Here is a 56,856-nt window from a genome sequence, read left to right on the forward strand (position 1 = left end):
CAAGCCCTCACCCGCCCGGATGGGCTGTTCTGGAACGGCCTGATCAACAGCATCACCGTCACCCTGCTGTCGATCACGGTGCTCACCGTCGTCTCAGCCATGCTCGGCCACTACATCGCCCGCACCCGCAGCCGCTTCGGCCGCATCGCCCTGCTCGTCCTGCTGGCCGGCCTGATGATCCCACCCCAGGTCATCCTCGTCCCCGTCACCCACGTCCTGAACGCCACCCACCTCATGGGCACCATCAGCGGCCTGGTGTTGTTCAACGTCGGCTACTACGTGCCCTTCGGCGTCTTCGTCTTCTCCGGCTTCATCCGCAACATCCCCATCGACGTCGAAGAAGCCGCCGCCATCGACGGCTCCAGCCGCCTATCCACCTTCTGGCGCGTCGTCTTCCCCCTCCTACGCCCGGCCACCGCCAGCGTCCTCATCTTCCTCGGCGTCTGGATCTGGAACGACTTCCTCAACCCCCTCATCATCCTCGGCCCCCAAGGCGGCACCACCGTCACCGTCGGCCTCTACCGCTCCCTCGGCCAATTCCAGCGCGACTACGGCGCCACCTTCGGCCTCATGTTCATGGCCACCCTGCCCATCCTCCTCTTCTACCTCCTCCTGCAAAAACACTTCGTCAAAGGCCTCACCGGGGGAGCCGTCAAAGGATGACCACCACCCACACCCACGCCAACCTGCGCGGACACCTCGGCACACCCCTCAACCGGCCCCTCACCCTCGCCATCGCCGGAGCCGGCGCCCGCGGCGCCGCCTACGCCCACCTCGCCACCCACCTGCCCGACCGAGCCCGCATCGTCGCCGTCGCCGAACCCCGCGACCAGATCCGCCACCACTTCGCCACCCGGCACGCACTCCCCCCAGAACGCGTCTACGCCTCCTGGCAGGACATGGCCGCCGCCGGCCGCATCGCCGACGCCGTCATCATCGCCACCCTCGACGCCGACCACCTCCACCCCACCACCGCCTTCGCCGAACAGGGCTACGACATCCTGCTCGAAAAACCCATCGCCCCCACCCTGCACGACACCGAAGCGATCGGCGAGGTCGCCGCCCGCACCGGGACCACCATCGCCGTCTGCCACGTCATGCGCTACACCCCCTACACCCGCCACATCAAACAGGTGCTACCCACCATCGGCGACATCGTCAGCATCGAACACCTCGAACCCATCGGCGCCAACCACTACGCCCACTCCTTCGTCCGCGGCAACTGGCGCCGCACCGACGAAGCCACCTTCGCCCTACTCGCCAAGTCCTGCCACGACATCGACTGGCTCGCCTACCTCATCAACCGGCCCGCCCGCCGCGTCTCCTCCTTCGGCAGCCTGTTCCACTTCCAGCCCGCCAACCGCCCCCCACAAGCCACCGACCGCTGCCTGGACTGCCCCCTCCAGCACACCTGCCCCTACTCCGCCACCACCCTCTACCGCGACGGACTACACAACGGCGGCACCAAGCAATACTTCACCCGCGTCATCACCGCCGGCCAACTCACCGAAGACGCCGTCACCACCGCGCTGCGCGACGGCCCCTACGGACGCTGCGTCTACGCCTGCGACAACGACGTCGTCGACCACCAAGTCGTCAACCTCGAATTCGACGGCGGCACCACCGTCGCCTTCACCATGACCGCCTTCACCCCCCTGGAAAACCGGCACACCAAAATCTTCGGCACCACCGGCCAACTCACCGGCGACGGCCGCCACATCCACATCTACGACTTCACCACCGAACGCACCACCACCATCGACACCTCCCTCGACGGCTCCAGCACCACCGAAGGCCACGCCGGCGGCGACGAAAACCTCACCCGATCCTTCATCACCGCCCTCCACCAAGGCCAGCCCGACCTCATCCTGTCCGACATCACCAACAGCCTCACCAGCCACCGCATCGTCTTCGCCGCCGAACAAGCCCGCCTCACCGGAACCGTCATCACCCTCTGAGCGACCGAACACAGCCCCGAAAGGCACCCCCCATGCCCCCTTTCCCGCCGAGAGTTACTCGCGCTGAGCGCCGGCGCGCCGGCCGCCACGCTCACCGGCGCGCGCCCAGCCGCCGCGCACGCCCACCAGGCCGCGCGAACGCACCTCGCCGCACGGACCCATCCCGCCACGGGGGCCCCGGTCCAACCGCCGAGCGCATCGGCCCGCGCCGAGTCCGCCCCCGAGGGCGCGTTCAACCACCAGGTACAGAACCGCCTCGACGCACAGATCGAGTCCGAGATGGACATGGGTCCCGGCCGGGTACACCTGCGCTCCTGGACCGCCGACACCGCGCACGCGATGGTCGTCGACCTCCGCGCCGAGGGAACCACTGAGATCCCGATCAAGGTCACCCCCGATAGGAGCGACCCATGCGCCCGTCCGACCGGTTCCACATCGGTTACGCCATCTTCGACAGCGAGGGCCGCGCCGGCCGTACCCGGAACCGATGAGCCGCGCCCCAGCCCGACCGGAACGAGAGGCCGAGCGTGCCCACCGACTGGAACGAGATCAAGCGCATCCTGCCCCACTTCAACGGCGTCCTCACCGCGCCGCCTGAGCAGGTGCCGACCGACGGCTACCCCGACGGGCCGCTGCTGGGCAACGGCGACCTGGGCGCGGTCATCGGCGGCGACCGGCACACCCAGACGTTCCACCTGACCAAGAGCGACCTCTGGACCAGCACGACGGCGAAGGACTGCACCCCAATCGCCTTCGGCGGCGTCACCGTGCGCAAACCACCCGGCGCCACAGAACTGGAGACGACCTACAGGCAGACCACGGACCTGCTGAACGCCGAGGTCCGCTCGGAGCTGTGGATCAACCAGGCCCAGGTCCGCATGCGCTCGTTCGTCACCGGCTCGACCAGCGCGCTGGTGACCGAACTGGAGGCCGACCGGCCGGTCACGCTTGAGCTGGACGTCTGGACCAAGGCCGACGACCCGAGGTACCCCGCCGAGGCGGGCGTCCAGGACGGCCTGCTGTGGGCGACCCGCGCGACCGAGCACTCCCCCGGCAGCCAGTGGGTGGTCAGGGCGGGCGTCGCCACCAAGCTGCTGGGCGCCCAGGACGTCACGACCAGGGCGGGCGGGCCGGGCAGGGTGACCGCGCGGTTCACCGTGCCACGCGGCGGCAAGGTCACCGTCATCTCGGCGGTCGCGGGCGGCAGGAACGTGTCCGACGCGGGCGCCGCCGCCCGCGCGGCCGGGGCGCGGCTCGACTACGTCGTGCTGCGGCGGCTGGAGCGCGAGCACCAGGACTGGTGGTCGGACTACTGGCGCAGGTCGATGGTGCGCGTCTACGACCCGGTCGTGGAGCAGTTCTACTACGGCTCGCTGTACGTGCTGGGCAGCGTCAGCCGGCCGGGCAAGTGCGCCCCCGGCCTGTTCGGCTGGGTGACCACCGACACGCCCCGGTGGAAGGGCGACTACCACCTGAACTACCACGCCCAGGCCCCCTACTACGGCATCTACGCGGCCAACCGCGGCGAGCTGGTCCAGCCGTACTTCGACGTCCTGGACGCCTTCGTGCCGACCGGCGAGCACCTGGTCAAGGAGATCAAGGACTACCCGGCCGGAGAGCAGGTCAGCCCGCAGTTCAAGGACGCGATCCCGGCCAGCGCGCGGGGCATGCTCTTCCCGGTCGGCGTGGGCCCGTGGGGGTCGATCGCCATCGACAAGTACCACAACCAGCCGCTGAACGCCTCCTTCGCCGCGATCCCGTACATCTGGCAGGTCCGCTACCAGGGCGACCGGGCCTTCATGGAGCAGCGGGCCTACCCCTACCTGCTGAAGCTGACCGAGTTCTGGGAGGACTACCTCGGGCCCAGGGGCGCCGACGGGCTCCACCACTTCATGGGCTCGGCGCACGAGGGCGAGTGGGCGCGCGACGACACCCTCTCGCTCGGCCTGATCCGCATGGTCTTCGCCACGATGCTGGAGTGGGGCCGTTCCCTGAACAGGGACGCGCACCGGTGGGCCACGTGGCGGGACATCCTCGCCCACCTGCCCGAGCATCCGACCGCCACCTTCGAGGGCAGACGGGTGTACGTCCGCGACCACACGCACACCGACCTGACCCCGGTGGTCGGCAGGACGATCGTCAACCTCGAGTGGATCCACCCGATGGACGGCCACCGGACCGTGGACCGGCAGGTGGCCATGGACAGCCTCGACGCGATGAACTCGTGGAGCCAGGGCAACAACTTCCCCAAGAGCTTTCCCGTCGCCGCGTACTCCGGCTACCCGGCGGAGCGGCTCTACTCCCTGTTGTCGGGACGCGTCGGCGCGCTGCTGCGGCAGAACCTCACCGTCGCCCAGGAGGGCGGCGGCATCGAGACCATCGGGGCCATCGAGACGATCCACGCGATGATGCTCCGGACGGCCGGCGGCGTGACCACGATCTTCCCGAACTGGATCGCCGGCCGCCCGGCGAAGTTCGACTCGCTGCGCACCGACACCGGCCTGCTGGTGTCGGCCACGACCGACGGCGTCACCGTCTCCGGCGTGCGGATCCACGCCACGCGCGCGGTCACCGTCGAACTGGCCAGTCCATGGCCGGACCGGTCGCTGACCGTCAACGGGGTTCCCCTCACCGGCACGTCCTTCCCCGCGCGGGCGGGCGAGACGTACACGGTCGAGCCGGTTCCCGCGATCACGGTCACCGACGCCCCGGCGAGCGCCGACCTCGGCGAGCAGGGCGCCGCCGACTGGGTGACCTGGACCCTGACCGGCGGCGAGCGCAAGGCGGGCGCCGTCCCGCTGATCGGCGAGCTCACCCGGATCGGCTCCGGCCGGACCCAAGGGCTCGACGACGCCGCCGTCACGCTGTCGTGGACCGGCGAGGCGACGGGCACCTCGCGCTCCGGCCTGCTCACGCGCTCGGTGGGCAACGGCTTCCGCCTCACCGTCCCCGCCGGGAGGACACCCCGCAGGCTGCGCCTCTACCTCGGCGCCTCCAGCGCGGCGGTACGGCTGACCGCCACCCTGTCCGGCGCGGACCAGCCCGCCCACAGCGTCCTGATCGACTCGGGCGCCGAGGCGACGACCACCAAGCTGGTCGACCTCGACGTCACGGCGCCGCAGGACGGAGCCATCCTCACCATCGACTACGTCACGCAGACATCCCACACCGGAACCACAGGCAACGCCTTCATCCTCGCGGGAGCTCTCTCATGAAAAGATTCCTGCCGGCCTTATGCCTGCTCCTGCCCCTGATCGTGGCCGGACCGCCGCCCGCGCAGGCCGCCGCGCACGGGCGGGAGTGGGCCGAGATCACCCGGCTGATCTCGGGCATCGACGACGCGTACACCACGCCGCCCTCGCCGGGCAGCGTGCTGACCTCCGGCTACACCTCCGCCCTGCTCCTGGGCAACGGCGACCTGGCCGTCGCCTCCGACGCCCGCAACTCGACGCAGACCCTCTACCTCGGCAAGTCGGACTTCTGGAACTCCGCCAACACCCAGCTCAACCTGGGCCGGGTCAGCATCGGCTCCCCCGGCCACGGCGGCGCGCTGACGGCGACCGCCAAGGACACGCTCGAGTGCACCGCCGCCTGCGTCGTGGACGGCGACCCGGAGACGCGCTGGGTGTCGGCCACCAACGACCCGCAGTGGGTGACGGTCGACCTCAGCGCGGTGCGGCAGGTCACCCGCTGGGTGGTGCGGCACAACGGCTACACCGGCCGCGCCGACAACTTCCAGCGCCTCAACACCCGTGACTTCGCCCTGGAGCGCAGCGACGACGGCACGACCTGGACCACGGTCGACACGGTGACCGGCAACACCGCCGAACAGACCGACCGCACCGTGCCCGCCTTCTCCGCCCGCTACCTCCGGCTGAACATCACGCAGGCCGTACGCGACCCCGCCGACCCCAACCAGAAGGCCTACCTGCGCGACCTGCTGCTCTACGACGGCAACGTCAGCCTCGCCAACCCCGTCACCTCGTACGGCACGGCCAACCCGGTGGCCACCGCCACGAGCACCCGCGAGTGCACCGCCACCTGCGCCATCGACGGCAACGCCGAAACCCGCTGGGTCTCGGCCACCCACGGCCCGCGGTGGGTGACGGTCGACCTTGGCGCGGCGCAGACGATCAACCGCTGGGTGGTGCGGCACAACGGCTACACCGGCCGCGCCGACAACTTCCAGCGCCGCAACACCAGCGCCTTCGACCTGCAGCGCAGCGACGACGGCACGACCTGGACCACGGTCGACACGGTGACCGGCAACACCGCCGAGCAGACCGACCGCACCGTGCCCGCCTTCTCCGCCCGCTACCTCCGGCTGAACATCACCGACCCCGGCTCCGACTCCAGGGCGTTCATCCGCGACTTCCTGCTCTTCAACGGCGGAACCAGCGTCACCCGCGACCTGAACTACCACCAGAAGCAGAACATCCTGCCCGCCGAGGTGGCCGGCAGCCAGATCATCGGCGGCCAGGTCGTCACCACCCGCACCTGGCCCGCCGAGACCGAGAACCTGCTGGTCACCGAGATCGCCACGACCGGCCAGGCGATCCCGCTGGAGGTCAACGTGGTCCTGCCCGGCGGCTCCTCGGGCGTCGACGGCCAGGCGTGGGCGGCCCGCGCCACCGGCGCCGACGGCGCGTCCGGCTGGGTCGCGAAGGCCGCCGCCGCCAAGGTGCTGGGCGCCACGGCGACCATGAGCGCGCCCGCCCCCGGCACCGCGCGGCTCTCCGTCACCCTGCAACCCGGCACGCCCGTCCGGCTGCTGACCTCCGTCAGGGGAACCGGCTCCTGCGCGCACCCAACCCCGCTGGACAACTTCCGCGCGCAGGCGGTCAGCCGTACCGCGCAACTCGACGCGGCGGCGGTCACGTCGCTGCGGGCGGCGCACCGCGCCTGGTGGAAGAGCTACTGGCTGAAGTCCTACGTCGACACCGGCGACGAGGTGCTCAACAAGTTCTACTACGGCGGGCTGTACGCGGTGGCCGCGGTCAACCGGGAGGGCTTCGCCTTCGGCTCGACCTACTCGCCGTGGCGGACCGTCGACCGCAACAACGGCTACTGGATGAACTACAACTCCGAGGCCCAGTTCTACGGCGTGTACGCGGCGAACCGGGCCGAGCTGGCCAAGCCGTACTATGCCAGCCTGCGGGCGGAGATCCCCTACTCGCGCAACCGCACCCACCAGGCCGGCTACAAGGGCATGACGTTCTCGCGCACGTTCCGTCCCTACAACGCCACCAGGCCCGCGCCCGCGACGGTGCCGGTCGCGCCGGTCAAGGACTGGACGGCGCTGCCCAGCGACCAGCAGTCCAACGGCGTCTTCACGGCGCTGCCGCTGCTGTGGGACTACGAGTACACCGGTGACGAGAAGATGTTCCGCGAATTCACCTATCCCTACCTCAGGGAACAGGCCGAGTTCTGGATGGACTACCTGGTCAGGGGCCCCGACGGCAAGTACGACGTCCTGCACTCGGGCGTCAACGAGGAAGGCGACGACCTCAACTCCGTCTACGACCTCGGCTTCGTCCGCCGCCTGCTGACCTCGCTGATCACCTACAGCGCCCGGCTCGGCCTGGACGCCGACCTGCGGCCGGTCTGGCAGGGCTACCTCGACGACCTGACGCCCTACCCGACCGCCGTCATGGACGGGCTGAACGTCATCCTGCTGGCCGAGGAGATCAACAACCCGATCAAGGGCAACGCGCTGCTCAACAAGAACGACCAGCCCATCAACCTGGAGGGCGTCGTCCACCCGAGCGACAACCTGGCCATCGGCGGCGACCCCGCCATGCTCCAGCTCGTCCGCAACACCCTGGAGTGGGTGGACCCGTTCAAACCGGGCACGCGCGGCTCGTCCATCAACGGCTTCCCGAAGACCTTCACCATCGCCGCCCGCGCGGGCTGGCCGGCGGAGGACCTGATCGGCAAGTTCAAGACGGTCGTCGAGCAGCTCTGGCGGCCCAACCTCACCGTCCGCCAGAGCGGCGGCGCCCAGGAGACCTCCGGCTCGGTCGAGACGGTCAACTCGATGTTCCTGCAGACCTTCGAGGACGTGCACCGGCTCTTCCCGGCCTGGCCGGACGCCCGTGACGCGAAGTTCGTCCGGCTGCGGGCCAAGGGCGCGTTCCTGCTCTCGGCCGCGCAGCGCCGCGGCACAGTCTCCCCGGTCGAGCTGACCAGCGAGAAGGGCAACCCGTTCACGCTGGTCAACCCCTGGGGCGCCGCACGGGTCCGCGTTCACACCTCTTCCGGTACGGCCGTCGCCCCCACGATCTCCGGCGACCGGATCTCCTTCCCGACCACCGCCGGCCAGAGCTACCACATCTTCCCGGCACGCTGACGTTTCCGCTCCCACCATCCCAGTCAGGAGGAAACAAGACGGCATGAACACACGCGTACGGATCACAGCAGGCGTCCTCGCACTCTCGGCAGCCGGACTGCTCGCCGTGGCGGTTCCCGGCGGCGCCGCCCCGATGGCGGCGGTCGCGGGCCCCATGGCGGTCGACGACCTGGAGCTCGCCCCCACCCAGAACGAGATCAACTCCTTCAAGTCCCACATCGCGCCGCTGACCCCGGCGCCCGACAACGTCGGCAACGACTGGGCCCAGCACGCGGGCGGCCAGCGGGTCAAGGCCATGGGCATCCTCTACGAGATCAGCGGGGACACCGCGATCCTCGACAAGATGATCGGGTTCTGCGACGCGGTGCACTCCCAGCGCAACGACCTCGCGGCCGCCCCCGTCGGGCAGCACCGGTTATGGACCGGCGGCATCGACCCGGCCTGGCCCAACAACCGGGACGCGCCGGTCGAGACCGGCGGCGAACAGGGCGATCCCGTCGGCCACCTCGGCTACTGCGCCCGGCTCATCCTGGAGACCCCCGCGATCTGGAACCGCAACGTCTCCTTCGGCGATCCGAGAGGCTACGGCGCCACCTACCTCGCCAGGGCCAAGACCTTCCTGGCGAGCGGTGACCGGGCGGTCGACGGGCACATCCTGAGCAGGCTCCTCGACCTGACCCGCGGCGGCAACCGCCAGTACTTCGCCCGCGACGCCGCCTACCAGCCCGGCGGCGAGGTGCCGTGGAACCAGCAGGCGATGTTCAACTACGGCTTCCACAACCTGGCCGCCGCACACCGCATCCTCAACGACGCCCCCGCCCGGGTGACCAGGTACGAGGGCATCGTCAAGGCGAGCGTCGACTGGTTCTTCGCGAAGGCCCAGACGGTCACCTCCCCGCAGGGCAGGCCGGCGTACCGGTGGGGCTACAAGCCGTCCTTCGGCACCCTGGAGGACAACAGCCACGGCCAGCTCGACGTGCACGGCCTGCACATGCTCTACGCCTCCGGCCGGTACGGCATCACCGCCGCGATGATGACGCCGCTGGCGAACACGTTCCTCGACATCATGACGAAGAGCTCGACCAAGTTCTCCGGCAAGGTGGACGGTACGGACGGCACCGGCAACTCGGCCCCCACCAGCTACATCCGCGCCGGATGGCTCCTGCTGGCCGAGTTCCGCACCGACCGGCACCACTTCATGATGGACGTGAACTTCAACGAGGGCGGCACCACCGGCTCCATCGACCAGTGGTCCCGCCTGATGCTGGTGAAGGACCGCCGCTGGTGACACCCTGACCGCATCGCGGACCTCAGCCAGGATCCTTTACAAAGTAGATCACTATCGGACCGGCCCGCCGTCGTCCACGGCGGCGGGCCGGTCCGCGGTGAACACCGGGGTACCGACCGACCCGCGGAAGGCGGCGTTCATCCCCTACAGCATCGCTCGGTACGTCCCACGCCCCGATGGACCTGATCCAGGCGTTGACCGCTGCGGGCCAGATCGTGGCGGTGTTCCACTGCACGTGATCAAGGACCGCATGATCCAGCTCGGCTCGGGAAAGGTTCGCCCCGTTGAGGCACGCCTGTCGCAGGTCCACTTCGCGTAGGTCCGCCGCGCGCAGGTCCGCGTCGTCGAGCGCCGCGCCATGAAACATCGCGCCGCGGAGGGTCGCGCCGTGCAGGTCCGCACCGCTGAGCGACACCCCACTCAGATCTGCCCCGGTCAGGTCCGCGTAGCGCAGAAAGGCGCGTTTCAGGCTGACGCCGCTCAGGATCCTACGAGCCAGTTGGGCGCCGCCAAGATCAGCGTAGTCCAGGTCAATGAGCGCGGCGCCCTCCCAGACCCCGGCCAGAAGGCTCCCTACATCTTCTGGGATGAGATGGGCCACATCACTCCCGGCCTGAGGGGAATCGGCGGGGTTTCCCGCTGGGGAGGGAAGTCCGCCTTCTCCGGCAAGAAGCAGGGCCCCCTTGACGGCTTCACCCACGAGCCTCCAGTTGACCATGCCGAGGGGCTCCGCGCGTGAACGCAACCACGGCGCGAGCGGGTCGTCCCGCATCCACGCCATGACCGCCGCGACGTCGTCTTGAACGATGTACTCACCGAGAGCTCTCTGCGTCTCCTCGGGGTGGGTGCCGATAAAGGCGATCATGGCCCTGACGAGATGCCGTATGGCGTCGTCCTCGGCCACCTGACTGATCGCAGGCGGTTCCTGACGTGGCCGGCGCCGCGCACCCTTCACTTCGCGCCCCCCGCCTCACGCCGCTCCTGCACCGGCGGCAGCGCGGCCTGGCCGCGGGTGCGAAGCATGGTACTGGCCAGCCGGTCGAGCGTGGCGAGCACGTTCGCCACCTGCTCGGGCGCGCAGCGGCTCAGCGCCCGCCACGCGATCAGCACGACGCCGGCGATCAGGGCCAGCGTCACCACCGTCCCTGCCACGATGGCCACCTCCGTTGTTGTCATCATCGCTCCTGTCTTCGCCGTCCGGGTCGGTTCCTGGGGCATGAAAAAGCCCCGGCCGGTCCGAGATGTCGCGGACCGGCCGGGGCCAGAAATGACAAAGACCTCGTACGGCAGAGCCGTCGAGGTCTTCTGTTTCCGGACAGGCTTCCGCCCGGCAAGCCGATGGTCACACGAGCGGTGAAGGCACGTCAACCCCGTGCGAAGCAATCAGCCTTGGCATCGGGGATCACGTGCCCAAGCACACCGCGTCCGGGACTACCGCACGTCAAAAGCGCCCGAGAAGCTCATGAGCCCCTCACCGTCACCCCGGCGCAGTCCGGCAGCCGGCCTCGCCTGACAGGTCACACATCCGGCTGACGAGCCGTCGCGTTACGACTTCACCGCGCCTGGCAGTTGTTCTTCGACAGGCGTGGCAGGCCCTACGGGGTTGTGACACACAAACCGGCAATGCGAAAGGGTGTCACCCGGTGGAGTGACACCCTGATCGACCAGCGAGAATCTGGTCGGGACGACAGGATTTGAACCTGCGACCCCTTGACCCCCAGGCACTTCGCGCGAGGGCGGGATCACCGGCGATTCCGCCCTCACCTGCCGGAACAGTCCAGGGCGGTCCCCCGGGATCCAGGCACATCCTGGGCGATTGTCACGCAGTTAGTCACGCGGTATCTGGGCCGTGACCTGGGGTTGCTGCCACACCTCGCGACCGTGGCTCCACAGCTCAGAGGCATGGTACGCGAACCGGTCGAACAGGCCGTCGTCCTGGTAACGGCGCAGGTGCAGCATCGGCGAGTCGTGACCCACGAGCTTGGCCAGGTGTGGTGTCACGAGCATCTCGGCGTCGAAACGGAAGACGCTCATGGCGATGTGCTCGTCGCCGAACCTGGCCTCGATGCCTGGGACCTCTCGAAGCTGCTCGACCTCCGAGAGTGTGATGCGGATGCGGGTGGAGACGGTCAGGGGCACGTTCTCCACCTCCTCCCGGCGGCGGGTCACCTCGCTCTCGGGATCGCCCAGGAGGAACCGGATCTTGCAGCCCTGTTGCGCCTTCCGCTTGAGGACCTTGGCCAGGTTGGGATGCTCCAGCCAGAGGAAGTAGTTCGTGTATCCGGCGAACACGATCTCGTTGCGGGCCGCGTTGATGAGGGTGCGCCAGATGGATTTCGGGCATGCGGACCGATACGGATAAACGGTCAGCACTTCCCTATCTGGCCCCATTTTTACCGTATTGCGAATTGCGTCTGGCCAAAGCACGGCTGTCTCAACTCCCAGTGCCTCCGCAGCGGCCCACTGGTGCCGCTGGTGCGGAATACGAGCCTCGTCCTGCAACCAGCGTTCCACCGTTTTGACGTCCACTCCACACCGGGAGGCCAGGACGCCGTTCGTGACCTGCGCGTTGAGCATGGCGCGGCGTAGGGCAACGTTGGCCACAGTGCACCTCGCGAGGGCAAAAGGACGCCAAGGACGTTTTGAGCGTAACGCTGAAACGTCCTGGACGTCTCGATAATGCGGTGGGTTCGTCACCCGCGAGTAAGCAGGCTGAGGGCATGTCGAAGCCGATCATTCTCGAAGATCTGCAAGAGGCTTTCCCCGGCTGGTGCATTTGGCGAAGCTCGGCGGGCCGACTATGGGCGACACGCAATGGACGGCGTCTGACGCAACGCGAGACCGACATAGGTCTCTACCAGACCCTCGACGCCGACGACGTGACCCAACTCGCTCCGATGCTCAAAGCTCAAGAAAGGGTGGAGTCGGCCCACGCCTCGCGCGGTGGCACGGGGATCAGTCCCTCAGCGCGCGATGCGACATGATCTCTCTCGATGAGTGCCTGAGCCCGCACGTTGCGGCGAAGCAGCGGGGCAGCGGGCGGTTGCGATGGTACGCACTCGATCCGTACGGGAGGCGGGTGCGGGTGGCCGATTGGACGTGTGCGTGCCAGGCGACGGTGTACGAGTTGTGCCTGGCGGGTGGCCGGGCGTTCATCCGGCGTACGGTGCAGGGTGAGCCGGTGGCGAGGATGCATGAGACCGACTGGGGATCGCTCGGCGAGACGCGGGAGACCTGGGCGGCACTGCTGGCCGGGTACGTCCGGTAGGCGGTGTCCTTCAGGGCTTCGCACGGCCCACTCTTCCCCCCGCCCCCGATAGCTGCCGGACTGTGTGGCCCGACCGAGGTGTCAACTCCGTCTTCCCATGACCTCAGCCCTGTGAGGTTCCACGCGGCCCACCCTCTTGCCGCACGGACGGAGTTGACGCCGACCGAGGGACACGAACACTGCGGTATCGGGGGCGGGGGTACGGACCTCGGCCCGTGGGTGATCTGCCAGAGAGTGGAGTGGCCGGCGTCCATGCGAAGCACCCCGCAGGGGCCGCGTAGCGGTGGAGGCCGGTGACGGAACGGCCTTGATGATTCAGGCTTCTGCCGTGCATGGCTTGAAGGGTTGTCGCGCCGCCTTGGAGCGGTGGGCGGCGCGCGCCGGGACCGGCCCCCAGGCCGCATGCCCGGCGCGCTGGCCGCCCGGAGCGGGCGGCGGCGCGGCGAGCGAAGCGAGCCCTTGAACCCGTAAAGAAACTCTGAACCACCTACAGCGCGAGCACGATCGGCCCATCCGGGCTCAGCTCCGGCCATCGCTGCTCGTCACCCTGCGGAAGGTCGGCCAGGGACTCGCCGACCGTGGTCGTCTCGAACTCCTCGGCGGCGGCCTTGATCTCGGTGGCCTCCAGTGGCTGGCCGTCGCGGCTGAGCATGATGCGGCGGATGAGCAGGATGGGCGCACCCACCTCCATGCGCAGGCGCAGGCGTTCCGTCTCGTACGGCATGCGGGCGGTCACGGTGGTGAGCCAGTCGATCGGTCCCCGGTCGGCCTGGATGAGGTCGTAGAACGCCTCGTGACGTGGCTGAACCTGGCCTGCTTTGTTCTTCTTGGGCGGTGGGATGACGTCGGCGTTGGTGTAAGAGTTGATCTCGATGAAGCGCTTCTTGACGTGCATCCACACGTTGAAGCGGTGGTAGACCTTGTGGCCGGTGCGGGTGCCGAGCAGGGCGGCGACCTCCCGGTTGGCGGCCACGATGGTGGAGCGGCCGTAGACCTCGCCGCCCTCGCCGTCGTCCTCGCCGGGGATCGGCACGCGTAGCCAGCCCCAGGACTGGTTGACCTCGTTGAAACGCAGCTCCACCAGGTCGGGCCGTGGCTGGAGACCGAGCAGGATCAGGAAGCGGTCGGGGACGGTGCGCACGAAGGTGCCGCGTCCGCGCACGATGCTGACCAGCCCTTCGAGCACGAGAGTCTTGAGGGCCTGGCGGACGGTGGGGCGGGAGACGGTGTAGCGGCTGGCGAGCTGGGTCTCGCTGGGTAGCGGGCTGCCGGGCGTGTAGTGGCCTTCCAGGATGTCGGCCCGCAGGGCTGAGGCGATGGCACGCCACGCGTAGTCCTCGGCGGGCCCAGCCACCTCTTCGGGGATCTCCTCGAATTCCATGCAACTTCCTCTCACTAGTCCCTCCACTTGTACTACAAGTCGGCGTACTATCAAAGTATGACGCAACTTGTACTACATGCTGAAGCACTGGAGCCGCCTAGACGAGAGGAGACCCCGTTATGAACACCAACGGCTGGATGCACGACCTCGCGAATCTCATCAACAGCCCCGGTTACGCCCGCTGGAAACAGATGGTCGCCGCCACCGGCGGCTGCGCCCACCCCATCCACCTCACCGGCAGCTCAACGATCATCGACGCCGCCACCGGCGAAGTCCTGCACGACTACCAGGCCGCCGACGAGCCCGGCGGACACCTGCTCATCGCCTGCGGCAACCGCCGCGCCTCCGTCTGTCCCGCCTGCTCCCAGCTCTACCAGGCCGACACCTACCACCTCATCCGCGCGGGCCTGTCCGGCGGCAAGGGCATCCCCGACAGCATCACCACCCATCCACGCGCCTTCGTCACCCTCACCGCCCCTTCCTTCGGGCCGGTGCACTCCCACCGGAACGGCCAGCCATGCCGCCCTCGCCGCCACGCCGAACCCTGCCCGCACGGCCGCCCCATCGGCTGCCACGCCCGCCACCAACCCCACGACGGCCTCCTCGGCCAACCGCTGTGCCCCGACTGCTACGACTACCCCGGCGCGGTGCTGTGGCAAGCCCACGCGGGCGCACTGTGGCACCGCTTCACCCAAGCCCTCCGCCGCCATCTCGCCGCCCACATCGGACTCAGCCGCCGCGCCTTCGCCGGTCAGGTCCGCGTCGCCTTCGCCAAGGTCGCGGAGTACCAGCGACGCGGCCTGGTCCACTTCCACGCGGTGATCCGCCTCGACGGACACGGCCAGCCGCCACCGGCCTGGGCGGACCACAGTCTCCTGTCAGAAGCCATCCCGGCCGCCGCTCACAGCATCACTCTCACCTCCCCGGCGAGCGACCTCGGTCAATGGCACCTCACCTGGGGAGATCAGCTCGACATCCGCCCCATCACCGTCAACGGCGACCTCAGCGAACGGGCCGTCGCCTCCTACATCGCCAAGTACGCCACCAAGGGCGCGGAAGCGTCCGGCACCATCGACCACCGCCTGTCCTGCCGCGCCTGCGCAGGTCACGGCCGCCAACGTCCCCTGACCACATGCCCGCAGTGCCACGGCACCGGCCTCAAGCCCGGGCTCCACCTCGACGCGTTACCCGTCACCGACCACGCCCGCCGCATGATCCGGACCTGCTGGGACCTCGGCGCCCGCCCCGAATACGCCGCTCTCCGGCTACGCCCGTGGGCTCACATGCTCGGCTTCCGAGGCCACTTCTCCAGCAAGAGCCGCACCTACTCCACCACCCTCACCGCCCTGCGCGACGCCCGCCGCCAGCACCGCGCCGCAGAAGCCCGCGATCGCCACCAGCTTCCCGCCGTCACCGACGCCACCACCCTCATCCTGGCCCACTGGCGCTTCGCCGGAATCGGCCACACCCCCGCCGAAGCCCTCATGGCCGAGCACATCCGCCACAACATCGCCACCGCCCGCAAGATCGCCGCCGAGCGGGAGGACGGATGAGAACACGCCGCCCCGCCCAGGAACGGCGGCTCTACCGCGTCTGCGAAGCCATGCACCTGCTCAGCCTCAGCCGCAGCGTGATCTACGAACTCATCCGCTCAGGACGGCTCCGCTCCGTCACCCAGGGCCGAACCCGGCTCATCCCCGCCACCGCCATCGACGACTACATCGCCCTTCTGGAGAAGGAGGCATCATGACCACCCGACGCAGCCGAGGAGACGGCGGCATCCACTGGAACGAAGCCCGGCAACGCTGGATCGCCGAACTCACCATCGGCTACACCCCCGCAGGCAAGCGCATCGTCAAGAAGGCCAGCGGCAAGACCAAGACCGAAGCCAAGGCCAAGCTCAAAGAGATCATCCGAGACCACGATGACGGGCTGGCTAGCGGCCCGGCGAACTACACGGTGGCCGACGCCGTCGCCGCCTGGCTCGCCTACGGCCTGCACGGCCGGAGCCCGAACACGGTCAAGAACTATCGGACCCTGTGCGCCAAGCACATCGTCCCCGACCTGGGCGCGCGCAAGCTGCGTGAGCTGAGCGCCGAAGACGTGGACCGGTGGCTCGTCGGCAAGTCCAAGGCCCTCGCTGGGCGCACGGTCAGGCTGCTCCACTCGTGCCTGCACCGCGTGGTGAAGTTCGCCCAGGCACGCGACAAGGTGAAGCGCAACGTCGTGGGCCTGTGCGAGATCCCCGAGAGCAAGGCGGGCCGACCGTCGAAGTCCTTCACGCTCGACCAGGCCACGGCCATCCTCGACGCCGCCGAAGACAGCCGTCTGTACGCCTACGTGGTCCTGTCGCTGCTGATCGGTGCCCGCACCGAGGAGCTGCGCGCGCTGACCTGGAAGGAGGTCGATCTCGTGGGTGATCCCGGCAAGGAGATCCCGCCGTGGATCGCCGTGTGGCGCTCGGTCCGAGAAGGAGGCGACACGAAGACCAAGCGCTCACGACGCTCCCTGGCGCTCCCCCGGCGGTGCGTGGAAGCGCTCAAGACGCATCGGGAGCGCCAGCGCAGGGACAAGAAGGAGGCAGGCGAGAGGTGGAAGGATCACGGGCTGGTCTTCGCGTCTCTCGTGGGCACGCCGCTCGACGCCCACAACGTACGGCGGGCCTTCCGGAAGATCGTGAAGGATGCCGGGATGCCCGCGTACTACTGGACGCCTCGCGAGATGCGGCACAGCTTCGTCTCGCTGCTGTCCGACTCCGGTGTTCCCCTGGAGGACATCGCCCGTCTCGTCGGCCACAGCGGCACAGCCGTCACCGAAGCCGTCTACCGCAAGCAGATCCGCCCGGTACTCCTGCAAGGAGCTGCGGCGATGGACGAGATCTTCACTCGATAGTCACGCAGTTGGTCACTCAGCAATGCGAAAGGGTGTCACCCGGTGGAGTGACACCCTGATCGACCAGCGAGAATCTGGTCGGGACGACAGGATTTGAACCTGCGACCCCTTGACCCCCAGTCAAGTGCGCTACCAAGCTGCGCTACGTCCCGCCAAGGACCTGTCGGAAGCTCGTTCCGCCCGGCCTTGCGTGGAAAACACTATCACGGGTGCAGGACCTGTCCGCGCCATTAACGGGGAGGCCGGGAGGGGCCCGCGGGCGGTCGCGGCGGCCGGTGAAATGCCCGATTAGACGTGATCTTTGACTGATGGCAAGGTCGTCTCTGACATCCGTCATCTACGGAAAGGCCTGGACATGCGCCTCGCTCCGTTAGCAGCCGCGATCGTCCTCCTGATCCCCGCGCTCTTACCCTCCACGGCCCAGGCACGCTCCCCCGCCTGCCCCGGCCCCGGCACCGACGCCGCCGTCGACAGCCCGGTCGAGATCGACGCCGCCACCGCCTGCCCGGCCCGCTCCCCCCGCCTCACCATCGCCTACGCCCCGTTCGCCACCGGCACCGTCACCCTCCAGGACCGGGAGCCGCTGGGCGGGACCCCGAGCGAGCACGACGATCTGCGCTTCATCCCGGACGGCTCCGCCTCCCGCGTGCTCTTCGACGGCCGGACCTACCTCCTGCGCAACGTGCACTACCACGGCCCGGCCGAGCACAAGTTCGCCGGCCAGGGCTTCGCGCCGCTGGAGGCGCATCTGGTGCACGAGCTGGCCGGCTCCGCCGAGGGGTACCTGGTCCTGTCGGTGCTGGTGAACGCCAGGCCCGGCTGGTCCGAGCACGACGACCTGCTGCGCGAGCCGCCGGCCAAGCTCGGCGCCACCAAGCGGGTCAGCGGCGTGCGCCTCGCGGCCCTGCTGCCGCCGCCCGGCAGGCGTACCTTCTATCGCTACACCGGCTCGCTCACCACGCCGGAGTACGACAAGCCGGTCACCTGGATCGTCTTCGAGCGGCCCGGCACCGCCGGCCCGCGCCACGTCGCCGACGTCCGCGCGCTGTGGGACGAGCACGGCAACAAGCGCTCCCTCCAGGACAACCCGATCCCGCCGAACGTCTACCGGCACTGACCCCACGCGCCCGCGCCCGGCGACGGGCGCGGGCACAGTCCGCTGGCATGGTCCGCGGTCACAGGCGGTCGGCCAGCCACTCCAGCAGGGGGCGCAGGTCGCGCCAGGCGTCGCGGACCTCGGTGCGCGCCTGGCCGCCGGTCGTCCTCGACTTGGGCAGGCGCTTCTCGGCCCCCAGCGACTTGTAGCGCAGCAGCTCGATCCGCGGGTGGTCGGCGGAGTATCCGCGCGGCTGCGTCTTGACCCGCTCCCCCACCAGCGAGAAGCCCTTCTTCTCCAGCCGGTCCACGATCCGGCGCAGTTCCTCGCCCGCCTCGCCGTCCACGGCCTCGCGGTAGCGGCGGGTGTCGTCGGCCCCGAAGGCGTGGAAGCCGCCGCCGACGTGGATGCCGTCGGCGCCGAGCATGAGGTAGTAGCCGGCGTGCCCCTTGGCGGGCACGCTGACGCCCTGGCTGGTCTTGTAGGGGGACTTGTCGGTGCTGAAGCGGGTGTCGCGCTGGGGCCTGAACAGCTTGGCGGGCCCGAACTCCGCCTCCAGCCCGTCCAGCATCTCCTCCAGCGGCTCCCGTACGGCCCGCTCGTAGACGTCCTTGTTGGCGTGCCAGAACTCCTTGGTGTTGTCGGCTTCCAGCCGCTTGTAGAAGTCGAAGGCCTTGGCGGTCAGGGGCACGGTGGGGTTCCCTCCCTCTCAGAGCAGGCCCGCGAACCGCTCGACGACCTCGGCCGCCTGGGCGGCGTTGAGGCGGGGGTCGCAGGCCGTGCGGTAGCGCGGCAGTCGGGGCGCCCGCGCGCACGGCACGGGCGTGGCGATGCACTCGGTGACGTCGTCGGGCGTCATCTCCAGGTGCAGGCCCGCCGGGTGGCGGTGGCGGGCGCGCAGGACGCTGACGAATGCCGTGACCTCCTCCAGGATCGCCTCCATGGGCCGGGTCTTGGGCCCGGCGCCCATGCGGACCGTGTTGCCGTGCATCGGATCGCACAGCCACACCACCGGCATACCCCGCCTGCCGACCTCTCCCACGATCTCCGGGAGAAGGCTGCGCACCCGGGTGCTGCCCAGGCGGACGATGAACAGCAGCCGCCCCGGCTGCCCGTCCGGGTTGAGCAGGCGGCTCAGCCGTACGGCCTGGGCCGGGGTGGTGGAGGGGCCGAGCTTGACGCCGACGGTGTTGCGGATCGAGCGGGCGAAGGCGACGTGCGGGCCGTCGGGCTGGCGGGTGCGCTCGCCGATCCACACCGAGTGGGCGGAGGCGGCGTAGCCGTCGCGCACGAGCGGGCGCTCGTAGTCCAGCAGGAGCGCCTCGTGCGAGACGTAGGCGCGCTCGAGCGGCGGGCGGCCGGTCCAGGACTGGCGCACCACGCGCAGGACCGCGCGGGCGCAGCGGTGGGCGCGCAGCAGGCGTTCCGGATCTGGGCGGCGGGCGCCGGGGTCTCCGGCGGGGCTGTTGACGGCGTCGCCCCGGTAGGAGGGGACGAGGATGCCGTCGGCGGTGCGTTCGTGGGGCGTGGAACGGGGCTTGCCGTACTGGCCGGCCAGGCGGCCCAGCGGGAGCGTGGGGACGCCGGTGCTCGCGCTGATGACGGCGGCCAGGCCGTACAGCTGGGCGAGTTTGGCGCGCACCTCGGACGGGCCGGACTCGCGGAAGCGCTCGGCGCAGTCGCCGCCCTGGAGCACGAAGCCGCCGCCGTCGCCCGCGCGGGCGACGGCGGCGGCGAGCAGGTCGCACTCGTGCGCGGGGACCAGCGGCGGCAGCGCGTGCAGGGTCCGCACGACCCGGCCGAGCAGCGCGGGGTCGTCCCAGTCGGGTTGCTGGGGAGCGCCGATCATGACGCCTCACTCCGCAGCCGCGCCTTGTCCACCTTGCCGACCGGGGTGAGCGGCAGGCCGGACACCACCACCACCCGGTCGGGGATCTTGTACGCGGCCGCGCCCCGCTCGCGCATGAACGCGTCGATGGCCTTGAGCGTGGGCGGGTCGTCACCGGCCACGATGTACGCGCAGGTGCGCTCGCCCAGGTACCGGTCGGGCACGGCGACGACGGCGGCGGCGCGCACGTGCGGATGGGCCAGCAGGTGCTCCTCGACCTCGTCGGCGGGCACCTTGTCGCCGCCGCGGTTGATCACGTCCTTGACCCGGCCGCAGATGACCAGGTGACCGGTCGGCGTCGTGCGGGCCAGGTCGCCGGTGCGGAAGAACCCGTCGGGGGTGAAGGACCGCGCGTTGTGCTCGTCCGCGCGGTAGTAGCCCCTGATCGTGTACGGCCCGCGCACCAGCAGCTCACCGGCCTGTCCGGCGGGCACCTCGGCGCCCGACTCGTCCACGACGCGGATCTCGTCGTGCTCCGACAGCGGCCTGCCCTGGGCGCCGGCCCGCAGCTCGGGGCCGTCGTCCGGCGGGCTCTGGCTCAGCAGCCCCTCGGCCATGCCGAACGACTGCTGCACCCGGCCGAGCCGCGCCTCGACGTCGCGGACCAGTTCGGGGCCGGCCGCGGCGCCGCCGAGCTGCACCAGGCGCAGGCTGTCCAGACGGTGCGGGGTCCAGGCGGCGGCCTCGGCCCACAGCAGGCCGAGCGAGGGCACGAGCCCGGTGACGGTGACGCGTTCGCGCTCGATGACCGCGAAGGCGTCGTCGGGGCTGGGCGTCGGGGTGAGGACGACGGCGCCGCCCGCGTGCAGGGTGCCGAGCACGCCGGGGCAGCCGAGCGCGTAGTTGTGCGCGATGGGCAGCGCGGCCAGGTAGACGTCGCCGGGGGTGAGCCGGGCGTTGGCGGCGCTGAGCCGCAGGTTGCACAGGTAGTCGTCGTGGGTGCGCGGGATGAGCTTGGCGCGGCCGGTGGTACCGCCGGACAGCAGGAACAGCGCGACGTCGCCGGGCTCGGGCGGGCGCAGGTCGGCGGGCTCGGCGTAGAGGGCGTTTAGGGGGGTGAACTCCTCCGCCTGCCCCGCCACGATCACCTGGCCGCGGCCGCGGATCCTGCGGGCCAGCTCGCGGTGGTCGAAGCCCTGGTGGCGGTCGGGGATGACGTAGGCGGCCGGCTCGGTCCGCTCGGCCAGGTGGCCGATCTCGTCGTGGCGGTGCGGGGGCAGCGCGAGCACGGGGGCGGCGCCCAGCGTGAACAGGGCGAACAGGGTGTCGATGAGCTCCGGGGAGTTGGGCAGGTGCACGATGACGCGCTCGCCGGGCCGTACGCCCAGATGGTGCAGGCCCGCGGCCAGGCGGGCGGCGCGCTCGGCGAGGTCGCGGTAGGTGCGGCGCTCGCCGGTCGCGGTGACCAGCGCGGTGCGGTCGTCGTGCGCGTGGAGCAGGGTGTCGAGGGTCTGGCCCGTCCAGAGGCCGAGCTCGCGGTAGCGGCGGGCGGTCTCCTCCGGCCAGGGTACGCATCCTGGGATCATGCGGTCCTCCTCAGGGGGCCAGCCGCGTCGTGTGCCAGCCGTCCGGGCCGCGGCGGTAGCGGACGCGGTCCTGGATCTCGTCGGCCCTGCGCTGCCAGAACTCCATCTCCTGCGGCGTGAGCCGGTAGCCGCCCCAGTGCAGGGGGCGTGGAATCTCCTGGCCGGTGAAGCGGGCGCGGTGGCCGTCGAAGCGCTCGCGCACGACCTGCCGGTCGCCGATCTCGGCGCGCTGGTCGCTGCTCCAGGCCAGCAGTTGCAGGGTGCGGGGCAGGGTGGCGAAGTGAGCGTCGGACTCGACCTCGCCCAGCCGCGCGACCGTGCCCTCGGCGCGGACCTGACGGCCTCTGTCCAGTACGGCGAAGCACAGGGCGGCCACGGGGTTGACCGCGACGTCGGCGGCCTTGCGGCTGGCGTGGTTGGTGAAGTAGACGAAGCCGTGGTCGACGTAGGCCACGTCCACCCAGCGGGCCGAGGGGCGGCCGTGGTGGTCGGCCGTGGCGAGGACGGCGAAGCCGGGCATCTCCCAGCGGGCGAACTCCGACAACGGGTCCACTGCATTTTCGGTGCGCATTAGCGGCTCCCGGCATTCTCTGGTCAGTTGAAACTCTATTGCCTATAATCGCGGTCATGCAAGAAGTCGCAGCGAAACTCATCACCCGTCATCGAGAAATAACCAGCCCCCGGACTTTCGAGCTGCTCGGCCTGGAATGGGATCTGCTGCCGGGCGTCTACGCGCCGCATCTGGCGCAGTCGTCGGCGCTTTACGCGGAATGGCTGCCCTATCCCCTGCACGGCTCGTTCTGCGAGGTCGGCAGCGGCACCGGCTACATCTCGGTGCTGGCCGCGCTGCGCGGCTGCGCCGCGGTGACCGCCCTGGACCTCAGCGCCGCGGCCGTGGAGAACACCCAGCTCAACGCCGTACGGCACGGCGTCGAGGCCGTCGTCCGCACCGCCCAGGGCGACCTGTTCGAGCCGCTGACCGGCGAAGACCGGTTCGACCTCATCTACTGGAACTCGAACTTCGTCGAGGGTGAGCCCGCCGACGCCCTGGAGCGCGCGTTCTTCGACCCCGGCTACGCCGCGCACGCCGCCTACTTCCGCGACGCCGCGGCGCACCTGGAGCCGGGCGGCAGGCTCCTGCTCGGATTCACCGACCTGGGCGACGAGAAAAGGGTGCGCGCCCTGGCCGCGGAACACGGCTGGCGGGCCGCGCCACTGCGGGCCGCGAAATGCGCGGCGGAAAAAGGGCATATCGAATACCGCCTTCTAGAATTCCAGCGCTGACCATTCAGCGATAACGGCGGACGGCGATCGGCACCAATATGACGGTCGCCGCCACCGCCCATGCCGCGGTGAAAATCACCGGCAGCAGAACGGGTCCGCCGCTGGAAAGTCCGACGAGCGCGTCACCGGCGAGGGAAAGCGGATTGGCCCGCACCACCGGCTGCAGCCAGCCGGGGAACTGCTCGACCGGCACGAACCCCGACGACAGGAACAGCAGCAGCGTCACCGGCGTGTTGAGCGCCCCGCTGACCGCCTGCTCGCTGGAGGCCGACAGCGCCACGACGACGGCCAGCCACAGGAAGATCCACGCGAACAGCGCCACCACCGCGAAGAAGGCCAGCACGGCCAGCGGCCCCTGGCTGAACCGGAACCCCGCGGCGTAGGCGACGGCCGTGGTGAACGCGCCCACGACCACGGCCCTGGCCAGGTCGGCGGCGATGCGTCCCGCCAGCACCGGCAGCCGGCCGATGTCCATGGCCCGGAATCGGTCGACGATGCCGCCGCGCAGGTCGGCGAAGAAGCCGACGCCGGTGCCGACCGCCCCGTACGCGGCGCTGAACAGCACGATCACCGGGGCGAGCCGGTCGATGTAGTCGCCGCGGCTGGCCTGGCCGACGAGTTCGCCGAAGACCAGCAGCATGAGGAAGAGCAGGATCACCGGGAACATCACCGAGTCCGCGACGAGCTGCGGGCTCTTGACGAAGCGGCGCAGGTTGCGACCGGCGAGCAGGCCGGTCTCGGCAAGGGTGCTCATGTCGCCCTCCTGAAGGCCTGTACGGCCGCCGCCGAGAAGACCGCCAGCAGCCCGGCCAGCCAGGCCAGCGCCTTGACCACCGGTCCGGCCGTCGGCCCGCCCTCGGCCAGCGCGCGCAGCGCGTCCAGGACCGCGGTGACCGGCTGGTGGCGTACCACCGGTTCGATCCAGGCGGGGAAGGCGTCGGCGGGCACGAAGGCCGAGGAGATCATCAGCAGCGGCAGGTAGATGACGTGCAGGGTCGAGGAGACCGACTCCGGGTCGCGGGAGACGAGCCCGAGCGCGCTGGTGCCCGCCGAGATCGTCAGCGCGAAGGCCACGGACAGGGCGACGAAGCCCAGCGCGGCCAGCGGCCCCGCCTGGAAGCGGAACCCGGCCACGTAGCCGGTCGCCACGATCACCGCGATCGCCAGCAGGGCCCTGACGCTGTCGGCGGCCATCCTGCCCACCACCACCGCGCCCCGGTTGATGGCCATCGCGCGGTAGCGGGCCAGCATGCCGCTGCGGCGGTCGGAGGCGGCGAAGAAGGCCGCGGTGATCGCCACGGAGAACATCCACTGCACGACGATCGCCGGTGGCAGGAACTGGGCGTAGTCGATGCCGCGTACGCGCAGGAGGTTGCCGAACAGCGCCAGGAAGCCGAAGACGAAGATGACCGGGAAGATCACCATCGTGCTGATCGTGTCGGCGACCGAGTTGAGCCGGATGTTGCGCCCGGCCAGCAGGAGTCCCTGCCCGAACAGGTTGCCGAGCCCGGCCTCGGACCTGGCCGTCATGAGCCCGCCCCCTTCCGCCCGGCCGCGGACTCGTGGCCCTCGGACGAGGACTTGTCGCCCTCGGCCGCGGCGTCGTGGTCTTCGGACGCGGGCTCCTGGACCCCGGACACGGAGTCCTGTGGCCCGGACGCGGGTCCGTGGCCGGTGAGGGCGAAGAACGCCTCGTCGAGCGTGGGACGGCGCAGCCGGATGTCGTCGGCCTCGACCCCCTGCTCGCGCAGGGCCGCGACGACCTCGGCCAGGGTGGCGCCGTCGGCGTCGCGGACGATGACCAGGCCGCCGGACTCCTCGACGTTGTCCACCCGGCCGCGCAGCGCGCGCAGGGCGTCCTCGGGCGGTTCCGTGCGCACCTCGCAGACCTGGCCGCCGACCTGCTTCTTCAGCTCGCCCGGCGTGCCCTGCGCGATCACCTTTCCGCGGTCGATGAGCACGATCCGGTCGGCCAGGCGGTCGGCCTCCTCCAGGTACTGGGTGGTCAGCAGCAGCGTGACGCCCTCCTCGCGCAGCGAGGCGACCACGTCCCACATCTCCTGGCGGCCCACGGGGTCGAGTCCGGTGGTGGGCTCGTCCAGGAAGATCACCGGGCGGCTGACCACCAGGCTGGCGGCCAGGTCCAGGCGGCGGCGCATGCCGCCGGAGTAGGACTTGACGGGCTGGTCGGCGGCCTCCGCCAGGCCGAACCCGCTCAGCAGTTCCTCGGCGCGGGCCGCTGCCGCCGCCCGGTCGAGTTTGAGCAGCCTGCCGAACAGCACGAGGTTCTGCCGCCCGGTCAGCACGTCGTCGACCGCGGCGAACTGGCCGGTCAGCGCGATGGACGCGCGTACACCCGACGGGTCGCCCGCCACGTCGTGCCCCGCCACGGACGCCCTGCCGCCGTCCGGCGGCAGGAGCGTGCTCAGGCAGTTGATCACCGTGGTCTTGCCTGCGCCGTTGGGGCCGAGCAGCCCCACGACCGCGCCGGGTTCGACGGTGAAGGACACGTCGTCCACGGCCGTCTTGTCGCCGAAGACCTTGCGTAGGCCCTCGACCTCGACTCCCCCTCCGTTCATGCCGCTCATCTCCTCGATGTGGGTGGGCGTCAGTCGTCCTGCTTCACCGGCGTCTGCTGGTGGAAGACGAGCTTCCACGCGTTGCCGCCGCGCTCGTAGACGCTGGTCATGTAGAGCTGGAAGGCGAACCCGGCCTCCTTGAGGCGTACCGTGGCGCGGTAGGTGATCAGCGCCGCGTCGCCGGTGAGTTCCAGGACCTTGACGTCCTCCAGCGTGTAGTCGTCGAAGGGGGCCTTGTTGGCGTCGATGTCGGCGGCCAGTTCCGCGCCCGTCTGCAGGCCGTCGGGCTCGACGCAGATCGTGCGGTCGGTGACCAGCTCGCGGTAGAAGTCGCCGTTGCCGACCGAGATGGCCGACCAGCCCTGCTCCTCAAGCTCTCGCAGTTCCTTCTCGACGCTCATGCTCGTTGTCTCCTCTCATCATCACGGGGTCGAGGGCCAGCGGCCGGGCAGGCCGCAGAACTGCAGCACCCGCTCGACCAGCTCGCTCTCGTGGGGAACGAGGTAGAAGTGGTCGCCGGGGAAGGCGCCGAGCCGGAACCGGCCCGTCGTGCATCCCTCCCATGCGGCGGCCTCGTCGTGGTCCACCTCGGGGTCGGCCGCGGCGACGGCGGCGCAGATCGGGGTCGCGATCGGCGCCGTCTCGTGCGGCCGGTAGTTCTCGATCAGCCGGTAGTCGGCTTCGAGCGTGGGCAGGATCAGCTCGCGCAGCGCGGGGTCGTCGAGGACCTCGTCGCTGGTGCCGCCGAGCCTGCGCAGGTCTTCCAGCAGCGCCCGCTCGCCGCCGAGGTGCACCTGCCCGGGGCGGGCCAGGTGCGGGGCGGGGCGGCCCGAGACGACCAGGGCCGCGATCGGGCCGCCGAGCAGGCGCTCCAGGATGCGGGCCGTCTCGTGCGCGACGGCGGCGCCCATGCTGTGGCCGAACAGGGCCAGGGGCACCTCGCCCATCGGGGCGAGGGCGGCGGCGACCGGTTCGGCCAGCTCGTGCACGGTCTCCGCGTGGGGTTCGCGCAGGCGGTCCTGGCGGCCCGGGTACTGCACGCCGTACAGCTCGACGCCGTCGGGAAGGCGCGCGGCCCAGGTGCGGAAGAACCCGGCGGCGCCGCCGGCGTGCGGGAAGCAGACCAGGCGCAGCCTGGGCACCTCCTGGACGCGCAGGGGCCGCAGCCACCGCTCGCGCTGCCGGGTGGTCGTCGTGGTCATGCCGGTGAGTCCTCCAGTTCGGTACGGGCTGCCGCGATCAGCTCATCGGCGGGCATCGGGCGGGGTGGCGGCCCGGACAGCCGCTCGGGGAAGCCCAGTGCGGCGGCCATCGCCTGCCAGATCGTGCTGACCGACAGGTAGTACTGCCCCTCACGCAGCGGATCGATCCTGTCACCGGCGGCTTTCCACAGACCGGCGATCGCGCGGTGCGCGGCCGCGGGCCAGTGCGTCGCCAGGATCTCGCGGTAGCTGGGCGGCTGAGCTGGGCCGATGACGGTGGTGGTGGGCAGGTCGAGTCCGGGGTCGGCGGCGTCGGCGAACCGCGTGGTCTTCCTGGCCGCCTCCGGCAGGTGCGGGCGCGGCGACCACAGGACGGGGCCGTGGGTGTCGGCCAGCGTGAGCGTGCCGCCGTCGGCGCCGATGCTGATCCGGTGCAGCAGGTGGGCGTGGTTGTCGGGGTCGGCGGGGTGGAGCTGGTTCTGCACGCGCAGCGTGAACGGGACGCCCGCGAGGGTGCCGTCGATCGTGCGGAACGGGCCGGAGCCCGTGGGCGCGGGCAGCTCGAACGGCCGCAGCCCGCCCAGCGCCCGGCCCAGGATGTCGAACAGGTGGTAGGAGACCTGCACGCCACAGGCCGCCTCGATGTAGCGGGGCCGCAGCGTGCGGGCGGCGGCGATGAAGCGGCGCACCGGCGGCAGGTGCACGTAGTGGCTGTTGACCTGGTAGACGGTGTGGTTCTCGCGGGCGGCGCGCAGCAGCCCGGCCAGTTCGTCGCGCAGCAGCGGTCCTTCCTGCAGCACGTGCACGCCGCGGGCCGTCAGCGCGGCGGCGACCTCACTGGCCGGGCCGCCGTTCACCGCGCCGAGCAGGACGACGCAGGCCAGGTCGACGTCGCCGGTCACGTCCTCGACGCGGGTCCAGAGCGGCACGCCCGCCTCCTGCGCGCAGGCGTGGGAGCGTTCGCCGCCCTTGGCGAGGATGCCCGCGAGCCGGAACCCGGAGCCAGGCTCCGTGATCGCGGCCAGGTGGATCCGGCCGAACCCGGTCCCGCAGACCAGCACGCGCGGCGCCCCGCTCACAGCACTCCCTCCTCGACCGCTTCCTCCTCATGCGCTGAGCCCTCGTGCGCTGAGCCCTCATGCGCTGAGCCCTCGTGCGCTGAGCCCTCGTGCGCTGCCTCCTCGTGCGCGAAGGCGACCGTCACGGCCGGGTCCGCGCGCAGGTCGTCCAGCACCCGCTCCGGGCTCAGCACCCAGGCGGCCTCGTGCGCGCCCGGCGGCACCCGCCCTTCCAGCAGCGCCGTGACGGCGCTCGCGGCGACGGCGGCGGTCAGCTCGTAGCTGTCGGTGGCGCGGGCGGTCAGCGTCGTCCCGTCCAGGTCGAAGACGAGCAGCATGTACGGCTCCCGCCCGACCGCGTCGAGCCCGGCGGCCAGCCCCAGCTCCTGGGCCGCCTGCTCGGGGTCCTTGCCGGAGGCGCCGGCCAGGGCTCGCGGGGCGCGTTCGCCGTCGAAGACGCCCCACCACTCGACCTCGGCCAGCCCCAGTTCACGGGCCAGGCGGACGGTCTCGCGGCTGAGGTAGGGGTAGGCGCTGACCCGGCCGGGGAAGTGCGGCAGGCGCACCCCGTCGCGGGGGCGAAGGGCGGCGCGGACCTGCCGGTGGCTTTGCCAGGCGGCCTGCGGGGTGGCGTACTCGCCGGTCAGGGAGGCGACGTAGTCGAGGGCGGCGGCCTTGGTGAAGCGGTCAAGCCCGCCGACGTGGGCAACCAGACGACGCGGCGCAGGCGTGGGCCGCAGCGCCGGCCGAGGCGTGGGGTCCGCCGTCGCCGCCATTGCCCGGGGAAGGAGTGCGGACAGGCCGGGCATCATGCCCGCGGCCAGGACGGCGGCACGCGGGCCGGCGGGGGCGCGCAGGGCCAGGTCGGTGAGAAGGGCCTGGTCGAGCAGGTCACCGGCGACGTCCACGTAGTGCGCGCCCTCGGCCAGCGCCGCCCTGGCCACGGTGTCGAGGATGCGCGCGGACGGCCCGGCGCAGTTGACCACCACCTCGCACCCGGCGCAGAAGCGGGCCAGCGCGTCGGCGTCGTCCAGGTCCACGACAAAGGCCTCGTCGCCCGGTCTGGCCGTGGCCTGGACTCTGGCCGGGTCCCGGCCGCCGAGGCGGAGTGGGGCGGGGAGTCTGCGGGCCAGGGCTCCGCCGACCGCGCCGTAGCAGCCCAGCACGCCGATGGTCATGATCCCTCCAGCACGGCGGCGACCTGGTCCACGTGCGGCGGGCGCAGGCAGGTGAAGTGGTCGCCCGGCACGTCGGTCACGGTCAGCTCGCCCAGGCACAGCTCCCGCCAGAAGCCCGTCATGTCGTCGCGCAGCCACGGCAGGAAGCTCGTGCCGCCGCTCTGGCGCAGGAACGCGATGTCCCCCGCGTACGGCTCCGGCTCGTGGGCGGCGACGGCCAGGAGGCTGTGCCGTACCACCTGGAAGGAGGTGGCGACGTGCCGCTCGACGTCGGGGTCGGCGGCGCCGGAGGTGGCGGCGTGGCCGATCGCGGCCAGCCGTTCGGCCTGCGGGCGGGCGGCCTGGGCGCGGAAGGCCGCGGCGGCGGGCGCGAGCTCGCCGGTCAGGGCCGTGACGGAGCCCGCGGGCACGCGGCCGGGGTCCTCGCGCAGCAGCGCGGCGAAGACCTTCGCCATCAGCTCCTCGTCGCCGGGGTATCCGGCCTCGGCCGGGTCCACGCCCATGACCTTGGCGAAGACGTACTCGGCCACGAGGTCGTCCTCGATGACCCGGGGCAGCGTGTAGCTGCTGACGACGGTGAGGGCGGTGACGTCGGCGCCGGCCTCGGTCAGGTTTCTGGCGACCTCGGTGGCCAGGAGGCCGCCCATGCAGTAGCCGACGACGTGGAAGGAGCGCGTGCCCGTCTCCAGGAGGGTACGGGCGTAGCCGGCGGCGCGGCGGGCGATGAGGCCGCGCGGCTCCTCGGCCAGGTAGGCGTCCACGTCGGTGATCGCGAGTCCGGCGAGCGGCTCGCCTTTGGCGGCCAGCAGCCGCGACAGCGCGCGGTAGGGGGTGAGGGTGCCGCTGCCCTCGTGGACGAGCACGCGCAGCGGCGCGTCGGTCCCTACGTCGCCGCCGAGCGGGATGAGCGGCGTGCTCTCGGCGCGGGCGCCGTCCCCCTCGCCCGCGCCCTGGCGCAGGCCGTCGGCGAGCGCGGCCACGGTCGGCTGGTGCAGGATGCGGCGGACCAGGTCGTCCCAGTGCGCCTCGGCCGCGGCCGGTACGTGCTCGCGCAGCGTGGCGGCCAGCTTCGCGACCACCAGCGAGTCGCCGCCGAGGTCGAAGAAGTCGTCGTCCCTGTTGACCGCCTCCACGCCGAGCACCGCGGCCCAGACGGCGGCCAGCGCGCGTTCGAGGTCGTCGCGGGGCGGACCGCCCGCGGAGGCGCGGCTCGCGGCGGCGCGCGGCAGCCAGGAGCGCAGCGTGGCGGTGTCCACCTTGCCATTGCCGGTCAGCGGCAGCTCGTCGACGATCTGCAGGTGCGCCGGGATCATGTAGTCGGGCAGCCGCCTGGCCAGGTGCCCGGCCAGCCCGGCGACGTCCAGGGGCCGCCGGTCGGTCTTGAAGCGGGCGGCGAAGACGTTCTGGCCGAGCGGGCCGGTCACGTCGCCGTCGCCGGGCAGGCAGACGGTGGCCTGGGCACCGGCCTCGCGCAGCAGGCCGAGCCACTGCTCCCGGCCGAGGAAGGTCTGGTCGAGGCCCTGGCGCAGGTCCTCGTAGTCCCATTTGCGGGGGTCCTTGTCCGGCATCATGAACTCCATCGAGGTCATGATCTGGTAGCTGTCCTTGGTGGTCTCGATGAAGACCAGCCAGCCGCCGGGACGCAGCATGCGTACCAGCCGCTCCAGCACGCGGCCGGCGTGGCGGGAGTTGTGCAGGACGTTGGCGCAGAGGATGACGTCGAAGTCGTTGGGCGCGTAACCCTGCGTGCGGAAGTCCTCGTTGATGTCGAACAGGCCGTAGCGCACCCAGGGCAGTTCGCCGAAGCGGGCGCGGGCCTCGTTGAGGAAGAACGGCGAGACGTCGGTGAACAGGTAGTCGACGTCGTACTCGGCCAGGGCGGGGATCGTCCGCGCGCTGGTGCCGCCGACGCCCGCGCCCGCCTCCAGCACGCGCAGGCTGCCCTCGTGTCCTTCGGCGATGCGGCGCAGGATCTCGACGGCGGCGTGGTTGACGTAGCGGCTGATGATGTTCTCGCGGTAGGCGGCCTCGGAGATCTCCAGGCGGCCCTCGGGGAACAGCAGCGGCAGCGGGTCCATCTCGTCCCTGACCAGGTCGGTCAGGTGGGCGGTGCTGGTCCTGAAGTAGGCGATCAGCTCGGCCGGGTAGCTGTCCTCGCGTTGCAGTTCGCCCACCGCGCGCCAGGCGGCGTCCAGGTCCTCGGGGGCGGCCGGGCGCACCGCTCTGAGCTCGCCGGCCGGGCCGCGTTCCAGGCGGCCCTCGTCCTCCAGCACGCGCAGCCAGCGGCGGACCAGGCGGTGGTGCCGTGGCGCGGCCTCCAGCGCCTCGATGACCTGCTCGGTGGTGGCGCTGTCCCCGGCCCGCCGGAACAGGCCGCGGGTGGCGAGGGCGCGCATGATGCCGACGACCGCGGCCCGGTCCAGGCGGGCGATGAACTCGGTCAGCTCCTCACGGGAGATGTGCGCGGTGTGCGGGTCCCCCGCGCGCGACCCCGCCGCACGCAGCTCCTCCGCCACCGCGCCCATGTCCTCGGAGGTACGGCGGGCCGGTTCGGCGAACGCGGCCAGGCGGCGTTCCATGCCGTCGCCGTCCACCAGCACGTGTGCGGCGGCGACCGCCGGGTGGTCCTGGACCGCGGCCTCGACCTCGGCCGGTTCGATCCGGTGCCCGCGGATCTTGACCTGCCGGTCCTCGCGGCCCAGGAACTCGATGAGCCCGTCCTCGCGGTAGCGTCCCAGGTCGCCGGTGCGGTAGAGGCGCTCGCCCGTCTGGGGGTGCGGGACGAAGCTCCTGGCGGTCTTGCCCTGGTCGCCGAGGTAGCCGAGCGCGACTCCGGCGCCGCCGATGTACAGCTCTCCGGCCACCCAGTCGGGGCAGGGACGCATGGCGTGGTCGAGCACGTGGAAGGACTGGTTGGCCAGCGGCCTGCCGTACGGGACGCTCGTCCAGGCGGGATCCGGCTCGCCGATGGGGTGGAAGATCGACCAGATGGACGCCTCGGTGGCGCCGCCGAGGCCGACCAGGTCGAGGTGGGGCAGGCGGGCGCGGATGGCCGGGGGCAGCGTGACCGGGATCCAGTCGCCGCTCAGCAGGGCCAGCCGCAGCGTGGGCAGGCCGGTCTCCGGCTGCGCGGACAGGTAGTGCTCCAGCATCTGGAGCTGGGCGGGCACGGAGTTCCACAGCGTGACCCCGTGCTCGGCGACGAGCCGGGCCCAGCGGGCCGGGTCGCCCCTGCCCGAGGCGCCGGGCAGCACCAGCGTGCCGCCCGCGGCCAGGACGCCGAAGACGTCGTAGACGGACAGGTCGAACCCCAGGGCGGCCAGTCCGAGGACGCGGTCGGCGGGCGTCACGTCGAAGCGGCGGTTGATGTCGGCGACGGTGTTGAGCGCGGCCTCGTGGGAGATCATCACGCCCTTGGGGTCGCCGGTGGATCCAGAGGTGTAGATGACGTAGGCGAGGTCGCCGGGGTCGGCGGGGCTGCGCGGCGCGGGGCCGGGAGCGGGCGGGAGCGTGTCCACGTCCACGCTGCGCAGGCCCTCGGGCCGCTCGCCGATCCAGGACTGGGTCAGCACGGTACCGGCCCCGGCGTCGGCCAGGATGCGGGCCCGCCGGGCGGGCGGCTGGCCGGTGTCGACCGGCAGGTAGGCGGCTCCGGCCAGCAGGACGCCGAGCGCGGCGGCGACCTGTTCCCAGCCCTTGTCCATGAGGATCGCCACGGGCGCGCCGCCGGGGGTGAGGGTTCCGGCCACGGCGGTGGCGTGGGCGAGCAGCTCGCCGTACGTCAGCGTGCGGTCTTCCGCGATGACGGCGGGCGCGCCCGGGTCGGCCTGCGCGCGGGCGACGAGCGGCTCGTGCAGCAGCCCGCCGGGGCGCGGCGCGGCGGTGGCGTTGGCGCGCGCCCTTCGCTCCTCCTGTACGGCGGGCAGCCCCACCGGCGAGGCCGCCGCCCACGCGTCGTCGCCGGCGGCCAGATCGGCCAGCAGCTCGCGCAATGCGCCGAACAGGTCCTCGGCCAGGCCGGGCGGGAGCACGCCGTCGCGCACGTCGGCCCGTACCTCCAGGGTCCCGTCCTCGACGAGGGCCTGGCAGTCGATCCACACCTGGGGCGTCTGGCTCCTGCCGTACACGACCTCGCCCATGCCGCCGCCGGCGTCGCCGAGCCCGAGGGTGCTGGTGAAGACGACCGGCATGAGCGCGGCGTCGCGGCCCTTCGCGCGGGCCAGCTCGCGCATCACCTCGACGCCGGAGTGGAGCCGGTGGTCGAGGTCCTGCCACAGGCGTTCCTGGAGGGCGGCGGCGCGGGCGGCGAAGGTGTGGTGGGCGGCGCCGTCCACCTCCAGGAGGCTGACCGTGGTGAAGTCGCCGACCAGCGCGTCCACCTGCGGGTGGAGGGGCCGGCGGTTGAGGAGCGTGAGGTTGAGGCAGAAGGCGGGCTGCCGGCTCCAGCGGCCGACGACCTCGGCGAAGGCGGCCATGACGGCGGTGGACGGGGTGACGGCGTGCGCGGCGGAGCGCTCGCGCAGCCCTCGCCACTGCTCGGGCGTGAACCTGGCCCGGTGGCGGGTGAACGTGCCGCGCGCCTGGGCGTCGGGGTCCTCGCGCAGCGGCAGTTCGGGGGCGCCGGGCAGGGTGTCCAGGCGGTCCTCCCAGTACGCGCGGTCGCGTTCGTAGGCGGGCCCGCCGCGCTCGCCGCGGACGGCGGCCACGTAGTCGCGGAAGGTGATCTCCAGGGGCGGCAGGTGCGCGGCCGGGTCGTGGTAGAGCGTGTTCAGCTCGGTGAGCAGGAGCTGGATGCTCTGGTAGTCGGCGACGAGGAAGTCGACGGAGACGTGCAGCAGGTCGCGGCCGTCGGTGCGGGTGATTCGCAGCTCGAACAGCGGCCAGGCGGCGGGGTCGTAGACGCGGCTGTCCATGGCGGCTCTGACGGCCGTCAGGTGGGCTTCCGTCTCGGCGGCGGGGCGGCCGGTGAGGTCGGTGGTCTCGATGCGGTAGCGGGGCCGGCTGGGCGCGGTGACCTGGTAGCCCTCCGGCTGGACGGTGGCGCGCAGCATGTCGTGGCGCTCGATCAGCAGGTTCCAGGCGTCCTCGACGCGGCCGGGGTCGAGGCCGGTGAAGGCGAGTTCGGCGTAGACCTGGCAGGCGGTGCCGCCGTAGTCGTAGGCGGAGCCACGGCCGAGCAGGTAGGCGGCCTGGACGTCGGTCAGGGGGAACGGTTCGTGGCGGGCGGTGAGGTCGGGGTGCGTCTGCGGCTGGCTCTGCTGGGGCTGGGCCGGGTGGCTGAGCTGCTCCAGCAGCTCCTCCTTGTGGGCGGCCAGCAGGGCGCGCCGTTCCTCGGTGAGGACGCCCTTCGGGGCGCGGAAGCGCAACCGCCCCGACTCCGCCCACAGGTGGACGCCCTCCCGGGCCAGTTCGGCGATGAGCTGACCGGCTGTCATAGCGAGCCCTCCTCGAAGGCTGAGTCGTCGCGGTGGTCGATCAGGGCGGCGTGCTCGGCGATCGTCGGCCCGGCGAACAGCTCCCGCAGCGGAAGGTCGACGCCGAACTCGATCCTGATCTCCTCGGCCAGGCGGGTGGCCAGGACGCTGTCGCCGCCGAGCGTCACGAAGTTCTGGTGCCTGCCCACCTCGGGCAGGTCGAGCAGGGCCCGCCAGATGGCGGCGAGGGACTGCTCGGTGGGTCCCGTGGGTGGATCCTCCTCGGCCGGGTCGCCGGGTTCGCGGGCCAGGCGGGCGAGGGCGGCGCGGTCGATCTTGCCGTTCTGGCCGAGCGGGAGGTCGTCCAGCGGGGTGATCGTGGTGGGGACGGCGTAGGACGGGAGCCGGTCGGCCAGCCGTTCGCGCAGGTCGCCCACGTCGCCGGTGGGGACGACGAAGGCGGCCAGGTGGCGGTCGATCTTGGTGGCGACGGCGCGTGCGACGTTGGGGTGGGTCAGGAGGGCGGCTTCGATCTCGCCCAGTTCGATCCGGTGGCCCCGGATCTTGACCTGGTGGTCGGCCCGGCCCAGGAACTCGAGCGTGCCGTCCGGCCAGTAGCGGCCCAGGTCACCGGTCCGGTACCAGCCGTCCGTGAACTTCGCGGCCGTCGTCTCCGGGTCGCCGCGGTAGCCCTTGGCCACCCCGGCGCCGCCGATCCACAGCTCGCCGGTCACCCAGTCGGGGCAGTCCCTGCCGAGGCCGTCCACCACGCGGAAGCACTGGTTCGCGAGCGGCCTGCCGTAGGGGACCGACACCCACTCCGGGGGCGTCTTGGCGGGGACGGGGCAGTAGTTGGACCAGATCGCCGCCTCGGTCGCCCCGCCCAGCGCGATCAGCTCGCAGCCGGGGGCCGCTTGGCTGAGCCTTTCGGACAGGTCCAGCGGGACCCAGTCGCCCGACACCATCGCCAGGCGCAACGATCCCAGAGAACCCCGGTCGGCGGTGAGCAGCATGTCCAGCAGGGCGGGCACGGTGTTCCACACGGTCACCTGATGCTCGGCCACCAACTCGGCCCAGCGGGCCGCGTCCCGGCGCTCGTCCTCGCCGATCGTGACCAGCGAACCGCCCGCAGACAACAGACCGAACACGTCCCAGACCGACAGGTCGAAGTCGAGCGCCGACACCGCCAGCACCCGGTCCTCCGCCGTGACGCCGAAACGCCGGTTGACGTCCAGGATCGTGTTCAGCGCCGCCCGGTGGGAGATCTCCACGCCCTTCGGCTCGCCGGTGGAGCCCGAGGTGAAGATGACGTACGCGCTCGCCTCCGGATCCACCTCGACCGGAGCCTCCAGCGGCGGGCCGGTGGGCAGGTCGGTGAGCGTCAGGCGGACGCCGGCCCGGTGGAGCATCCGCTCCCTGCGGAGCTTCGGCTGGTCGGCGCCGATCGGCACGTACAGGGCTCCGGCCGCCAGGACTCCCAGGACCGCGGCCACCTGGTCGGCGCCCTTGGGCAGGCAGACGGCCACCGCGTCGCCGGGCCGTACCCCCTGCTCCACCAACGCCCCCGCCACCCGCAACGCCCGATCCGACAGCTCGCCATAAGACACGCCCGGCTGGATCGCGATCCGGGACGGATCGCGGCGCGCGTGCGCGAAGAAGCCAGCGTGCAGGGTGTCCTCGGGAACGGAGGTGGCGGTGTCGTTGGCTCCGGCGCGGGTGACGAGCTGCTCGGCCGGGGTCAGGCAGGGGACGGCGGCGTCCCAGTCCTGGGTGGACAGGCGTTCCAGCATCCCGGCGAAGGCGGCGAACATGCCGTCCAGGACGCCGGGCGGGAACAGGTCCTCGACCGCGTCCCAGTTGACCAGCAGGTCGCCGTCCACCTCGACCACCTGGTGGTCGAGCCAGACCTGGGGCGTCTGCGAGACGCCCCAGAACGGGTCGGAGAACAGGGCGCCGGTCGGCGGGCCGTCCATGCCGAGCGTGCTGGTGAACACCACCGGCATCGCGGCGTCGGCCGTGCCGGTGCGCCTGGCCAGCTCGCGCATCACCCACAGCGCGGAGACCTCGCTGTGCTCCAGGTCGCGCACGACGCGGCGCTGCAGGCGGCGGGCGCTGTCCAGCCACGTCTCCCCGGGCTCGTAGGCGACCAGGAGCAGCGAGGTGAAGTCGCCGAGGACCGTGTCGATGTCCGGGTGGACCTCGCGGCGGTCGAACAGCGTCAGGTTGATCGTCATGTCGCGGCGGGCGCTCCAGGCGCCGAGCGCCTCGGCGAACGTGGTGGCCAGCACCGTCGACGGGGTCAGTCCGTGCTCCCTGGCGGCGTCCTTGACGGCCTGCCAGCGCCCGGACGGAACGCGCGTCTGGCGGCGGGTGAAGCGCGGGCGGCCGATCCGCTCCGGCTCCTCCGCCAGCGGGAGCTGCGGGGCGGGCGGCAGCTCGGCGACCCGCTCCGACCAGTACTCCTGCGCCCGGCGCAGCGCCCCGGGGTCCGGCTTGACGGTGAGGACGTAGTCGCGGAACGACGGTCCCGCGGGCGGCAGTTCGGCGGCCGGGTCGTGGTAGAGGGTGTCCAGCTCGTTCAGCAGGGTCATGGTGCTGAGCGCGTCCAGGATGATGTTGTCGAAGCTGACGCCCAGGCGGGTGCGGCCCGCGCCGTACCGGACGGCCCGCGCGTCGAACAGCGGCCACCGGGTGGCGTCGATGAGCTGGTGCGACATCTGCGCGCGCAGCCCGGCGAGCGCCTCGTCGGCGTCGTCGCCGGCCTCGGTGACCGGGATGACGAAGCGCGGCACGTCGGGCAGCACCCGCTGGGTGCCGTCGGGCAGGAACACCGCGCGCAGCATCTCGTGCCGTCCGATGAGCCGGTTCCAGGCCGCTTCCAGGCGGGGCAGGTCGAGGTCGGCCAGGTCGTACTCGGTGTAGAAGTGGCAGCCGACGCCGCCCAGCGCGAAGTCGTCGGTGCGGCCGATCCAGTAGGCGCGCTGCACGTCGGTGGGCGGGAAGGGCTCGTGGCGGTGCTCGGGGTCGGCGCGCAGCGCGGGCCGCTCGTCCCGCTCCTCCCCCGGCGCCAGGGTGGCGGCGAAGGCGGCCAGCTCGGGGTGGTCGAACAGATTCGTCAACCGGCCGCCGGACACGCCGTTCTCGCGCAGCCGGGTGATGAGCCTGGTGGCGAGCAGGCTGTCGCCGCCGAGCGTGAAGAAGCTCTGGTCGCGGCCGACGGCGGGCAGGTCCAGCAGCTCGGCCCAGAGGCCGGCGACGGTGCTCTCCACGCCCGGCCGCGGCGGCTCGAACGGCTCGTCCGGCCGCTCGGCGAGGACCGCCCGCACGACCGTCCTGTCGATCTTGCCGTTCGGGGTGAGCGGGAGGTCCCGCACGGGCACGATCCGGTCGGGGATCATGTACGGCGGAAGTCGCGTCGCCAGCCGTTCGCGCAGGTCGCCGAGGTCACCGGTGGCGACGACCACGGCCGCCAGGTGGCGGTCGATCTTGGTGGCGACGGCACGTTCCACGTGGGGATGGGTCAGGAGGGCGGCTTCGATCTCGCCCAGTTCGATCCGGTGGCCCCGGATCTTGACCTGGTGGTCGGCCCGGCCCAGGAACTCCAGGGTGCCGTCCGGCCAGTAGCGGCCCAGGTCGCCGGTCCGGTACCAGCCGTCCGTGAACTTCGCGGCCGTCGTCTCCGGGTCACCGCGGTAACCCTTGGCCACCCCGGCGCCGCCGATCCACAGCTCGCCGGTCACCCAGTCGGGGCAGTCCCGGCCGAGGCCGTCCACCACGCGGAAGCACTGGTTCGCGAGCGGCCTGCCGTAGGGGACCGACACCCACTCCGGGGGCGTCTTGGCGGGGACGGGGCAGTAGTTGGACCAGATCGCCGCCTCGGTCGCCCCGCCCAGCGCGATCAGCTCGCAGCCGGGGGCCGCTTGGCTGAGCCTTTCGGACAGGTCGAGCGGGACCCAGTCGCCGGACACCATGGCCAGGCGGAGCGTGGTGAGCGGGGACCGCGCACCGGTGAGCAGCATGTCGAGCAGGGCCGGGACGGTGTTCCACACGGTCACCTGATGCTCGGCCACCAACTCGGCCCAGCGGGCGGCGTCCCGGCGCTCGTCCTCGCCGATCGTGACCAGCGAACCGCCCGCCGACAACAGACCGAACACGTCCCAGACCGACAGGTCGAAGTCGAGCGCCGACACCGCCAGCACCCGATCCTCTCCGGTGACGCCGAAACGCCGGTTGACGTCCAGGACCGTGTTCAGCGCCGCCCGGTGCGAGATCTCCACGCCCTTCGGCTCACCGGTGGAGCCCGAGGTGAAGATGACGTACGCGCTCGCCTCCGGATCCACCTCGACCGGAGCCTCCAGCGGCGGGCCCGAGGGGAGTTCGGTGAGCAGGAGCCTGGCTTCGGCGCGGCGCAGGATCTGGTCGCGGCGGGCCTCCGGCTGGTCGACGCCGACCGGGACGTACAGAGCTCCGGCCGCCAGGACGCCCAGGACCGCGATCACCTGGTCGGCGCCCTTGGGCAGGCAGACGGCCACCGCGTCGCCGGGCCGTACACCCTGCTCCACCAAAGCCCCCGCGACCCGCAACGCCCGATCCGACAGCTCGCCATAAGTGAGGCGGGGCTGGATCGCGATCCGGGACGGATCGCGGCGCGCGTGCGTGAAGAAGCGGGAGTGCAGCGTGCCGTCGGGCAGGGGCGCGGCGGTCGCGTTGGCGGCGTCGCGGGCGGCGGGGCGGCCGGGACGCGGCGGCCGCGCGGACCAGTCCTCCGTCAGGAGCCAGGCGATCAGGCGGTCGTAGGCGGCGGACATGCCGTCCAGGACGCCCGGCGGGAAGAGGTCCTCGACCGCGTCCCAGTTGACCAGCAGGCCGCCGTCCACCTCGACCACCTGGTGGTCCAGCCAGACCTGCGGCGTCTGCGACAGCATCCAGCCCAGCGAGCCCAGACTGTGCTGCACGTGCTCGGCGACCAGGTCGCCCATGCCCAGCGCGCTGGTGAACACCACCGGGGCGCTCACCTGGTCGTTGCGGCCGCCGCGGTTGAGGTCGCGCAGGACCTCGACGCCCGTGTAGGCGGAGTGCGCGACGTCGCGCTGGAAACGCGCCTGCAGCGAGGCGGCCCGCTCGGCGAACGTCTGCGGGCTCGACAGGTCCACCTCCAGCAGGATGAGGTTGCTGAAGTCGGCCACCATGTGCTCGACCTCGGGGTGCGGAAGGTCCCTGTCGAACAGCGGCGCGTTCAGCACGAACCGGGGCGCGGCGCTCCACGCCCCGACGACCTCGGCCAGCGCGGCCGCCATCGTCATCGGCAGCGTGAGGCCGTGGGCGCGGGCCCGCGCGGCCAGCCTCTCCCGGTCGGCGGCGCCGATGCGGTGCTCGCGGCGGACCACGCGCACCCGCTCCAGCCGCGCCGGCTCGACGGCCAGGGGCAGCGCGGGGCCGGGCGGCAGGTCGGGCAGGCGGCCGGACCAGTAGCGGCGGTCGGCCTCGCGGTCGGCGGCGCGCCGCCGGTCCCGCTCGGCGAGGTAGTCGGGGAAGCCGTAGGACAGCGGGGGCAGGGTGGCGCCCTCGCCGCGGTAGAGCGTGGCCAGGTCTTCGAGGAGGATCTGGATGCTGCGTACGTCGGCGACCAGCAGGTCGATGTTGGCGTGCAGCCGGTGGGCGCCGCCCGGCAGCAGGGAGAGCGTCAGGTCGAGCACCTCGCCGCGCTCCACCTCCAGGCGGCGGTGCGACAGGCTCTCGCGTACCGCCAGCAGCCGCGTCTCGACGTCGTCCGCGTCCTCGTCGCGCAGGTCGTGGACGGTCAGTCCCGGCCACGGACCGCGCGGCAGGATCTGCTGGGTGGCGTCGTCGAGGAAGCGGGCGCGCAGCAGCTCGTGCCGGTCGAACAGGGCGCGGGCGGCGCGCTCCAGGGCGTCGCGGTCGAGGTCGCGGCCGTCGAACTCGGCGTAGAAGTGGCAGCCGACGCCGCCGAGCACCTGACGGTCGCGGCGGCCGAACCAGTAGGCGTGCTGCAGCGGGGTGAGCGCGAACGGGGCGTGCCGGTCGGGCGGCCCGGTCTCTGGAGGCAGCGGTGGGACCGGGCCGCCCGCGTTCAGGAGGGAGTGCCAGGAGGCGAGCGTCGGCGACTCCATCAGGTCGCCGAACTTGACCGCGACGCCCTGGCGCTGCCAGTCGTTGGCCAGTTGCATGATCCGGATGGAGTCGGCGCCCAGGGCGATGAGGTCCTCCTCAGGCGCGATCTCTTCCGGGGAGACCCCGAGCAGCTCGGCCGCGGCCCGCGCGATGTCCGCCATCCCCAGCTCCGGCCGCCCGCCACTCACGGCAGCCCCCGTCACCGCCGTCTGGGCCGGTACGGCCGGCGCGTCCAGGCCGGCCGCGACAGGCACGTCCGGTTTGCCCGCTGAGGCCAGTCCGTCCGGCTTGTCCGCTACGGAGAGCCCGTCCGGCTGGCCCAGCGTGTTCGACTCGGCCGGGGCGGCCAGGGTGTTCGTGGCCAGGATCGGGAGGGCGCCGCGGCGCAGCCGGTTGACCAGGTCGGCGGGATCGCCGTCCAGCGAGCCGGGGGCGAGCGTCACCACGGTCTCCGCGACCTCGCCACAGGCGTCCAGCACGGCGGCCCGCACCCGCGCAGGGTCGGGCCGTGACCCGTCGTCCGCCTCGACGAGCAGGACCAGCCCGCCGCCGGGCACGGTCTGCACGGCACGGCAGGCCAGACCGGTCAGCTCGGTCACCGGCGCCTCCAGCTCAGGCGCGGAAAGCACCCGCCCCTGAAAAGGCAGCCGCGTCGCTGTTTCCGTCATAGCCAACAACGCTGGCACGCGTCCTAACCAGCAGACAAATGCCGAACTTTCTTCAGGCACTCGCTGACTAGCCGTTCAGTCATTAATTTAGCCTAACCTAACTACCCGGCCGGAAGCGTGTGTTCTGCGGAGAAAGGAATAACGTGCTCTTTCGACACCCTCCAAAAAGTCACCACCCCCTCTTTCGAGGTGCCCATCCGGGCACTTGCCGCTCTTTCCAGCCGCACTTAACTTCCGTCGATATGTCCCAGATGCTGATGGACGACGTCCACGACGCCGCCGAGGCACACGCGCTCGGCGAGGAGTACGTCACCGCGCTCGGCAAGATCATCAACAGCCACGTGCGCAACGAGGCGGCCGGCGCGGCGGTCTTCGACGAGCCCTCCATTTCGCTCGCGCCCACCCCGCACGAGAAATGGCTGGCCTGCAGAATGGCGATGGAGGAATACGGACATCATTTGAAGTTCAACAAACTCGCCGCCCAGCTCGGCCTTGAGGACGCCCGGGACAGGCCACCGCTTTCCGTCTTCGACTATCAGGTGACCTCGTGGACCGGATATGTGATGACCAAGGCCATCGTGGATCTGGCCGAGGTCGTGCTGATGGAAGACCTGTGCGAGTGCTCCTACGTGCCGTTGCGCATGTTGTGCCGCTCCCTGATGCGGGAGGAGCGTTTCCACGTGTCCTTCGGCGCCAGGACGGCCGCGCGGCTGGCCGCCGATCCCGGGCAGCGCGACGAGGTACGCGCCTCCGGCCATCACCTCATCCGGATGACGCTGCCCTTCTTCGGCCGCAGCGACTCCAGGAACAACGAGATCTTCCGGCGCTGGGGCATCAAGCGGCTGAGCAACGACGAGTCGCGGGCCGAGTTCGTGCGGCGGACGCGCGTGCTGCTCTGTGACGAGCTCGGACTGGACTATCCGGAGGTGGGGACGCGGTGGCACGCTACTTCGAGCTGAAGGATCCGCCGCGCGACCTGCCCGCCGCGCTGGGACCCGGGGGCGAGGCCGTACTGGCCCTGCTCGGGGGTCTGTCCGCGGCGCCCGGCGGGGCGCCCGACCACGTGGACGGCCTGCCCGTACGGCAGGCGGACCGGGTGCCCACGGCGCTGCTCGATCGGGTGGAGCCCGGCTGGCTGGCCGCGCTGGAGGGCCGCAGGGCCCGTGCCAGGGCGCACCTGGTGGCGGCGGGCCGGGAGAGCCGGCTGGAGCTGGCCGAGCACGTGGCCATGCTGGTCGCCACCCCGCGCCTCGAACCCGCGCGACCGGGCGACGACGACGCCCTCGCCCAGTCCGGCGCCATCCTCTGGCTCCTCGGCACCCTCGTCGCCACCGCCCTCGACACCCCTGAACCCAGCCGCGACGAGCCGCCCAAACCCAGCCATGACGACGAGCCCGTCGCACCCGAAACCGGCCGTGCGGCCCCGCCCGTCGCACCCGAGGCCGATCGGGGTGATGTGGCGCTGGCCGGGCTGGTCGCCCGTGGCTGGTGGCCGGTCGGGCCCGTGGACGGCGTGTTCGTGATCGCCCCTCTCACCCTCCCGAGGACATGTCATGCGTGAGGTCCTGCCCCGGCGAAGCTCCGCCCGCCCCGCGCCCGGGGAACCGGACGCCAACTTCGCCACCAACCTGGCCGCCCTGGCCAGGCGCGAGGGCTGGTGGGATCTGCCCGCCTTCCACGCCCCCGGCCGCTCCTACACGCACGGCGAGGTGCACACGCTGGCCGCCGGCGCCGCCTCCGTCCTGGCCGGGCACGGGGTGGAGCCGGGCGACCGGGTGCTGATCGCCCTGGGCGACGGCATCGCCTGGGTGAGCGCGTTCCTCGGCGCCGCCCGGCTCGGCGCGGTGGCCGTGCCGGTCAACCCCGACCTGACCGCCGACGACCACGCCTTCATGGCCGCCGACTGCCAGGCCAGGCTCGTGGTCAGCGACGACCATCTGGCGGGCCGGTTCGGTGGCTGTGCCGTACTGGTGGACGAGCGGCTGACGCGGCTGGCGGCGGACGCGCCCGCCGGGCCCGCGCGCGGCGTCACCGGACGGATGCCGCTGTACGCGCAGTACACCTCAGGCACGACCGGCACCCCCAAGGCGGCCCTGCACCGCCACGCCGACCCCGCCCGCTACATGCGCGCGGCGGGAGCCGGCGTGACCGGCGTGACCCGCGACGACGTGACGCTGTCGATCTCCAAGATGTTCTTCGCCTACGGCCTGGGCAACGCGCTGGTCTTCCCGCTGTTCTCCGGCTCCTCGGCGGTGCTGCTGCCGCACCGGGCCGCGCCCGCCGACCTCGCCGAGGCCGTGTCGCGCCACCGCGTCACCCTCCTGTACGGCGTGCCGACCGCCTACGCGAACCTGGTCGCCGAGTGCGACCCCGCCCCTTTCTCCTCGGTACGGCTGGCCGTCTCCGCGGGCGAAACCCTGCCCGCCCAGCTGGGTGAGCGGGCCCGCGACCTGCTCGGCGCCCCGGTCCTGGACCAGTTGGGCTCGACCGAGGCCGGGCACGCGTTCTGCTCCAACACCGCCTGGAGCGACGAACCGGGCACGATCGGCCGCCCCCTGCCCGGCTACGAGGTCGTGCTGCGCGACAAGAACGGCGCGCGGGTCACGCTCGGCCAGGGCGAGATCTGGGTGCGCGGCGACGCGGTCATGATCGAGTACCTGGGGCGGCCCGAGCAGACCGCCAAGGCGCTGCGCGGCGGCTGGCTGCGCACCGGCGACCTGGCCGAGTACGTGGACGGCGGCGCGCTGAAGCACTGCGGGCGGGCCGACGACATGGAGATGGTGGGCGGCATCACCGTCTCCCCCATCGAGATCGAGCGCGTGCTGGCCGAGCATCCCGCGGTCGCCGAGGTGGCCGTGGCGGTCGTGCGCGACGCGCGCGGGGCCGGGCGGCTGCGCGCGTACGTGGTGCTGGGCGGCCCGAGCGGCCCCGGCCTGGAGGAGGAGCTGATCGGGCTGGCCCGCCGCCGGCTGGCCCCGTACAAGGTGCCGCGCAGCGTGGAGGTACGCCCCAAGCTGCCGCGCACCTCGACCGGCAAACTGCGCCGTTTCGCGGTGCGCGAGGGAAAGTGGTGATGGCATGCTGACCGTTCGCGCGGACGAGCGCCTGGCGTGGGACGCCGGCTCGGGCCTGGTGCCCGTCGCCGACCGGCCGCCCGGCGAGCCCGCGGTCGTGGACTCGTGGCTGGTAGCCGACGAGCGGGTGCGCGACCTGCCCCTGCACGAGGAGCGCTTCCTGCGCGCGAGCACCGAGCTGCTGCCGGACCTGCCGGCCGCCGCGGTCCACGACTTCCTCGACGCGGTACGCCGCTGGCAGCCCGGCCACGGCCGCTGGTTCCCCCGGGTGGAGGCGTACGCGGGAGCGCGGCCCCGGCTGGCGCTCTGGCCCAGGCCCGCCCCCGAGCCGGACGGCGAGGAGGTCACCCTCTGGATCCCGCCCGGCCCCGACCCGCGCCGGCACCCCACCGTCAAGGGCCCCGACCTGCGGGTGCTGGCGGCGCTGCGCGAGCGGGCCAGGGAGCTGGGCGCCGACGACGCGCTGCTCCACGACCGGGCGGGAACCGCCCTGGAGAGCGCCCACAGCGCGCTGGTGTGGTGGCGCGGCGGCACCCTCTGCGTGCCCGCCGGCGACCTTCCCGTGCTGCCGTCGGTGACGCGGATCCACCTGGAACGGCTGGCCGCCTGCTGGCGGGTCCCGGTCCGGCGCGAGCGGATCAGCGTGACCGAGCTGACGGAGCTGGAGACCTGGAGCGTCAACGCGCTGCACGGGCTGCGTCCGGTGCGGGCCTGGGTCGACGCGGCCGGCCGTACCCGGGCGGCGGCCAGGATCTCGGCGCGGGCGGAGGAGTGGCGGCAGGCGGTCAGCCACCGCGCGGTGCTGCCGGTCCTGCCCGCGCGGGAGCAGCCGTGCGCACCCTGATCGTGGACAACCACGACTCCTACACCTACAACCTGTTCCAGCTCGCCGCCCAGACCTATGGCGTGGAGCCGGTCGTGCTGACCAACGACGACCCGGGCTGGGACGGCCTGGACCTCAGCCGCTTCGACGCGCTCATCGTCTCCCCCGGTCCTGGACGCCCGCAGAAGGAACGCGACGTGGGCGTCACCCTGGAGGTGATCCGGCGCTCCGGGCTGCCGGTGCTGGGCGTCTGCCTGGGACACCAGGCGCTGGCGTGGATGTCGGGGGCCGACGTGGTCCCGGCGCCGATCCCGATCCACGGGTACGTGGAGCAGATCCGGCACTGCGGCCGCGACCTTTTCCGCGGGCTGCCGCAGGGTTTCGCCGCGGTGCGCTACCACTCGTTGTGCGTGGCGACGCCGCCGCCCGACGACCTGGAGATCACCGCGTGGACCGCCGACTCGGTGGTGATGGGGCTGCGGCATCGCGAGCGGCCCTGGTGGGGCGTGCAGTTCCACCCGGAGTCGATCTCGACCGAGCACGGGCCCGCGATCATGCGCAACTTCCGCGACCTCGCGTCCGGCCGCGCCGTCACCCTGACCCCGGCGCCCGCCTGGTCGCTTGAGGTGGAGCGGGTGGAGGGCGTCCACGACGCCGAGCGGATCTTCGCGGAGGTGTTCGGGGCCGAGCGGTACGCGTTCTGGCTGGACAGCAGCAGGGCCGAGCCCGGCCTGGCCAGGTTCTCCTTCCTGGGTGACGCGGGCGGGCCGCACGGCGAGGTGCTCTCGTGCCAGCCGGGCTCGGGCAGCGTGGTGGTCAGCTCGGGGGGCGCGGAGTCGGCCGTGTTCGCCTCCGTGTTCGACGTGCTGGCCGATCGGGTGGCGGCGCGGGCCGTACCGGGCGCGCTGCCGTTCGATCTGAACGGCGGCTACGTCGGGTACTTCGGCTACGAGCTCAAGCGCGACTGCGGCGCCCCCGCCGCGCACGTCTCCCCACTGCCCGACGCGGTGTGGATGTCGGCCACCCGGCTCGTCGCGCTCGACCACGAGCGCGGTGAGTCCTGGGTGCTGGCGCTGACCGACGGCCGCGCGGCGAGCCGGTCGGCGGCGCGCGACTGGGTCGCGCGGACCGCCGCCGCCTGCCGGGCCGCGGAACCGGCCCCCGCCGCCGCGCCCGCCGCGCCCGGGGAGGGGTTCGACCCCGAGCCGTGGCTGGTCAGGGACCGGGCGCGCTACGTCGCCGACATCGAGGAGTGCCTGCGGCTCCTGCGGGCGGGCGAGAGCTACGAGATCTGCCTGACCAACGCCGCCGAGATCCCCTTCGACGGCTCCCCCTTCGAGCTCTACCTGGCCCAGCGGCGGCTCAACCCGGCCCCCTACGCCGCGTACCTGCGCCTGGACGGCACGCACGTGCTGTGCTCCTCCCCCGAGCGTTTCCTCAAGGTGAGCAGGGACGGCGTCGCCGAGTCCAAGCCGATCAAGGGCACCGCGCCGCGCTCACCCGAGCCGCGCGCCGACCACGCCCTGCGCGAGGAGCTGGCGACCTCGGACAAGACCAGGGCGGAGAACCTCATGATCGTGGACCTGCTCCGCAACGACCTGGGCCGCATCAGCGACGTCGGCTCGGTGTCGGTGCCGCGTTTCATGGCCGTGGAGTCCTACGAGACCGTCCACCAGCTCGTCTCGACCGTGCGCGGGCACCTGAACGACGGGGTCGGCGCGGTGGCGGCGGCCCGCGCCTGCTTCCCCGGCGGCTCGATGACCGGGGCGCCGAAGCTGCGCACCATGGAGATCATCGACCGGCTGGAGGGCCGGGCTCGTGGTGTGTACTCGGGCGCCATCGGCTTCTTCGGCCTGGGCGGCGGCGCCGACCTCAACATCGTGATCCGCACCGCCGTGGCCCACGAAGGGCGGCTGACGGTGGGCGCGGGCGGGGCGATCGTGCTGGACTCCGATCCGGCGGACGAGTACGAGGAGATGCTGCTCAAGGCCCGCGCGCCGCTGCGCGGGCTGTCCCCCTCGCCGCGGGTCACCCGCGCGGGCGGCGCGCGTCCCCAGGATCGCGAACCAGCCCGCGACTGATCGCCACCGCCGTCGCCAGCGTCCTGTTCGGGCAGTTGAGCTTGGCCAGGATGTTGGCGACGTGGCGTTTGGCGCCGTGTTCCGAGATGCCGAGCCGGCGCGCGATCTGCTTGTTGCTCAGTCCTTCCACCAGGAGTGCAAGCGCTTCCATCTCCCGGCAGCTCAATGGCGCGTCGGGCTTGTCCGCACGCGGCTCACGGGGCTCGGACCCCGGCCCCACCTGCGCCATCAGCTTGCGCGCCACCGCACCGGGCATCGGCACGAGGCCGCTCTCCAGGTCGCTCAGCGCGCTGGAGAGCGTCTCGCGGGTGAGCACGTTCTCCAGGAGGTAGCCGTCGGCGGGGATGGGCGCGACCTGGGCCAGCGTCTTGTCGCTGGCGGTCCGCAGGACCAGCAGCACGCGTACGCCGAGGTCGCTGGCGGTCCGGGCGAGTTTCTCCGCGCGCTGTGGCTCGGGGCTGTCGCTCAGGACCAGGAGTGTGGGGCGGCCGGAGTGCAGGATGCCCATGCTCTGGTCGACACAGGAGCTGCCGACCACATCGTCCAGGGTGTCGAGCTCCCGCAGCATCGCGCACAGGCCGCACCGCACCACTTCACTGCCCAGGGAGACCAGGGCGACTCTTTCTGATGTCATCGTCATCCGCCGTCGGGTCGGGGGTAAGAGACGACTACCCATCGGCCCTCAAGATATGTTCGCGAACATGAGCCTCACTGCAGCGGCAGCCGCCGCACCCCGGTCATGGTCGGCGTGGGGATGAAGGCCACCGGGTCTCTGGGGTCGGTGCGCAGGCTCGCGTGCCGGTCGAGCAGGAGGTTGAGCGCGACCCTGCCCTCCAGCCTGGCCAGCGGCGCGCCCAGGCAGAAGTGGATGCCGCGGCCGAAGGCCAGGTGCGGGTTGGGGTCGCGGCGGGGGTCGAACTCCTGCGGGCGCTCGAACTGGCGCGGGTCGCGGTTGGCCACCGCGGGCCAGGTCAGCAGCATCGAGTCGGCGGGAATGGTCATGCCGCCCAGCTCGGTCTCGCGGGTGGTGCTCCGGCCCAGCGCGGCGAACGGGGTGAAGTAGCGCAGCGACTCCTCGATCACCTCGGGCACCAGCGCGCGGTCGGCGCGGACCTCCGCCTGCCGCTCGGGGAAGGCGTCCAGGCACAGGACGGTGTTGCCGAGCAGCATCGTCGTGGTGATGTGCCCGGCCAGCAGCAGGATGATGCCGAAGTTGACCACCTGCTCGTCGGGCAGGCGCTCGCCGTCCACCTCGGCCTCGACCAGCTTGGTCAGCAGGTCGGCGCGCGGGCGGGCGCGGCGCTCGGCGGCGTGGCCGGCCAGGTAGTCGGTCATCTCCTTCCACGACGTGAGCGCGGCGTCCGTCGCGGCGTCCCTGCGGTCACCGGCCTCCTTCATCGAGATCTTGGTCTCCCGCGAGAACAGCGCGTCCGCCCACCGCCGGAAGAGCTGCCGGTCGCTCGTGGGCACGCCGAGCAGCTCGGCGATGACGATGACCGGCAGCGGGTAGGCCAGGTCGGTGACGAGCTCCAGCCGGCCGCGCTCGCGGGCGGCGTCGAGCAGCTCACCCGTGAGGTCGGCGATCCTGGGTTCGAGGTCGGCGACGACCTTGCGGGTGAACGCGGCGCTGACGAGCTTGCGCAGCTTGCCGTGCTCGGGCGGGTCGATCTGGGTCAGGAAGCCCTTCAGCGAGAACCCCTCGTCCTCGGCGAACGTGCCCTTGGGCAGCAGGCGCATGGTGTCGGAGGAGTACGTGCCCGGGTCGGCCAGGACGTCGTGCAGCTCGGGGTAGCCGTAGACGTTCCAGAGTCCGGCGTCCTCGTCGTGGACGACAGGCGGGCCCTCGTACGGGCCGTGGAGCCAGAAGTGCTGGGCAGGGACGTCGTACCGTTCGACGATGGCGGCCATCGCCTCTCCTTTGATAGGGAGCGGAACTGACTGCCGACCAGGCTTCCCGGCGCACCTGACTCGATTTTACTCCCGCCTGTCGTCCGGTCAACGCGTGGCGGGGCGGGCGCGTACGTGCATCCGCTCGCCCTGGCCCCCGAACAGGCACAGCAGCTCCGCGGGCCCGGGACCCGCGGTGGTGAAGGCGTGCGGCAGCCGGGTGTCGAACTCGGCCGCCTCCCCCGCGCCCAGCACCAGGTCCCGCTCTCCCAGCAGCAGCCGCACCCGTCCGGCCAGCACGTACAGCCATTCGTAGCCCTCGTGCGCGCGCTGCTCGCTCATGTCCTCCTGCCGCGAGATGACCATCTTGTACGCCTGCAGCCCGCCGCCGAGCTGCCGGGTCAGCGGCACGAAGGTCCGGCCGTAGCGGTTGAAGGGGCGCAGGTGGATGCGCGGGTCGCCGGTCTCCGGCGCGCCGACCAGCTCGTCCAGCGGCACTCGGTACGCCTGCGCGAGCGGCAGCAGGAGCTCCAGGGTCGGCTTGCGCTGCCCGGACTCCAGCCGGGACAGCGTGCTGGCGGAGATCCCGGTCGTGGTGCTCAGCTCGGTCAGCGTCAGGCCGTGCTCGGCGCGCAGCACCCGCAGCCTCGGCCCCACGGCCCCGAGGACGGCCGTCAGTTCTTCCATGGCCCCAGTTTGCCGAAACGGCAACGAGGTTTGTCAATCCGCCGCCTCGTGACGCACTCTCTGCGGCATGACAGAGATGCGACGTTACGACGTGATCGTGATAGGCGGCGCGGCCGCGGGGCTGAGCGGGGCGACGGCGCTGGCGCGTTCGCGCAGGTCGGTGCTGGTCGTCGATGGGGGCCAGCCGCGCAACGCGCCCTCCGACGGCGTGCACAACTACCTGGGGCACGACGGCCTGCCGCCGGCGCTGCTGCTGGCCAGGGGGCGCGAGGAGTTCATCGGCTACGGCGGCGAGATCCGGACGGGCGCGGTGTCGTCGGTGACCCGGCTGCCGGACGACGGCTTCGCGGTGGCGCTGGGCGACGGCTCCGTGGTGGAGGCGGCGCGGATCCTGGTGGCCACCGGGGTGGCGGACGAGTTGCCCGATGTCGCCGGGCTGGCCGGGCGCTGGGGCGTCGACGTGCTGCACTGCCCGTACTGCCACGGGTGGGAGATGCGCGACCGGGCGATCGGGGTGCTGGCCACGATGCCGCTCGCCGTACACCAGGCCATGCTGTGGCGTCAGCTCAGCAAGGACGTGATCGTCTTCTCACACACGCAGCCCGGTCTCGACCTCGGCGGTCTCGACGTCGAGGTGGTCGACGGGCTGGTCACCGCGGTGGAGACGCGCGACGGCCACCTGTCCGGCGTACGGCTGGCCGACGGCGGGACCGTCGCCCGGGACGTCCTCGTCGTCAGCCCGGTCATGCACGCCCGCGCCGGATTCCTGAGCGGCCTCGGCCTCGAACCGGAGATCCAGGAGATGGACGGCCACGTGATCGGCACCCAGATCCCGGCGGGCCCCACGGGCGCCACCGGCGTGCCGGGCGTGTGGGCCGCGGGCAACGTGGCGAACCTGATGGAGACCGTGGTCGGCGCCGCCGCGGCGGGGGTGCGTGCGGCCGTCGCCATCAACGCCGACCTGGCCATGTCCGGCAGGTGAGCGGTCAGGCGCCGGGACCCCAGGCGGGCCTGGCTCCGGTGGCCGCCTTGCGGCCGAGCTTGCCCGACCTGACCTGGACGGCGAGGCTGTCGAGGATGACGCGGGCGCTGAGCAGGGCGGTCTGCTCGGCCCAGTCGTAGGGCGGCGAGCACTCCACGACCTCGATCCCGGCCAGCCCGGGTTCGGAGACCATGCGGACCAGGTTGAGCGCCTCGCGGGGCAGCAGGCCGCCGGGCTCCGGCCAGCCGGTGCCGGGAACGAACCCGGCGTCGATGACGTCGATGTCGAAGGACAGGTAGACGGCCTCGGCGTTCTGCCAGGCGATCTCCAGCGCGGTCTCGGCCACGCGTTCCACGCCGACGCGCTCCACGTCGCCGACGGTGATGACGGTGGTGCCGCGCTCGCGGCCCACCTGGACGCCGGGGCGGGGCGACTGCCAGCCGCCGATGCCGACCTGGACGAGGTTGGTGGCCGGGGCGTTCCTGATGTTGGTGGCGTGGAACCACGGCGTGGTGTGCATGCGCTCGTCGAGGTCGGTCTCCTGCGTGTCGACGTGCCGGTCGAAGTGGATGATGCCGACGTTGCCCTCGCGGTGCGGGGTCAGGCCGCGGATGGTCGGGAAGCCGATCGAGTGGTCGCCGCCGAGCACGACGGGCATCACCCCCTGCTGGACGACGTGGCTCATCGCCTGGCTGATCTGGTCGAACGACTTCTCCAGGTTGCCGGGGATGGTGAAGACGTCGCCGATGTCCACCAGGTTGAGCTGTTCGCGCAGGTCTACGCCGAGCTCGTAGCAATAGGTGCCGAACAGGTTGGTGCTGCGCCGGATGCCCTGCGGACCGAAGCGGGTGCCGGGGCGGTAGGTGGCGCCCGCGTCGAGCGGCACCCCGAAGATCGCCACCTCGGCGTCCCCGACGTCGTGCACATCCTCCAGGTACGGACATTTCAGGAATGTTCCGCGTTCGCCGGCGAAGTGGGGAAGCTCCCCTCGGGCGAACGTCGGGATCGTCCTGTCGTTGATCGTCGGCGCGCCCTCAAGCCCGTAGGCCAGGGCCCGCTCGATCTCCTCGGCGTGCCGCGCGGTCGGGATTTCCGCCTCGGCCCGCTGGGCCCAGGAGCCTTCTTGACTTACGTTGGTCATGTTTCCTGAGTCTTCGCTCGAGACGATCGGCTGTCCAGCAATGATCATTCTGAGTGTCGCGCTCGTCATCGCCTCCATGATCGTCGTCGGGCTGCTGGTCGCCCGCAGGGTCGCGGGGGACAGCAGGAACTTTCTGGTCGCCGGCCGTACGCTGGCGCTGCCCGTTGTCGCGGCGACGCTGATGGGCCAGGCGGTCGACACCAACGCCACCCTCGGCGCCACCGACCAGGCCGCCAGGCTCGGCTTCTGGGCGGGCGCGACGCTGCCGCTCGGGCTGGCGCTGTGCCTGCTGCTCACCGGCCTGTTCTTCGCGCGGCCGATGAACCGCATGGGCCTGACCACGCTGCCCGACTTCTTCCGGCTGCGCTACGGCCGCGCCACCGAGATGGCCGCCGCGCTGCTGATGATCGCCGCGTTCGCGATCCTGGTGGCGGGGAACCTGGTGGCGGGGGGTTTCCTGTTCGAGATGTTCCTCGGCACGCCGTACGTGGTGGGGGTGCTCATCATCGTCGCCGCGGTGCTGGTCTACACGCTCGCCGGCGGCATCCTCAGCGACGCCTACAGCTCGATCGTCCAGGTGGCGGTGACCACGCTCGCCTCGCTGGCGCTGCTGTTCTGGGTCGCGGCGACGTTCGGACTCGGGCACGAGCCCGGCATGGGCCCGCTCGACCTGGGCCAGCTCTCCGATCCCGCGCAGGGCGCGGTGGTCAACTGGGCCACGCTGGCCGCGCTCGGCGTGGGCGACATCGTGGCGATCGACTTCATGCAGCGCGTCTTCTCCGCCCGCTCCCCCGACGTCGCGCGCCGGGCCTGCTTCCTGGCGGCGGCGGGCACCGCGATCGTGGGCGTGCCGTTCGCGCTGGCCGCGGTGGCCACCGGGCGCGGGCTGCTGACGCTGCTGGACGAGGCGGCGCCGGTCGGGCTGAGCGTGCTGGTGCTGGCGGGCATCGTGAGCGCGTCGCTGTCCACGGCCGACGGCGCGATCCTCGGCACGGCCGCGGTGGCCGTCCGCAACGTGGGCACCATCCGCCGCACAAAAGGCCCCGACCGCACGACCGGCCCTGACGACATGGCCCGTCCGGGCCGCGCGGATCGCCCCAACCGTGCCGATCCGCTGTTGCGGGCCACCCGGTGGGCGATGCTCCCGGTGGTCGGCGGCTCGGTACTGCTGGCCTTACGGGTGCCGCAGACGGGCGTCCTGCTCACGCTGGCCTTCGACCTGATGCTGGCCTGCCTGGCGGTGCCGTTCGTGCTCGGCATGTTCTGGCGGCGCGGTTGCGCGCGCGCTGCCCTCGCCGCGCTCTCCGTCGGCCTGGTGGTACGGCTGACGCTGTTCGCCCTCACCCCCACCATGTACGGCGCCGACAACACGCTCCTCTACGTGCCCAACACCCTGGTCGGCGCGGCGTTCGACGGCTGGCCCACCTTCATCGCGCTGGCCGCCTCCCTGCTCACCTACGCCCTCGTGGCCCTGATCGGCCCCCCGGCCGGAATCCGCGGCCTGGACCTGCGCGTCGAGGAGACCCCCGCCGACCGCTAGGACACGGAGAAGGCGGCCATGCCCGTCGCCCACGCGCTGTCCAGGTCGGCGCCGGGCGGGAAGCGGCCGTCGAGTTCGAGGATCACCATGCCGTGCGCGAAGGCCCAGGCGGCCCGGGAGGCGGCCTCGTCGAAGGCGACCGCGCGCACCAGCGGCATCGCGGCGCGCTCCTCCACGCCGGGCGGCAGCAGGTCGCGGGGCAGCGGCCCGCTGCTCATCAGCCGGTACAGGTGGGGGTGCGCCAGCGCGTAGCGGCGGTAGGCGGCGCCCAGGGCGGGCAGGCCGGGCGCCGCGGCTTCGAGCGCCTCGGCCAGGTCGGTCATGGCCAGCCCGATCACCTGGGCCTCGACGGCCGCCTTGTCGGGGTAGTGCTTGTACAGCGAGGGCGCCCGGATGCCGAGCCGGTCGGCGAGCGCCCGCATGGTCAGGGCTTCGGCGCCGCCGTCCTCGATCAGGTCGCGGGCGGCGGTGACGATCTGGGCGGCGCGCTCAGACATCGCGCGAGCCGTCGCGGTTGCGCAGGCCGTACCCGAAGGCGCGGTCGGCGGCGACGTGCAGCAGCCAGGCCAGGCCCGCCACGAACAGCGGGACGAAGTCGATCGGGCCGAAGGAGTAGCCGACGAGGACGGCCAGCGGGATCCAGGGCCGGTGCATGAAGTTGTAGTACGGCACCGCCTTGGGCGACAGCCGTCCGCCGCCCCCTTCCTTGGCCCCGATGAACATGGTCAGGTCCGGCACGATCGCGAACACGATCGCGGTCACCAGCGCCGGGGCGCCGTGGTTGACGACCTCCAGGACGGTGAAGGCCAGCAGGAACAGGGCGAGCGCGGCCCACGCGACGCGGGCGGCGACGTTGCGGCGGGCGGGGGCGGCGACGACGTCCATCGGAGAACCTCCACGAGAAGGGCTAACGCTGTTAGCTTCACCGTAGGCTAACAGCGTTAGCCCGTCAAGAGGCTTAGGGTCGGCGCATGAGGCATTTCGTGGTCGTCGGCTACGACGCCGCCGAGCTGCTCGACATCGCGTGCGTGGTGGGCTGCCTGGAGAGCGCGAACCTGCGCGGCGCCGACCCGCTCTACAAGGTCCGCCTGGCCACGCCCGGCGCCCGCCCGATCGACTGCGGCCCCACCGTCACGCTCCAGGCCGGCGAGCGGCTCGAACACGTCAAAGGCCCGATCGACACGCTGCTCGTCTCCGGCGGCGTCGGCTGCCTGGACGCCGCGGCCGACCGGATGCTCGTCGCGCACGTGCGCCGCCTGGCCCGCGAGAGCCGCCGCGTCGCCTCCGTCTGCACGGGCGCCTGGATCCTGGCCGCGGCCGGCCTGCTGGACGGGCGGCGCGCCACCACCCACTGGGGCTGGGCCCGCGAGCTGGCGGAACACCATCCGCAGGTGCGGCTCGACCCCGACCCCATCTTCGTGCGCGACGGCCACGTCTACACCTCCGCCGGCGTCACCAGCGCCCTGGACCTCACGCTGGCGCTCATCGAGGAGGACCACGGCCCCGAGGTGGCCCGCACCGTGGCCCGCCAGCTCGTCACCTACCTGCAGCGGCCGGGCAACCAGGCGCAGATGAGCATGTTCACCGCGCCGCCGCCGCCGTCCGACGGGCTGGTCCAGCGGGTGGTCGACCACGTCACCGCCCATCTCGACGCCGACCTCGGGGTCGCGACGCTGGCCGCGGGCGCGGGGGTGAGCCAGCGCCACCTGACCCGCCTGTTCCTGCGCCACCTGGGGCAGACGCCGGGCAGGTTCGTCCGGCAGGCCAGGGTGGAGGCCGCCGCCCACCTGCTGTCGGCGACCACGCTGCCCATGGAGACGGTGGCCGCCCGCTGCGGGTTCGGCAGCGCGGAGACGTTACGGCAGGCGTTCACCGACCGGTACGGCGTGCCGCCCTCCCACTACCGCCTCACCCAGTCCCGCACCGCCGCCTCCCACCCCAGGGCCCCCGCACCCCCGCCCCAACCCCAGCACCCGCCCAAGACGCCCGCCCGAGCCCGACCCGCGGCGCCCGCATAACTCCCGCCCGAGACGCCCGCCTGAAGCCCCGCCCGGGAAACCCGTCCGAGCCCCGCCCAGGAGAACCGCCCGAGTCCCGCGCGGGAGGACCGTCTGAGTCCCGCGCGGGAGGACCGTCTGAGCGTCGCCCGAGACGCCCGGCTGAGTGCCGCGGTGCCGGGTCGGACCCGCCGGGAAACCCGTCACCCGCGCATAGACCGCTCCACGCGGGTAGCTCAAAGGCATGGCGACAATCATTGATCGGGTGCGCGCGTACCTGCGCAGCCCCCGAGGCAGGCAGAACATCGAGAAGGCCAAGCGCCTGGCCCGCGACCCGCGCACGCAGCAGAAGGCCAGGGGCTTCCTAGACCGGCTGCGAAGGAGGCGGTGAGCCGGTCACATAGCCGGTGCCGGTGGAGCGCGAGACGCAGGCGAACGCGTCGAACGCCGCGAACACCGGCAGATCCAGGAAGTAGTCGGCCATGCGCGTGTGCCGGTAGGCGTCCGCGTCCTCGACGTGGGGCGCGGCGGCGCGCAGGTCGGCGAGGGTCCAGAGCGGCCCGGTGGAGAACGCCGACTCGACGCTGCCCGCCACGGGCGGGGGCAGCGGCGCGTCCAGCCAAGCGCCGTGCGGGCGCTCGGGCGTCGGCTCACCCATGGCGGTGGTACGGCCGAGGCTCGAGGTGAGCCCGATGGCGCGATAGCCGTCCCCGAGGGCCGCGGCCAGATGGGCCCCGGCCGGCAGGAGGCCCTCGGGGGTGACGGCGCGCTGGATGTGCCAGTTGTGGGCGGCCAGGACGACGCGGGCGCCGCCGTCCAGCAGCCGCAGCACCGACTCGGCCAGGTAGACGTCGCGGAAGGTCGAGGCCGCGGCGAACCCTTCGGCGGTGGCGCGGTGGAGCTGGTCCAGGTACCAGGCGCCGCGCAGGTGCCAGAGAGCCGTCTCGTGCTCCCGCCCGGCGGCCACGAAGGCGAGCCGGTTCATCCAGGCCATCAGCGTGCTGAGCGCGCCGGTCAGCCTGTCGCGCTCGGCGGGTTCGAGTGACGGGTAGCGGCTCATGGCCACGAGCGTGACGGGGTCGTGGAAGCGGGCGGCCAGTTCGGCGGCGGTCTCCAGGGCGGGCAGCGCCTCGGGGCAGGCCCCACGCAGGTATCCGGCCACGTGGTCGAGCGCGGGCAGCAGCGATCCGCACGATCCCGGCAGATCCACCCCGACGCAGGTGATCCCCGCTTTTTCACGATAAATCCGCATCCAGGTGAGCACGTCGTACATTTCCTGGCACTCACCCAGGCCCAGCGCGACACCCTCCTTCGCGGCCTCCTCCACCGTCCCCGGGCCGCCGGCCACCCAGGCCTCCAGCGCGTGCCCCTGGGTGAAGGGCGCCTCCAGCGCGTACACCTCGAAGCCGCAGCGCTCCACCAGGAAGCGCAGCATGCGGTGCCGTACCTGGTAGAACTCCCGGACGTGGTGGGTGCTCTCCCC

45 protein-coding genes and 1 tRNA gene (1 of these 46 only partly in view) are annotated in these 56,856 nt (G+C 72.0%); 21 read left to right on the plus strand and 25 right to left on the minus strand.

The genetic code is table 11. The features are described 5' to 3' along the window. The 5 genes from ACIBEJ_RS25295 to ACIBEJ_RS25315 all read left to right on the plus strand — a co-directional run. A partial coding sequence (locus tag ACIBEJ_RS25295; protein ID WP_397185290.1) for a carbohydrate ABC transporter permease occupies nt 1-663 on the plus strand: 663 nt, incomplete at its 5' end. Continuing rightward, nucleotides 660-1,958: a Gfo/Idh/MocA family protein gene (locus tag ACIBEJ_RS25300; RefSeq protein ID WP_397185291.1), complete on the plus strand. Its 1,299-nt coding sequence runs from the start codon at nt 660-662 to the stop codon at nt 1,956-1,958. The genes ACIBEJ_RS25295 and ACIBEJ_RS25300, both read left to right, overlap by 4 nt. A gap of 527 nt (nt 1,959-2,485) precedes the next feature. Beyond that, nucleotides 2,486-5,173: a glycosyl hydrolase family 95 catalytic domain-containing protein gene (locus ACIBEJ_RS25305; protein WP_397185292.1), complete on the plus strand. Its 2,688-nt coding sequence runs from the start codon at nt 2,486-2,488 to the stop codon at nt 5,171-5,173. Continuing rightward, the gene (locus ACIBEJ_RS25310) at nt 5,170-8,307 is read left to right on the plus strand and encodes a discoidin domain-containing protein (RefSeq protein ID WP_397185293.1); all 3,138 of its coding nucleotides are present in this window, start codon (nt 5,170-5,172) and stop codon (nt 8,305-8,307) included. Before ACIBEJ_RS25305 ends, ACIBEJ_RS25310 begins: the two co-directional genes overlap by 4 nt. A gap of 43 nt (nt 8,308-8,350) precedes the next feature. After that, nucleotides 8,351-9,595: a hypothetical protein gene (locus ACIBEJ_RS25315; protein WP_397185294.1), complete on the plus strand. Its 1,245-nt coding sequence runs from the start codon at nt 8,351-8,353 to the stop codon at nt 9,593-9,595. A gap of 22 nt (nt 9,596-9,617) precedes the next feature. On the opposite strand, the gene ACIBEJ_RS25320 is transcribed toward ACIBEJ_RS25315, so the two are convergent. From ACIBEJ_RS25320 to ACIBEJ_RS25330, 3 genes are all read right to left on the minus strand, one after another. After that, the gene (locus tag ACIBEJ_RS25320) at nt 9,618-10,499 is read right to left on the minus strand and encodes a pentapeptide repeat-containing protein (RefSeq protein ID WP_397185295.1); all 882 of its coding nucleotides are present in this window, start codon (nt 10,497-10,499) and stop codon (nt 9,618-9,620) included. Between the two features lie 47 nt (nt 10,500-10,546). Beyond that, on the minus strand, nt 10,547-10,774 hold the full coding sequence (locus ACIBEJ_RS25325) for a hypothetical protein (RefSeq protein WP_397185296.1): 228 nt from the start codon (nt 10,772-10,774) through the stop codon (nt 10,547-10,549). A gap of 648 nt (nt 10,775-11,422) precedes the next feature. Next, nucleotides 11,423-12,199 carry a hypothetical protein gene (locus tag ACIBEJ_RS25330; protein ID WP_397185297.1) on the minus strand — a complete coding sequence of 259 codons (777 nt, stop codon included), beginning with the start codon at nt 12,197-12,199 and terminating at the stop codon, nt 11,423-11,425. A gap of 116 nt (nt 12,200-12,315) precedes the next feature. Here ACIBEJ_RS25330 and ACIBEJ_RS25335 point away from each other — a divergent pair, with 116 nt between their 5' ends. Together ACIBEJ_RS25335 and ACIBEJ_RS25340 are read left to right on the plus strand one after the other, a co-directional pair. After that, on the plus strand, nt 12,316-12,579 hold the full coding sequence (locus ACIBEJ_RS25335) for a hypothetical protein (protein ID WP_397185298.1): 264 nt from the start codon (nt 12,316-12,318) through the stop codon (nt 12,577-12,579). Then, a complete protein-coding gene (locus ACIBEJ_RS25340) occupies nt 12,576-12,863 on the plus strand; it encodes a hypothetical protein (RefSeq protein WP_397185299.1) in 288 nt (95 codons plus the stop codon). Before ACIBEJ_RS25335 ends, ACIBEJ_RS25340 begins: the two co-directional genes overlap by 4 nt. 487 nt (nt 12,864-13,350) lie before the next feature. On the opposite strand, the gene ACIBEJ_RS25345 is transcribed toward ACIBEJ_RS25340, so the two are convergent. Continuing rightward, a complete protein-coding gene (locus tag ACIBEJ_RS25345; RefSeq protein WP_397185300.1) occupies nt 13,351-14,244 on the minus strand; it encodes a GntR family transcriptional regulator in 894 nt (297 codons plus the stop codon). A 119-nt stretch (nt 14,245-14,363) separates the two neighbouring features. On the opposite strand from ACIBEJ_RS25345, the gene ACIBEJ_RS25350 reads away from it, so the two are divergent. From ACIBEJ_RS25350 to xerC, 3 genes are read left to right on the plus strand one after another with little or no spacing between them, the layout of a single operon-like run. Continuing rightward, nucleotides 14,364-15,797 (plus strand): replication initiator, encoded by a 1,434-nt coding sequence (locus ACIBEJ_RS25350; protein ID WP_397185301.1) that lies wholly within the window; start codon nt 14,364-14,366, stop codon nt 15,795-15,797. Continuing rightward, entirely contained in the window at nt 15,794-15,994 is a 201-nt protein-coding gene (locus ACIBEJ_RS25355) for a helix-turn-helix domain-containing protein (protein ID WP_397185302.1), read from the plus strand. Before ACIBEJ_RS25350 ends, ACIBEJ_RS25355 begins: the two co-directional genes overlap by 4 nt. After that, on the plus strand, nt 15,991-17,136 hold the full coding sequence (xerC, locus tag ACIBEJ_RS25360) for a tyrosine recombinase XerC (RefSeq protein ID WP_397185303.1): 1,146 nt from the start codon (nt 15,991-15,993) through the stop codon (nt 17,134-17,136). Before ACIBEJ_RS25355 ends, xerC begins: the two co-directional genes overlap by 4 nt. A 75-nt stretch (nt 17,137-17,211) precedes the next feature. On the opposite strand, the gene ACIBEJ_RS25365 is transcribed toward xerC, so the two are convergent. After that, a tRNA-Pro gene (locus tag ACIBEJ_RS25365) sits at nt 17,212-17,288 on the minus strand. 203 nt (nt 17,289-17,491) lie between these two features. Here ACIBEJ_RS25365 and ACIBEJ_RS25370 point away from each other — a divergent pair. Next, nucleotides 17,492-18,253: a carbonic anhydrase family protein gene (locus ACIBEJ_RS25370; protein WP_397185304.1), complete on the plus strand. Its 762-nt coding sequence runs from the start codon at nt 17,492-17,494 to the stop codon at nt 18,251-18,253. Nucleotides 18,254-18,311: 58 nt separating this feature from the next. Here ACIBEJ_RS25370 and ACIBEJ_RS25375 read toward each other — a convergent pair whose 3' ends face one another. Genes ACIBEJ_RS25375 through ACIBEJ_RS25390 form a run of 4 tightly spaced genes read right to left on the minus strand, consistent with a single transcriptional unit; the run spans nt 18,312 to nt 22,217 of the window. Further along, the gene (locus tag ACIBEJ_RS25375; RefSeq protein WP_397185305.1) at nt 18,312-18,923 is read right to left on the minus strand and encodes a DUF2461 domain-containing protein; all 612 of its coding nucleotides are present in this window, start codon (nt 18,921-18,923) and stop codon (nt 18,312-18,314) included. Nucleotides 18,924-18,941: 18 nt separating this feature from the next. Further along, nucleotides 18,942-20,081: a 3-deoxy-7-phosphoheptulonate synthase gene (locus tag ACIBEJ_RS25380; protein ID WP_397185306.1), complete on the minus strand. Its 1,140-nt coding sequence runs from the start codon at nt 20,079-20,081 to the stop codon at nt 18,942-18,944. After that, nucleotides 20,078-21,646, minus strand: a complete 1,569-nt coding sequence (locus tag ACIBEJ_RS25385; RefSeq protein WP_397185307.1) for a (2,3-dihydroxybenzoyl)adenylate synthase — start codon at nt 21,644-21,646, stop codon at nt 20,078-20,080. Before ACIBEJ_RS25385 ends, ACIBEJ_RS25380 begins: the two co-directional genes overlap by 4 nt. A gap of 10 nt (nt 21,647-21,656) precedes the next feature. Then, nucleotides 21,657-22,217: a pyridoxal 5'-phosphate synthase gene (locus ACIBEJ_RS25390; protein ID WP_397185308.1), complete on the minus strand. Its 561-nt coding sequence runs from the start codon at nt 22,215-22,217 to the stop codon at nt 21,657-21,659. 56 nt (nt 22,218-22,273) lie between these two features. Here ACIBEJ_RS25390 and ACIBEJ_RS25395 point away from each other — a divergent pair, with 56 nt between their 5' ends. Continuing rightward, the gene (locus ACIBEJ_RS25395; RefSeq protein WP_397185309.1) at nt 22,274-22,930 is read left to right on the plus strand and encodes a methyltransferase; all 657 of its coding nucleotides are present in this window, start codon (nt 22,274-22,276) and stop codon (nt 22,928-22,930) included. Nucleotides 22,931-22,934: 4 nt separating this feature from the next. On the opposite strand, the gene ACIBEJ_RS25400 is transcribed toward ACIBEJ_RS25395, so the two are convergent. Genes ACIBEJ_RS25400 through ACIBEJ_RS25440 form a run of 9 tightly spaced genes read right to left on the minus strand, consistent with a single transcriptional unit; the run spans nt 22,935 to nt 41,161 of the window. Then, nucleotides 22,935-23,684 (minus strand): ABC transporter permease, encoded by a 750-nt coding sequence (locus ACIBEJ_RS25400; RefSeq protein WP_397185310.1) that lies wholly within the window; start codon nt 23,682-23,684, stop codon nt 22,935-22,937. After that, nucleotides 23,681-24,460 (minus strand): ABC transporter permease, encoded by a 780-nt coding sequence (locus ACIBEJ_RS25405; protein WP_397185311.1) that lies wholly within the window; start codon nt 24,458-24,460, stop codon nt 23,681-23,683. Before ACIBEJ_RS25405 ends, ACIBEJ_RS25400 begins: the two co-directional genes overlap by 4 nt. Then, a complete protein-coding gene (locus tag ACIBEJ_RS25410) occupies nt 24,457-25,509 on the minus strand; it encodes an ATP-binding cassette domain-containing protein (protein WP_397185312.1) in 1,053 nt (350 codons plus the stop codon). Before ACIBEJ_RS25410 ends, ACIBEJ_RS25405 begins: the two co-directional genes overlap by 4 nt. A 29-nt stretch (nt 25,510-25,538) precedes the next feature. After that, nucleotides 25,539-25,910: a nuclear transport factor 2 family protein gene (locus ACIBEJ_RS25415; RefSeq protein WP_397185313.1), complete on the minus strand. Its 372-nt coding sequence runs from the start codon at nt 25,908-25,910 to the stop codon at nt 25,539-25,541. A 21-nt stretch (nt 25,911-25,931) separates the two neighbouring features. Beyond that, on the minus strand, nt 25,932-26,711 hold the full coding sequence (locus ACIBEJ_RS25420) for a thioesterase II family protein (protein WP_397185314.1): 780 nt from the start codon (nt 26,709-26,711) through the stop codon (nt 25,932-25,934). After that, nucleotides 26,708-27,790: a Gfo/Idh/MocA family oxidoreductase gene (locus ACIBEJ_RS25425; protein ID WP_397185315.1), complete on the minus strand. Its 1,083-nt coding sequence runs from the start codon at nt 27,788-27,790 to the stop codon at nt 26,708-26,710. The genes ACIBEJ_RS25420 and ACIBEJ_RS25425 overlap by 4 nt, the downstream gene beginning before the upstream one ends. Continuing rightward, complete coding sequence (locus tag ACIBEJ_RS25430; protein WP_397185316.1) at nt 27,787-28,947, minus strand: saccharopine dehydrogenase NADP-binding domain-containing protein; 1,161 nt, start codon at nt 28,945-28,947, stop codon at nt 27,787-27,789. The genes ACIBEJ_RS25425 and ACIBEJ_RS25430 overlap by 4 nt, the downstream gene beginning before the upstream one ends. Next, nucleotides 28,944-34,382, minus strand: a complete 5,439-nt coding sequence (locus tag ACIBEJ_RS25435; RefSeq protein WP_397185317.1) for an amino acid adenylation domain-containing protein — start codon at nt 34,380-34,382, stop codon at nt 28,944-28,946. Before ACIBEJ_RS25435 ends, ACIBEJ_RS25430 begins: the two co-directional genes overlap by 4 nt. Next, entirely contained in the window at nt 34,379-41,161 is a 6,783-nt protein-coding gene (locus ACIBEJ_RS25440; RefSeq protein ID WP_397185318.1) for an amino acid adenylation domain-containing protein, read from the minus strand. The genes ACIBEJ_RS25435 and ACIBEJ_RS25440 overlap by 4 nt, the downstream gene beginning before the upstream one ends. A 242-nt stretch (nt 41,162-41,403) precedes the next feature. Between ACIBEJ_RS25440 and ACIBEJ_RS25445 the strand changes: the two genes are divergently transcribed. Genes ACIBEJ_RS25445 through pabB form a run of 5 tightly spaced genes read left to right on the plus strand, consistent with a single transcriptional unit; the run spans nt 41,404 to nt 47,139 of the window. Continuing rightward, nucleotides 41,404-42,120 (plus strand): Phenylacetic acid catabolic protein, encoded by a 717-nt coding sequence (locus tag ACIBEJ_RS25445; protein ID WP_397185319.1) that lies wholly within the window; start codon nt 41,404-41,406, stop codon nt 42,118-42,120. Further along, the gene (locus ACIBEJ_RS25450; protein WP_397185320.1) at nt 42,099-42,722 is read left to right on the plus strand and encodes a hypothetical protein; all 624 of its coding nucleotides are present in this window, start codon (nt 42,099-42,101) and stop codon (nt 42,720-42,722) included. Before ACIBEJ_RS25445 ends, ACIBEJ_RS25450 begins: the two co-directional genes overlap by 22 nt. After that, a complete protein-coding gene (locus ACIBEJ_RS25455; protein ID WP_397185321.1) occupies nt 42,715-44,235 on the plus strand; it encodes an AMP-binding protein in 1,521 nt (506 codons plus the stop codon). The genes ACIBEJ_RS25450 and ACIBEJ_RS25455 overlap by 8 nt, the downstream gene beginning before the upstream one ends. Nucleotides 44,236-44,239: 4 nt before the next feature. Beyond that, entirely contained in the window at nt 44,240-45,079 is an 840-nt protein-coding gene (locus ACIBEJ_RS25460; RefSeq protein WP_397185322.1) for an aminotransferase class IV, read from the plus strand. Next, nucleotides 45,067-47,139 carry an aminodeoxychorismate synthase component I gene (pabB, locus tag ACIBEJ_RS25465; RefSeq protein WP_397185323.1) on the plus strand — a complete coding sequence of 691 codons (2,073 nt, stop codon included), beginning with the start codon at nt 45,067-45,069 and terminating at the stop codon, nt 47,137-47,139. Before ACIBEJ_RS25460 ends, pabB begins: the two co-directional genes overlap by 13 nt. Here the strand turns inward: pabB and ACIBEJ_RS25470 are convergent. The 3 genes from ACIBEJ_RS25470 to ACIBEJ_RS25480 all read right to left on the minus strand — a co-directional run bounded on the left by ACIBEJ_RS25470 (nt 47,087) and on the right by ACIBEJ_RS25480 (nt 49,713). Beyond that, nucleotides 47,087-47,773 carry a response regulator transcription factor gene (locus ACIBEJ_RS25470; protein ID WP_397185324.1) on the minus strand — a complete coding sequence of 229 codons (687 nt, stop codon included), beginning with the start codon at nt 47,771-47,773 and terminating at the stop codon, nt 47,087-47,089. The genes pabB and ACIBEJ_RS25470 overlap by 53 nt on opposite strands. Nucleotides 47,774-47,847: 74 nt before the next feature. After that, complete coding sequence (locus tag ACIBEJ_RS25475; RefSeq protein ID WP_397185325.1) at nt 47,848-49,047, minus strand: cytochrome P450; 1,200 nt, start codon at nt 49,045-49,047, stop codon at nt 47,848-47,850. An 87-nt stretch (nt 49,048-49,134) separates the two neighbouring features. Further along, on the minus strand, nt 49,135-49,713 hold the full coding sequence (locus ACIBEJ_RS25480; RefSeq protein WP_397185326.1) for a helix-turn-helix domain-containing protein: 579 nt from the start codon (nt 49,711-49,713) through the stop codon (nt 49,135-49,137). 67 nt (nt 49,714-49,780) lie between these two features. On the opposite strand from ACIBEJ_RS25480, the gene ACIBEJ_RS25485 reads away from it, so the two are divergent. Continuing rightward, nucleotides 49,781-50,695 carry an NAD(P)/FAD-dependent oxidoreductase gene (locus ACIBEJ_RS25485; protein WP_397185327.1) on the plus strand — a complete coding sequence of 305 codons (915 nt, stop codon included), beginning with the start codon at nt 49,781-49,783 and terminating at the stop codon, nt 50,693-50,695. A 4-nt stretch (nt 50,696-50,699) separates the two neighbouring features. Here the strand turns inward: ACIBEJ_RS25485 and ACIBEJ_RS25490 are convergent, their stop codons facing one another. Continuing rightward, nucleotides 50,700-51,836 carry an agmatinase family protein gene (locus ACIBEJ_RS25490; RefSeq protein WP_397185328.1) on the minus strand — a complete coding sequence of 379 codons (1,137 nt, stop codon included), beginning with the start codon at nt 51,834-51,836 and terminating at the stop codon, nt 50,700-50,702. A gap of 40 nt (nt 51,837-51,876) precedes the next feature. Here ACIBEJ_RS25490 and ACIBEJ_RS25495 point away from each other — a divergent pair, with 40 nt between their 5' ends. Next, nucleotides 51,877-53,376 carry a hypothetical protein gene (locus ACIBEJ_RS25495; protein ID WP_397185329.1) on the plus strand — a complete coding sequence of 500 codons (1,500 nt, stop codon included), beginning with the start codon at nt 51,877-51,879 and terminating at the stop codon, nt 53,374-53,376. Here the strand turns inward: ACIBEJ_RS25495 and ACIBEJ_RS25500 are convergent. Both ACIBEJ_RS25500 and ACIBEJ_RS25505 read right to left on the minus strand, forming a co-directional pair. Continuing rightward, a complete protein-coding gene (locus ACIBEJ_RS25500) occupies nt 53,373-53,873 on the minus strand; it encodes a TetR/AcrR family transcriptional regulator (RefSeq protein ID WP_397185330.1) in 501 nt (166 codons plus the stop codon). The genes ACIBEJ_RS25495 and ACIBEJ_RS25500 overlap by 4 nt on opposite strands. Continuing rightward, a complete protein-coding gene (locus ACIBEJ_RS25505; RefSeq protein ID WP_397185331.1) occupies nt 53,866-54,261 on the minus strand; it encodes a DUF4260 family protein in 396 nt (131 codons plus the stop codon). The genes ACIBEJ_RS25500 and ACIBEJ_RS25505 overlap by 8 nt, the downstream gene beginning before the upstream one ends. 86 nt (nt 54,262-54,347) lie before the next feature. Between ACIBEJ_RS25505 and ACIBEJ_RS25510 the strand changes: the two genes are divergently transcribed. Together ACIBEJ_RS25510 and ACIBEJ_RS25515 are read left to right on the plus strand one after the other, a co-directional pair. Further along, the gene (locus ACIBEJ_RS25510) at nt 54,348-55,394 is read left to right on the plus strand and encodes a GlxA family transcriptional regulator (protein WP_397185332.1); all 1,047 of its coding nucleotides are present in this window, start codon (nt 54,348-54,350) and stop codon (nt 55,392-55,394) included. Nucleotides 55,395-55,617: 223 nt separating this feature from the next. Then, nucleotides 55,618-55,764, plus strand: a complete 147-nt coding sequence (locus ACIBEJ_RS25515; protein ID WP_397185333.1) for a hypothetical protein — start codon at nt 55,618-55,620, stop codon at nt 55,762-55,764. On the opposite strand, the gene ACIBEJ_RS25520 is transcribed toward ACIBEJ_RS25515, so the two are convergent. Continuing rightward, nucleotides 55,738-56,856, minus strand: the 3' portion of a protein-coding gene (locus tag ACIBEJ_RS25520) for an erythromycin esterase family protein (RefSeq protein ID WP_397185334.1). Its footprint extends 123 nt past the window's final position; only the last 1,119 of its 1,242 coding nucleotides appear in the window; its start codon lies beyond the right edge, outside the window — the gene reads right to left on this strand; it ends in the stop codon at nt 55,738-55,740. The two genes, ACIBEJ_RS25515 and ACIBEJ_RS25520, sit on opposite strands and share 27 nt — an antisense overlap.

The organism is Nonomuraea sp. NPDC050790 (assembly GCF_044456745.1).
Lineage (GTDB): Bacteria > Actinomycetota > Actinomycetes > Streptosporangiales > Streptosporangiaceae > Nonomuraea.

Coding starts and splice junctions, on each gene's coding strand:
- ACIBEJ_RS25495 (WP_397185329.1), top strand. CDS start 51,877: ATGATCATTCTGAGTGTCGCGCTCGTCATCGCCTCCATGATCGTCGTC.
- ACIBEJ_RS25435 (WP_397185317.1), bottom strand. CDS start 34,382: ATGACAGCCGGTCAGCTCATCGCCGAACTGGCCCGGGAGGGCGTCCAC.
- ACIBEJ_RS25405 (WP_397185311.1), bottom strand. CDS start 24,460: ATGACGGCCAGGTCCGAGGCCGGGCTCGGCAACCTGTTCGGGCAGGGA.
- ACIBEJ_RS25390 (WP_397185308.1), bottom strand. CDS start 22,217: ATGCGCACCGAAAATGCAGTGGACCCGTTGTCGGAGTTCGCCCGCTGG.
- ACIBEJ_RS25420 (WP_397185314.1), bottom strand. CDS start 26,711: ATGACCACGACGACCACCCGGCAGCGCGAGCGGTGGCTGCGGCCCCTG.
- ACIBEJ_RS25500 (WP_397185330.1), bottom strand. CDS start 53,873: ATGTCTGAGCGCGCCGCCCAGATCGTCACCGCCGCCCGCGACCTGATC.
- ACIBEJ_RS25415 (WP_397185313.1), bottom strand. CDS start 25,910: ATGAGCGTCGAGAAGGAACTGCGAGAGCTTGAGGAGCAGGGCTGGTCG.
- ACIBEJ_RS25335 (WP_397185298.1), top strand. CDS start 12,316: ATGTCGAAGCCGATCATTCTCGAAGATCTGCAAGAGGCTTTCCCCGGC.
- ACIBEJ_RS25445 (WP_397185319.1), top strand. CDS start 41,404: ATGTCCCAGATGCTGATGGACGACGTCCACGACGCCGCCGAGGCACAC.
- ACIBEJ_RS25430 (WP_397185316.1), bottom strand. CDS start 28,947: ATGACCATCGGCGTGCTGGGCTGCTACGGCGCGGTCGGCGGAGCCCTG.
- ACIBEJ_RS25380 (WP_397185306.1), bottom strand. CDS start 20,081: ATGATCGGCGCTCCCCAGCAACCCGACTGGGACGACCCCGCGCTGCTC.
- ACIBEJ_RS25370 (WP_397185304.1), top strand. CDS start 17,492: ATGCGCCTCGCTCCGTTAGCAGCCGCGATCGTCCTCCTGATCCCCGCG.
- ACIBEJ_RS25350 (WP_397185301.1), top strand. CDS start 14,364: ATGAACACCAACGGCTGGATGCACGACCTCGCGAATCTCATCAACAGC.
- ACIBEJ_RS25410 (WP_397185312.1), bottom strand. CDS start 25,509: ATGAACGGAGGGGGAGTCGAGGTCGAGGGCCTACGCAAGGTCTTCGGC.
- ACIBEJ_RS25355 (WP_397185302.1), top strand. CDS start 15,794: ATGAGAACACGCCGCCCCGCCCAGGAACGGCGGCTCTACCGCGTCTGC.
- ACIBEJ_RS25480 (WP_397185326.1), bottom strand. CDS start 49,713: ATGGAAGAACTGACGGCCGTCCTCGGGGCCGTGGGGCCGAGGCTGCGG.
- ACIBEJ_RS25440 (WP_397185318.1), bottom strand. CDS start 41,161: ATGACGGAAACAGCGACGCGGCTGCCTTTTCAGGGGCGGGTGCTTTCC.
- ACIBEJ_RS25455 (WP_397185321.1), top strand. CDS start 42,715: ATGCGTGAGGTCCTGCCCCGGCGAAGCTCCGCCCGCCCCGCGCCCGGG.
- ACIBEJ_RS25490 (WP_397185328.1), bottom strand. CDS start 51,836: ATGACCAACGTAAGTCAAGAAGGCTCCTGGGCCCAGCGGGCCGAGGCG.
- ACIBEJ_RS25340 (WP_397185299.1), top strand. CDS start 12,576: ATGATCTCTCTCGATGAGTGCCTGAGCCCGCACGTTGCGGCGAAGCAG.
- ACIBEJ_RS25400 (WP_397185310.1), bottom strand. CDS start 23,684: ATGAGCACCCTTGCCGAGACCGGCCTGCTCGCCGGTCGCAACCTGCGC.
- ACIBEJ_RS25345 (WP_397185300.1), bottom strand. CDS start 14,244: ATGGAATTCGAGGAGATCCCCGAAGAGGTGGCTGGGCCCGCCGAGGAC.
- ACIBEJ_RS25395 (WP_397185309.1), top strand. CDS start 22,274: ATGCAAGAAGTCGCAGCGAAACTCATCACCCGTCATCGAGAAATAACC.
- ACIBEJ_RS25325 (WP_397185296.1), bottom strand. CDS start 10,774: ATGATGACAACAACGGAGGTGGCCATCGTGGCAGGGACGGTGGTGACG.
- ACIBEJ_RS25475 (WP_397185325.1), bottom strand. CDS start 49,047: ATGGCCGCCATCGTCGAACGGTACGACGTCCCTGCCCAGCACTTCTGG.
- ACIBEJ_RS25505 (WP_397185331.1), bottom strand. CDS start 54,261: ATGGACGTCGTCGCCGCCCCCGCCCGCCGCAACGTCGCCGCCCGCGTC.
- ACIBEJ_RS25485 (WP_397185327.1), top strand. CDS start 49,781: ATGACAGAGATGCGACGTTACGACGTGATCGTGATAGGCGGCGCGGCC.
- ACIBEJ_RS25460 (WP_397185322.1), top strand. CDS start 44,240: ATGCTGACCGTTCGCGCGGACGAGCGCCTGGCGTGGGACGCCGGCTCG.
- xerC (WP_397185303.1), top strand. CDS start 15,991: ATGACCACCCGACGCAGCCGAGGAGACGGCGGCATCCACTGGAACGAA.
- ACIBEJ_RS25300 (WP_397185291.1), top strand. CDS start 660: ATGACCACCACCCACACCCACGCCAACCTGCGCGGACACCTCGGCACA.
- ACIBEJ_RS25310 (WP_397185293.1), top strand. CDS start 5,170: ATGAAAAGATTCCTGCCGGCCTTATGCCTGCTCCTGCCCCTGATCGTG.
- ACIBEJ_RS25385 (WP_397185307.1), bottom strand. CDS start 21,646: ATGATCCCAGGATGCGTACCCTGGCCGGAGGAGACCGCCCGCCGCTAC.
- ACIBEJ_RS25515 (WP_397185333.1), top strand. CDS start 55,618: ATGGCGACAATCATTGATCGGGTGCGCGCGTACCTGCGCAGCCCCCGA.
- ACIBEJ_RS25470 (WP_397185324.1), bottom strand. CDS start 47,773: ATGACATCAGAAAGAGTCGCCCTGGTCTCCCTGGGCAGTGAAGTGGTG.
- ACIBEJ_RS25315 (WP_397185294.1), top strand. CDS start 8,351: ATGAACACACGCGTACGGATCACAGCAGGCGTCCTCGCACTCTCGGCA.
- ACIBEJ_RS25510 (WP_397185332.1), top strand. CDS start 54,348: ATGAGGCATTTCGTGGTCGTCGGCTACGACGCCGCCGAGCTGCTCGAC.